This window comes from Phocaeicola sartorii JCM 17136 = DSM 21941, assembly GCF_054653615.1.
Genome location: NZ_BAAIFW010000006.1, coordinates 1,209,052 through 1,266,722 on the forward strand (window position 1 = coordinate 1,209,052; position 57,671 = coordinate 1,266,722).

Genomic DNA, 57,671 nt, shown 5'->3' on the forward strand with positions numbered 1-57,671 from the left:
ATGGTATATCCAGCCACAGTTGATATTTTCTTATGAAGTAGATAGAGCCAAATATTTGAGTGGTAAAAAGGTGTCCGATGATTTGGATGTTTCTACCAGCATGTATTCTTTGACACTGCCGGTTTTGGCTTCTTTTAAGGTGAGCCTAAATGATGTCTGGGCTTTACGCATCAATGCTGGACCATATGTACAGTGTGCTATGTTCGGGCGTGACCGCACATTGTTTACAGCTGATTCAAAAGAACAGTCCTATTCTTCTTCATGGGATAGGAGTTTTTTGAAACACTTTATCTTTGGTCTGAAGGGTGGAATGTCCTTGGAGCGTAACCACTGGATGTTCTCGCTGGATTGCAAATATTCGTTGATGAAACATTCTTTAAATCACGATGGTCACGGTCTGACCCTTTCTACCGGTATTGGTTATAAATTTTAATGTGACAATAACTGATTAATAAAAACTAAACTAGCAATCTGTCAAAATGATAATGCCGACGTGCGAGAACCGCTTATTCTGCACAAGAATACTGCTACCCATTTTCATCACATTCTCGTGTGTCGGCATTTTGACTGATTGTTTTTCTTTTCCGGTCATTTCTTCTCCTATAGGTATAATTCCTCTCTTTTGGCTCACCCGACAAACTATGGGGGAAGGCTATCCGGAAATTCATCTTCCGCTTGCATGATGCAATGATTCATCCTTTCACCACAATATGTAGCTTCTTACAACCCACCGGATAGTTGGTGGAATGTATATTCCTTTCATCCGCCCTGTACCGTAAGCGTCTCCGCGATTCTATATTGCTGTCCGTTTTTAGCTCTCATATCTTTGCGAGGTATAAAAATGCAGCATTATGGATTTAGAAAATAGATTTAGAAGAACTTGGAAACGTTTCCAAGAAGTCTTAAAAGTAGACTACACTTGTTCTTTAGCGGATGTTTGCCGCGAGCAGCATACCACTTTTGGAGGTATGAGTTCCTGGATGTCCCGACGGGGCTATAGCGTTAAACAAGCTAAGGCAGATGTGGTCCGTGATTATTATGGCGGCGTTGAGCCGTCCCCACTGACCACTACCTCTCCTGCGTTCACTCAAATAGCCCCCGCCATGTCGTCGGAAGAAGAGTTCAGTCTTTCCGGGATCACAATCACGTTTAACAGTGGAACGACCATTTCAGTCAAACGGGCCACTCCCGGGGGTATTATTAAAATGTTACGCGATTACGAAAGAAAGGAGGGGGATCCATGTATTCTCTAACATCAGCCAACCGATACTATCTGTACCAGGGCTTTGTTCGTATGAACCTTGGCATTGACGGTCTATTCAAAATCATACGCTCTCAAATGAAGGAGTTGTCCCCCATTTCCGGAGATATATTTTTATTCTTTGGCAAAAACCGGCAAAGTGTAAAAATACTGCGTTGGGATGGTGACGGCTTTCTTTTGTACTACAAGCGTCTGGAAGGTGGAAGTTTTGAGTTGCCGACATTTAACCCCCATACAGGTAATTATGAGATCTCTTATCAGGTTTTGTCTTTTATCTTAAATGGAGTGTCATTGAAGTCTGTACGGTTGCGAAAACGTTTCAGAATCTAATGTAATATACTGTATATTAGATATTTGATTTTAAATTACCACCCGGATGTTTTGGTCAGTTCATTGATTTTTCGTATTTTTATGCCATGAAAAAGGATGAGATCATAGAGTTATTGAAGGAGCAAATCAAGGAATTACGGGATGACAACAACAGACTCCTGGACCAGATAGATAATTTGATAAAGGAGGTCTCTTCCCTTAAAGAGGCACTCCTTCAAAAAGGCGAATCTCTTAGCAAACAACAGCGCCTTGCCAAGGGGCTCGCCAAACTTGTATCCAACACATCCGAACAGCAACACGCTCCCCAACCTGCCATGTCCGAAGAAGAGCGGCAGAAGAGAGAAGCTGAAAAAGCAGATAAGCGTAAAGCCGGAAAGAACAATGGTGCCAGACGTGACATGCATTATGAGATGGAGGAAGAAGAACATGTCGTTTATCCTGATGATCCCGATTTTGACATCAATAAAGCCCGGTTGTTTACTACCACTCCCAGAATATGCGTCCGCTATGAATGTGTACCCATGCGCTTCATCAAGCACGTCTACAAGATACACACCTATGCGCAAGACGGTCGTCTCTTTGAGGGAAAGACCCCGGTCTCGGCTTTCTTGAATTCCAGCTATGACGGCTCATTCATTGCCGGGCTGATGGAATTGCGTTATATACAATCGCTGCCAGTTGAAAGAATCATCAACTACTTCGAAAGTCATGGCTTTATGCTGAAGAAACCTACGGCTCATAAGTTGATAGAAAAAGCCTCAGGCCTCTTTGAAAATCTCTATAAGTGTATCCGGCAGACGGCTTTGAGTGATCCTTATAAGGCAGCCGACGAAACCTATTACAAAATACTCGTCCCGGAAAAGAACAGCAAGGGAAAAGGAGTCCGCAAGGGATACCTCTGGGTGGTTGTGGGCATAAACACCAGGATGATATACCTGCTCTATGATGACGGCTCCCGATCTGAAAGAGTTATTCTTAACGAATTGGGCGGTTGCAAAGGTATCATACAAAGCGACGGCTACTCACCTTACCGGAAGCTCGAAAGCGATGCTTATCCCCATATCACACGCATCCCGTGCCTGCAACATATAAAACGGAAATTTATAGATTGCGGTGAGAATGACCCGGATGCAAAAAGAATCGTGGAGCTGATAAACACACTTTATCAAAATGAACATAAGCATAAAATCGGGGTTGACGGATGGACGGTAGAACAGAATCTTGTCCATCGGAAAAAGTATGCGCCGAACATACTCGGAGAAATAAAAGATGTGCTTGATGATATAGAAGAGCAGAGGGATTTGTTGCCTAAGAGCGAACTACAAGAAGCTGTCACCTATCTTCGCAATGAGTGGAATGCCGTGGTGGACATCTTTAATTATGGTGACACTTACCTGGACAACAATATAGTTGAACGGATGAACCGGTACATATCCTTATCAAGAAAAAACTCATTGTTCTTCGGCAGCCATAAGGGAGCCGAACGGGGCGCCACACTCTACACGATAGCACTCACCTGTAGGATGCATAAAGTGAATCTGTTTGAGTATCTCACGGATGTGATAAACAGAACAGCTGAATGGCAACCAAACACAACACTTGAAAAATACAGGGAACTGCTTCCTGACAGATGGAAAAAGGCTAATGGATAAAAAGGGAGCATTAGCCTTTTTATTTTAGCAAACTATATAGAATCGCGGAGACGCTTACGTACAAGTCTGCCTTGTGCAGCAAACATGCTAGGCTTGTGCAACATACATGCTAAGCTCGTCCAGCCCCGAAAAGATGCAGCTTTTCCTACCGGAGTATTCAGAATCCTGATACAAGTTCTGCCGGATCATGCACCATCTTTCCCTTTCAGAGGGGAAGGTTGAAAGGGCGGCCGAAAGGACTTGGACCGGCAGTTGAAAAGAGTTTTACAACAACTCCCTTCAGCCATTTTTCTTGATGGAGATTGAATGTGCAGCCTCACACATTACTATTGCATAGACCGAAAGATATAGTCCTTTCAAGTGAGACGTCTTGTTCTTTTTTAAAACGTTCTTGTCTTTTCAGGAAAGAATTAAGGCTTTTCGAAAAAGACAAGGAATCAGTGACTGGGGGCAAGTGCCTGCACATACGCATGTATAAAGCTACACGTATGTATGTATAAGGCTACGTATACGTATGTGTAGTCTCGCACGTGAGTACGTGTAAAAAAGCATTCTGACTTATACTGAAAATGGTTGTTACTTTTCGAGGCTGGTTACTAAATACGTTGTTATTTTTAGTTACTCCTTACTAAACAGGTTGTCTATTTTCGCTTTTTCCAACTAACGAAGTTGTTATACACGAAAACAATGGACAATCCTAATTGTTTTCAGTTCTCGGTAAAAGTCAATAGGGTTCGATACCCTATTGACTTTTGTGGGACAATGGCATAAACCGTCATGTCTCCAGTTCTCGGTGTTACAAATATACCATTTATTTGTCATCTGCCCTCTTTTTCCCTTCTTTTTTCCACATGCACTTTCCCGGCACCTCTCCATAGTATACATCCATCGGTTTCTTCATTCCGATACTCATATGCGGTCGTCCGTTGTTATAGAAGTCTATCATCTGGGCAATCTGCTGTCTTGCGTCATCCTCATCCTTGAACAGGGACATGCCATATATCCATTCACATTTCAATATCCCGTTCATCCGTTCGGCTACCGCATTGTCGGTCGGTTTGTAGCTTTCAGTCATGCTTATGCGTATGTGATGTCCGGTTAGGACATTGACATACGCATCACAGGCGTACTGGGAACCACGGTCAGAGTGGTGGATTGTACCGCAGAGGTTGCCGCCGCCGCTTTCCGATATTGCCTGTTCAAGTGCCTGTATCGTATAATCGGCCTGGAGTCCGGGGGCGAGCACCCATCCCAGGACGGCATGCGAATATGTGTCCGTAATGAGATGTAGGTAACATACCCCTCCTTCAATCCAGATATAAGTGATATCGCTCACCCAAATATGGTTCGGGTATTGTGCCGTTATGCCTTTGGTCAGATTCGGATATTTCTTGTACAGATGGTTGGAATCCGTCGTATGCCGCGGCTTTTTGGGAGGCAGCATGAGATGACGGGAACGAAGCAGGTTGAGAAAGGTATCCCGACCGCCAATCAACCCACTGCCATAAACAGAACGGAGTTCGTTATAGAGCTTCAGACCACCGATTCCGGGGGCCTTGGAACGGTAATATTGGACAAAGGAAAGCATGGTGTCTTGTATCTGTCTGCGTGAAACAAGCGTCTTCTTTTTTTTGTAATAGGCCTGGGGAGTCATGCCAAACAGTCCGCAAAGAGTTTTCACGCTAATGCGGGGAAACTCTTTGCGAAGCCCTGTCACTGCCTGGCACCATCTTTTTTTAAGATGGAAATACCCTCTTCTTTTTCTGTCAGCTCAATCAATTTCTGAAAGGCGCGGGAACGCAATTTCTCCGTTTCCAAAGCCTTCTTAAGACGCAAATTCTCTTCCTCCAGAATTTGTTCTCTTGATTTAGAATCATTCTTCATTTGACCTTGTGATATTGGTTCGGAAGACAAAGATAGTAATTCCGAATCAATTGGATAGCACTTCTGCCAACGGCTAATATAAGTATTACTCGTTAGCCCCCATTTTTTCGCAGTAGAATTCTTTGACAAACCACTTGCATAATAATCTCTGAGAACTTCTAATTTGAAACTCTCAGAATAATTCTTACGATGAAATTTAGACATAATATTTCTTTTTTTATGCCTCTTTTTAAGTGTCAACCTATACCAGTGTAAGACATTCTGCCGCCCGGCTTTTTCTAAAACGTAACTATATACTTTAAGCATCTATCGGTCCATTTTTATTGGATTGATTCATTTCGCGTTCATTATATCTTCACAGTCCATAAAAGCTATCTTTGTTTTCGTGTGCCTTGATACCAATGTTTGCTTTATAAATATTGCAGAGAGAATTATATTTCCTCGCACACCCTCATTTCCATTCCTTTATACACCACAACAATCTTGTGTAGCTGTGTGCTGCCCACGGTATTCTGCACCGTATCGGTATCTGCATACCGATTAGCTTGGGCGATACCCTCTTTCCGAAGTTCCTCCACACGGTCTTCGGGATCTTTGTACTTGGCATACTTCAATTCGATGATGTAGCTGTGTTGCATATCAGGATAGATATCCAGCAACGGGCACAGGAAAATGTCAGCATATCCGGCTTGAGTGTCGGCTTCGGAGATGGGACGGTAGAAGCGGTTCTGAGCCGTCATGGCAAGAGTGAAACCATGTACGAAAAACTCGCCTTTCTGCTTGTCGCGTTGCGAGGCATAACGCTTCAGACAGTCCGCTATATAGCCGAAGTAAGATTGCCATGTCCCGTCGTAGGCTAAAGCCGAAGCAAGCTCGTCTTTCTCATGGTTGCTGAAACTGAGGTCGGCTTCATTGTACGTGTTCAGCAGATAGGTGTAGAGCTGCTCCTGCACCACCTGGTTGGGAATAGTAAGTTTGGTGTTTCCCTTATACATTCCGCTGATAGTAAGCATACCGAAATAATAGAGCAGGCTCACGAAATTGTCGGAATCCACAATGTTGGCAGCCGGAAAGCTTTCTTTTAACTCGCCGGTAATGTAGCCTTGGCTTACTAAGGTCTGTATGGCGGAGGCATCGTGCGCAAACTCCTTATCCTTGCGGATAAGCATACGCAATTTTTCGTAATCGATGCGAATATTGCTTTCTATCATATTTCTCGGTACTCTTCCATTATTGTCTATGTAGTTTTTGACAAAATAAAGCACCATATTGGAATTGTATAGCGTAGTTTCTCCATAGCACTCCTGTGCAAAGCAGTAGTTGTCATACCATGGTTTCATCAGCCCTATCAACTCATCGATGGTATGATTGAAAGAGATTTTGGTAGAATAATAAGCCAGCATTTCGCGTACCTCGGCTTCGGTGAACCCCATCATTTCGTTAAATTTCGATGAGAGAGAGTAGTTGGTGCCGATGTTGAAGCCACTGGTCAGGTCGTCCATCGTCACGGGGCTTACACCGGTGATAAAGCAACGCTTGATGCTGGAATAAGTTCCGGCTTTCACCTTGTTAAAAAAGGCGCGCAGGTAACCTTCCTTGTGCGTCTCTTCGGTATATCGGTGCAGGCTGTTGGCATCGGAGAGGATGGCATTCGTGAAGTGGTCATATTCATCAATGAAGAGATATATCTTCTGGCCTGCACGGGCACATACCTGATAGAGAAAGTCCAATTGCTCCACTGCTCCATTTGCCGCACACAATCCTTCTAATGTATCTTGCGGCAGATATTCAGCATATATCTTGCAGAAGTTTTCAAAAGTAATGCCACAATGCGCATCCAGTCCGCTGCGGTAATTGTGCAATTCGCCGTTAATGCCGGAAAAGTTGAGATATAGCACCAAGTAACTATTGCGGTCATCTGTGGGATGCTTCCCTATGTAGAGGTCGCCAAACAGGGCATCAAACTTGTCACGGGTACGCACATCATAATAGTGTTGCAGCATATTCAGTGTCAGACTCTTGCCGAAACGGCGTGGACGGATAAAGAAGAAATACCGGTCCGAACGTTCTATTAAAGGGATAAACGAAGTCTTATCCACGTAATAATAATTGTCAAGACGAATGTCTTCGAAATTCATCATGCCGTATGGCAACAATTTCATGTCTGATGATACATATTCCATAATTCAGTTTATTTATGAGTCTGCTTTGAACTAGTGTAAACAAAGATACGTTCTTTCCGCTGCTTTTACAAATAAACGTTCGTACTTTTTAGCCTCTATTCATTGAGCCAGCTCCTTCAGTATCATTTCTATTTTCTGAAAGAGTTGTCCTATGTGCGCTCCGTCTACAAAAGCATGGCTTACGGTGAAGGCGATGGGCATAACCAATCTTCCTTCGCGTGTCACTACTTTGCCGGCATTCATCAGCGGATAGTCCAGTGGACGGTCGGGAGCCATCTGCGTGTAGGTGAGCGAAGTGAAATAAAGCTGAGGCGTGGCGCTCAGTTGGATGATGTCAAAATCACCTTGCTCTGTAATCGCTTTTTCGGCTCCATACGGGTCGCCGTCTTCGGGAATATGATGGACGATGTGGTATGCCTCGGCATAAAAACGCTCAAAATCCTCGTGGTAAGGGATGCGGACGGTGTAGAAAGTCTTGCCGGGGACGGCGATGGGTGAGATGATGTCTACTTGGTCATGATAGACCACCTGTCCGTTTTTGTCCGTGCGGAAACGGAATTCTTTCACCTCATTGGCGGCACGTAGCACGGCGTACAGATAATACAGGAAAAAAGAACGTTTAGCGGCTTTTGCGGCGGGAAATGCTTCGGTGCAATCTACTTCACTGGTGATGGATATCCATGAATTATGGAAGTTGCGGAAGAAATTGTAATTGTCCCGGCGTTCCCAGGTTTCAATGTCTACTATATGTTTCATATTTTGAATTTTTGTGCTACTTTGCGGTAAGTGGGCATGTCTACACCCATCTTTTCACCCAGTGCGATCATATCAAACAACAATCCTTGTATTTCGGACTCATGTCCTTTGGCGATATCCTTCTGCATGGAGGCGGTACTGTCCGGGTCCAGTTTGTCTATCACTTTCAAATTATATTCTATCGGGTCTTCTACATAGGTAATTCCCATCTTGCGACCTATTTCCGAACTTTCTTTGGATAGACCGGTAAAGGTGTCGCGTTCTGCTCCGGGATGTTGCAGCGGGCCCATCGGTACCTCATGATAGGCTCCTGTGCAAGCCATGGCCGAGATGAATGACCATTTGATGAAGGTGTCGCGATTGATATCATCCGAGATCTCGACTTTGATCCCTGCATTTCTCAGTACGCCGGCAACGGCTTCCAGGCGTTCCAGAGCTACACCTTGGTGGGGACGTGCGCCAAAAACCAGCCGGAATATCTTGCCCATTTGTGTGATTTCGCCCGGTCCGGAGACGAAGCCTACAATGTAGATGCATCCGTCCAGTACCGTTACACGTGGCACAAGTTGCCCGATGCGGGGGCCTGTACCGTAAACATTCAGAATGGGGATAATCAGGGTGTCTTTGTCCGAGGCTTTCTCCAACAGGTCTTTGACGGAGTCCAGGGAGTATCCCTTTACGCATACAAAGATTACGTTGGCCTTCTCGTTGTATTCCTCGGCTGTACAGGCTTGTACAGGCAGAAAATGATTGCCTTTCAAGTCCGATTTCAAGTGAAGTCCTTTTTCACGAATGGCTTCCAGATGTTTGCCGCGGGCAATACATGTTACATCTTTTCCTGCTAAAGCAAGAAAACCGGCGATGCTTCCTCCAACGCCGCCGGTTCCTACGATTAGATATTTTTCCATATTAGTTGTATTTCGCTGTAGAGCAACAGGAGTGAGGGTAGTCTGTCAGACGAACAGCTACTTTGGTGTCCTGCAGCCCTACTGTTTTCGTTTATACATTAAAGCGGAAGTGCATGATGTCGCCGTCCTGCACCACGTATTCTTTTCCTTCCACGCCCATTTTTCCGGCTTCTTTTACGGCAGCTTCCGAGCCATATTTAATGTAGTCCTCGTACTTGATCACCTCGGCGCGGATAAATCCTTTTTCGAAATCGGTGTGGATGACTCCTGCGCATTGGGGTGCTTTCCATCCCTTGCGGTAAGTCCAGGCTTTCACTTCCATTTCTCCGGCGGTGATGAAAGTTTCCAGTTCCAGCAGGTGGTAAGCCGATTTGATCAGACGGTTTACACCTGATTCTTCCAGACCGACTTCCTGAAGGAACATCTGACGGTCTTCGTAGGTTTCAAGTTCTGCGATATCGGCTTCGGTCTTGGCGGCCACAACCAGAATTTCTGCATTCTCTTCTTTTACGGCCTCGCGTACTTGTTCCACATATTTATTGCCGGTAGCAGCGCTTGCTTCGTCCACGTTACATACGTACATCACCGGTTTGCTGGTCAGCAGGAACAGTTCTTTTGCGATCTTCTGTTCGTCTTTGGTGTCAAATTGTACGGTACGAGCAGATTTGCCTTGTTCCAGTGCGTCTTTGTATTTAACAAGTATATCATACGTTTGTTTAGCTTGTTTGTCACCGCCCGTCTGTGCCTGTTTTTGTACTTTTTGGATGCGGCTTTCAATGGTTTCCAAGTCTTTCAGCTGAAGCTCGGTGTCAATGATTTCTTTGTCACGGACCGGATCTACGCTACCGTCCACGTGGGTCACATTCTCATCGTCAAAACAACGGAGTACGTGCAGTATGGCGTCTGTTTCACGGATATTTGCCAGAAACTTGTTTCCTAGTCCTTCACCTTTGCTGGCTCCTTTTACGAGTCCGGCAATGTCTACTATTTCTACAGTAGTGGGAACGATACGTCCCGGATGAACCAGTTCGGCAAGTTTGGTCAGGCGTTCGTCGGGAACGGTGATGACACCTACATTCGGTTCGATAGTACAGAAAGGAAAGTTGGCTGCTTGAGCCTTTGCATTCGATAAACAATTAAAAAGGGTCGATTTTCCTACGTTCGGAAGACCGACAATGCCACATTGTAAAGCCATTATCTATTTGTTTTTTTGATTATTATCTATGTATTTGCCTGCAAAGATAACCATTCTTTTTATATCAGACTTCATATTAAAGTCAGAATTGGCTTTTTATATACAAAAAGGGCAACCGTCGCGGTTGCCCTTTCGTAGAGTTTTTATGAAAAGTGTTAGATTGTTAGAATAGATTTATCTGTCCATAGTTACGGTCATTTCAGGTACTAATATATATTCTTTCTTTTTAGAGTTCCATTTGTAATATTCAGTAGTCATACTTTTGTTACCGTATGTATAACGGATGCAGAGGTCGTTTTCCCAGCGGTTCTTGTTGCTGTTCCACTTTTGTGCCTCGTCTTCAGTGCGTTGGTTGTTGGCGTCATACTTGTAATTGTGCTTCATGTAATTAGTGAGCATGTTGCCGTCCATTTTAAAAATCGTTTCCGAAACAACTACTCCATTTACTTCTTCTGCATTGTAAATCAGGTTGTCACCCGGATTTCCTGCAAAAACTGTAAGGTTAGCAATAAATAAAATTGCTACAACGAGCATTCCTTTCAAAAAATTGATCTTCTTCATGATATTGATATATTAGATTGTTACTTTCATATTGTTCTCAAAAGCGGTGCAAATGTACGAAAGAAAATTGAATCTCCTAACATTTATGCTAGAAAATGATGATATTTTTGCAAAATGTCACTAATTAAACAAATATTAAGAGTTGACTAAGGGTTGGATATTGCATTTGTCTTGTTTCCTCTTTTCCGCTCCCGTCCGGAATAACAAATGAAAAGCTCAGCGGACTTTCTCCAATCCATTGAGCTTTGATGGTATAAATACTTTATATCTAGTGAGGCTTGTCTTGCAGATGGCCTGTGCCTGTATACCTTAATGTGCTTCAAGCCAGTTGCTTCCCCAACCACAGTCTGCGCGTAAAGGCACTTGCATGCGGTAGGCGTTTTCCATCTCTTCAATCACAATCTTTTGTACTTTGTCCTTCTCTTCGGGCACAACGCTGAAGTTTAACTCATCATGCACCTGAAGTATCATTTTGGACTTTATACTTTCAGATTGAAAGCGCTGGTATATGCGTACCATAGCTACCTTGATTATATCGGCCGCACTTCCCTGGATAGGAGCGTTGATGGCATTCCGTTCGGCATATCCGCGCACGACCGAATTTCTGGAATTGATATCCGGAAGATAGCGCTTGCGGCCGAATATGGTTTCAATATATCCTTGTCCGCGGGCAATATCGATGCTTTTGTCCATATATTCTTTTATTTGGGGATAAGTTTCAAAATAGCCGTCTATCAGTTCTTTTGCCTCTTTGCGGTCTACATTCATACGTTCTGCCAGTCCGAATACGCTGATGCCGTAGATGATGCCGAAATTCGCTGTCTTCGCTTTACTGCGTTGTTCGCGGGTAACCTTGTCTATACTTATTTTATAGACTTTGGCTGCGGTGGCGGCATGAATGTCGTCTCCTTCCTTGAAGGCCTCTATCATATTGGTGTCTCCGCTAAGGTGCGCCATGATGCGTAGCTCAATCTGTGAATAGTCGGCGGAGAAGAATTCGCAACCATCATCGGGAATGAAGGCCTTGCGGATTTCCTTGCCGTCTTCGTTGCGGATGGGGATGTTCTGCAGATTCGGGTTGCTGGAACTCAGCCGGCCGGTAGCTGTGACCGTTTGATTGAACGAGGTATGAATTTTACCTGTTTCCTTATTGATCAATAGGGGCAGAGCATCGATGTAAGTACCGAGAAGTTTCTTTAGGCCGCGGTGTTCCAATATCTTGCCTACTATCTCGTGTCTTCCTCGCAGACTTTCCAATACTTCTTCACTGGTGACATACTGTCCGGTTTTGGTTTTCTTGGCCTTCTCTACGATACGCAGCTTGTCAAACAGCACTTCGCCTACCTGTTTGGGTGAGGCGATGTTGAAATCTGTACCCGCCAGTTGGTGCACTTCTTCTTCTATTTGGTTCATGCGGGCGGTGAAATGTTCCGAACTCTGTTTCAAGGCTTCGGTATCTACACGCACGCCGTTGCGCTCCATATATGCAAGTACGGGTACCAGGGGCATTTCTATTTCGTAGAAAAGTTTTTCGGCATCGTTGGTTTTCAATTCCTGTTCCAGGATGTTTTTCAATTTCAAGGTGACATCGGCGTCCTCGCACGCGTACTTATAAATAGCTTCGGGGGAGAGGTCGCGCATGTTCTTCTGACCTTTGCCTTTGGGGCCAATCAGTTCTTCGATGTGGATCGTCTGATAATGCAGGTAGATTTCGGCAAGGTAGTCCATGTTGTGACGCAATTCCGGTTGTAGTACATAATGTGCCACCATGGTATCGAACAGAGGCCCGCGCACTTCAGCCCCATAGTTGCCCAGTACCAGCATATCGTATTTTATATTTTGCCCTACTTTCAGTATGCCTTCCTTTTCGAAGGCCGGGCGGAACTCATTAACTATTTTTTGCGCTTCAGCCCGATCGGCAGGTACAGGGACATAAAATGCTTGGTTTTCGGCATAGCTGAAGCTCATTCCCACAAGTTCTGCGGTAATGGGATCGGTTCCTGTAGTTTCCGTATCTAGACTGAAAATTTCTTTTGTAAGTAAGTTTTGTAATAATACGCTTCTTTTCTCTTCTGTATCAATGAGTTGATAGTCGTATTTTAAATTATCTAAACATGCGAGACTTGAATATTTCTCGCTTTCCGTCCCTCCGTCAGTAAATTCTGCAAAGAGATCGCCTTGTGCGGAGGGCTGTGAGGCAGATCGTCCGGTGGTGGTGTCCGGTTGGTCAAAAAGAGTGGGGCCGTCACCGAATAATGAACCTTGTGCGTTTCCTTTCGTTTTTGGAGCGGCATTTGCAAAAGCCGTTTTCTTGTCTTTGTTGAAAATGCGGTCGATGAGGGTACGGAATTCCATCTCTTCAAAAATCTTCCGTAGTTCCTCTTCATCCGGTTCTTCCCTTTTCAGTTCGTCCATGTTCAATGTGATGGGGACATCAATCTTGATGGTTGCCAGGAATTTGGAGAATTCAATCATTTCCCGGTTGGTTTCCACTTTGGTCTTCAAGGCTCCCTTCAGCTCGTCGGAGTGGGAGAGGAGGTTTTCGATGCTGCCATATTGTGCGATTAATTTTTGTGCCGTTTTCTCTCCCACGCCCGGACAGCCGGGAATGTTGTCGGAACTATCGCCCATCAGTCCCAGCATATCAATGACTTGTGCGGGCGACTGGATATCGAATTTTGCCTTTACTTCTTCTATGCCCATCACCTCAAAGCCGCCTGTATGCTTGGGGCGGTACATGAAGACATTTCCGCCTACCAGCTGACCGTAGTCTTTGTCCGGGGTCATCATATAAGTAGTGATGCCCTGTTTGCCGGCTTCGGTGGCCAGGGTGCCGATCACGTCGTCGGCCTCGTATCCCGCTACTTCCAGAACAGGAATGCGGTAGGCCCGGATAATTTCCTTTATAATGGGTACGGACAAACGGATTACCTCGGGCGTTTCTTCGCGTTGCGCCTTGTATTGTTCATACGCCTCGTGCCGGAAGGTGGGGCCGGCGGGGTCGAATGCCACACCGATGTGCGTAGGATTTTCTTTCTTCAACACCTCTTCCAGCGTATTGACAAATCCCAGCACGGCTGAAGTGTTGAAACCCTTGGAGTTAATGCGCGGGCTTTTGATGAAAGCGTAATACGCACGGTATATTAATGCGTATGCATCTAATAGAAAAAGTTTGTCCATTCTTAAAAATCTTTAGTTTTTTCATTGTAAAAGTACAAAAAAATACCGTATTCCGTCTTTTATTACTATTTTTGTGCACAAATAAACCTGCATGGACAAATTACAGCAAATCAAATTGCCTATTGACAAGGAGTTTGAAGAATTTAGAAGGTTGTTTGACTCTTCGCTCCAAAGTTCCAATTCTTTACTTAGTGAGGTATTATCCTATATTAAGCGGAGAAATGGCAAGATGATGCGTCCCATACTGGCGTTGCTGATTGCTAAATTATTCGGTGAAATCAATGATTCTACGCTTCATGCGGCTCTTTCATTGGAGTTGCTTCATACGGCCAGCCTGGTGCACGATGATGTGGTGGACGAGAGTGACAAGCGCCGTGGGCAGTCTTCGGTAAATGCGATCTATAATAATAAGGTGTCGGTTCTGGTAGGCGACTATATGCTGGCAACCAGTCTGAAGCATTCTGCCATGACCCGCCAGATTAGGATTGTAGATTTGGTGGCTTGTTTGGGACAGAACTTATCTGAAGGCGAGATTATTCAATTGGCGAATATTAATGCTTCCGAGTTCTCGGAAGAAGTGTATTATGATGTCATCCGTAAAAAGACGGCTGCATTGTTTACTGCCAGTGCGGAAGCGGGGGCCATTTCGGTTCATGCATCCGATGAAATGATGAAAAATGCGCGTCGGTTTGGTGAAATGATTGGTATTGCTTTCCAGATAAAGGATGATATCTTCGATTATTATTCTTCTGATGAGATAGGTAAACCTACCGGAAACGATATGCGTGAAGGAAAGCTGACACTGCCGGCTTTGTATGTATTGAATACATTTGATGATGGGGAGATGCGGAAACTGGCGCTGCGCATCCGGTCATTGGATGCTTCGGATGAGGAAATTGCCCGTTTCATCGAGTATATCAAAGTGAAGGGAGGGATAGAGTATGCCAGACAGGCAATGGCGGATTATCGTAATAAGGCATTGGCTTTACTTCCACCATCAGCCGACCGGACTGTAAAAGATGCCTTGACCGCTTATATTGATTATGTGATCGAAAGAGATAAGTAGTACGATTGTTTGAAGATGCGTACTTCAAAAAAAATCAGGCGTGGTTCTTAATGCAATAAGAGCCGCGCCTGAACTTTTGGGGGATACGCCTTTCCTTGGTGGAAGGTCTGCGTTTAAAATAACCGGAATAGATAAGGCTCATTCCGGTCACTTTAAGTGTGGTTGTTATTTAAATAGTAAACCGGTTCTTTGTTTAGAAGAACTTGGTTTCCTGGCCTACAATTTCTGAGAGAAGCAGGTTGGCCAGCCGGCTTGTTCCCAGGCGGAATAATTCGTTTGTCAGCCATTCTTCACCTAACACTTCTTTTACAATGGTATAGTAAACCAAGGCGTCGTGTACGGTGTTGATTCCTCCGGCAGGTTTGAAGCCTACTTTGCGGCCTGTTACCTTATAATATTCTTTGATGGCCTCGCACATCACCAAGGCAGCTTCGGGAGTGGCGGCGGGATTTTCCTTTCCGGTAGAGGTTTTGATGAAATCGGCTCCGGAATACATCGATAAAATGGACGCTTTTTTGATGTTGGATGCGCTTCCCAGTGCTCCGGTTTCCAAGATCACTTTCAGGTGATGCTCGCCACATACCGCCTTTAATTCTTCTATCTCATCGCACATTCCTTCATAGTCTTCACTCAGGAACTTGCCTACCGGAATGACGATATCTATCTCGTCGGCTCCGGTATGGAGAGCCATGGCTGTTTCGGCTACCTTTACTTCGATAAAGGTTTGCGAGGAGGGGAAACCACCCGATACACAGGCTATGTTTACATGGTCTGCTTCCAAGGTGTCGTTCACTACTTCCGCCATATTGGGATATACGCAGATTGCGGCCACATTGTCCAGATCAGGGTACTTGTCAACAAATTCGTTTACCTTTCCGGTGAATTTCATCACGCTTTCATCCGAGTCGGTGCACTTCAGAGTAGTCAGGTCAATGCAATGGAACAGGAATTTCTTCACGTCCGGTGTATTGTTTTCTGCTACATGTTTCTCGATGAGCAGGGCGGCTTTCGCCTTCACATCCTCATCGCGCAAATGGGTGTTATACTTGGCAAGCGCTTCTTCGTACTTGCTGTGGTTGGCTTCGTGATTATGTTCCATAATTCTTTATAATTTGGGGTTGTTTTTATGTCTGTCTTTGTCTCTATTTGTTTTCTTCTCCAGGTTTTGACGGAAGGCTTCGGTCAGGTTTACTCCGGTCTGGTTGGCCAGACAGATAAGGACCCACAGCACATCTGCCATTTCATCGGCAAGGTTGTCTTTCTCTCCTTGCTTGAAAGACTGATCTCCGTATTTGCGCGCCATCACACGTGCCAGTTCTCCTACTTCCTCGGTCAGAACGGCCATATTGGTCAGCTCGCTGAAATAACGTACACCGTACGTTTTAATCCAGCGGTCCACTTCTTTTTGTGCTTCTTCCAGTGTCATTATTCCTTGTTTTTGGTATCCATACATATAGTAACAGGGCCGTTGTTCAGAAGTTCGACTTTCATGTCTGCTCCGAATTCTCCGGTGCCAACTTCTTTGCCCAGACCGAGGCTCAGTTCCCGGCAGAAATAATTGTAGAGGGGGATGGCTACATCGTGCTTTGCAGCACGGATGTAGGAGGGACGGTTGCCTTTCTTGGTAGATGCGTGCAGGGTGAATTGGCTGATAACCAATATGTTGCCATCTACTTCCAGGATAGATTTATTCATGACTCCATTTTCATCGTCAAAGACCCTCAATCCTATTATCTTTTTGCATAACCAGTCGGCATCTTCTTGTGTATCAGCTTCTTCAATGCCTACCAGTATCATGAATCCTTCTTTTATCGCCGATTTGCATACGCCTTCTATGGTAACAGAGGCGTGACTTACTCGTTGAATAACTACTCTCATATTTATGTTCTTTAATTCCTTGTTAGAAAAATTCTAGTTGTTTATCGGTAATGTCTCCGCTTCTACAATGGACAAAATGTTGCCGGCTTTTTGGTGTGACCGATATGAGGCAGAGCATGTCCCTGTAGCAGATGTATGCAAAGGTAGGAAATCCCTTTTATTCTGTGAGATTTTCTTTGATATTTTTAGCGGCTGCTTCACCTACCACAGCTGCAATCTCTTCCAATGAAGCCTGCTTGAGGCGGCTGACACTCTTGAAGGTTTTCAGCAGGGCGGTCTTTCTTTTTTCACCCACTCCCTTGATGTTGTCCAAGGCGGACGCCACCTGACTCTTGCTTCGCTTGTCCCGATGGAAGGTGATGGCGAAACGGTGTACCTCGTTCTGTATGTTTTCCAACAGATGGAACAAGGGAGTGCTTTGCTTCACACCGATGGTCAGCGGGGGGAACCCGTATAGTAATTCCGATGTGCGGTGCTTGCGGTCTTTGGCCAGTCCGGCTATGGGGATATCCAGTTGAAGTTCGTCCTCTATCACTTCTCTCACCACTTCCATTTGTCCCTTTCCACCGTCGGTAATGATGAGGTCGGGCAGGGGGGAACCTTCTTCTATGGCACGACTGTAACGGCGGCGTACCACCTCTTTCATTGAGGCATAATCATCGGGTCCGGTCACCGTCTTGATGATGTATTTCCGATAGTCCTTCTTGCTTGGTTTCGCTTTTTTGAAAACGACACAAGCGGCCACTGCGTCCGATCCTTGAATATTGGAATTATCGAAACATTCGATGTGGTTCGGTAGCTTTTTCATGTGTAGCTGCTCTTGGATTTCTTTCATCAGACGGACGCTTCTTTGTTCGGGATTCAACTTCTCCGCCTGCTTCAAGCGGTCCACTTTATACTGTTTCACGTTCATGACGGAAAGATCCAGCAAATGCTTCTTTTCTCCTCGCTGGGGGACGGTGAAGGAGACGTTGTTCATCTCCATATCCAGTTCAAAAGGTACGATGATTTCGCGGGAAGTGCTTTTATATCGTTCACGCATCTCAATAATGCCCAATTGCAGGAGTTCTTCTTTCGTTTCGTTCAGACGTTTCTTGTATTCGAAGGTGAAGGCTTGGTTGATGCATCCGTTTGTGATATGCAGATAGTTGATATAGGCTGAATTTTCTTCCATTTCAATGGAAAACACATCCACATTATGAATGATGGAATTAACGACTTCGCTCTTGGAACGATAGTTTTCTATCAAGTCATATTTCTCTTTTATCTTTTGCGCTTCTTCAAATTTCATATCGGTGGCAAGTGCCTGCATCTCTTCCATCAGCAGGTCGCTTACAATCTGGGTGTCTCCTTTCAGAATATTCTTGATTTCACCGATATTCTTCATGTATTCCTCGTGCGACTGCTGCCCGATGCAGGGCCCTTTGCAGTTCTTTATATGATATTCCAGGCATACGTTGAACTTGCCGGCGCGAATGTTTTCGGGGCTTAGATTGAGCTTGCAGGTGCGGATGGGATAGAGCTTTTTGATCAAGTCCATCACGGCAAGCATGGAGGGTATGTGACTGTACGGGCCATAATAGGAGGATCCGTTGCGGATGATCTGCCGGGTTTTGAAGATGCGTGGAAAATATTCGTTGCTTACACAAATAGAGGGATAGGTCTTGTCATCTTTCAGTAATACATTGTAGCGTGGCTTGTATTTCTTTATCAGGTTATTTTCGAGTAGAAGGGCGTCTTCCTCTGTTTTTACCACGATATAACGGATGTCTGCAATCTTGCTGACCAGCAATCGTGTCTTGCCGTTGGGATGCTCTCTGTTGAAATAAGAAGAGACTCTGCGCTTCAGGTTTTTCGCCTTTCCAACGTAGATAATGGTTCCTTCGGAGTTCAAGTATTGGTAAATGCCGGGACTGTCGGGCAGGTTTAGTACAATTCCTTTCAGATAGTCATTGGTTGTAATCTCTTCTTTTTCCATACATGCTTATTGAATATTCCTGTTGAAAGAACTGCTTCTTGGGTTGAACTTGCGGTTGGATATGCTATATCTTTCGGGTGCAACATCCTATATCTTCAAGTTGTAACATTATATATCTTACAGGCTGAAGATATATAATGTTACGGTCTTATGGTCTATGTTATTTTATGATGCTTCTATCGTTGTCTATTTATAAAGTAAGCAACGTATCCACCGTGATATCTTCGGGGAATGCCTTTCTGCCGTTCAGACCTCCCAGCTCGATAATGAAATTGATGAAAATCTTTTTAGCGCCACATCTTTGTACCAGGCGATGGGTGGCTGCCATGGTTCCGCCGGTAGCCAATAAATCATCGTGCAGCAGAACCACGTCGTTCTCATCGATGGCGTCTTTATGTATCTGAATGGTGTCGGTGCCATACTCTTTTGCGTATGTTTCCTCTACTACTTCTGCGGGAAGTTTGCCCGGCTTGCGTGCCATCACGAATCCGGCGCCTAGCCGTGCCGCCAGCGCACCACCCATAATGAAGCCGCGCGATTCAATACCTACTACTTTGGTGATGCCTTTGTCCTTGTACATCTCGTATAACGAATCCAGCATTTCCTGCAAGCACTCGGGATTTTTGAACAGGGTTGTCACATCATAAAACAGAATTCCCGGAATGGGGAAATCTGGGATCTCTCTTAAGTTTGCTTTAAGCGTTTCTTTGCTCATAACCAGTGTTTTATTGTTAGTCTATTAAATTACTTGTTTCACGTGAAACATATTTTGTTTCACCGTCCCAGCAGGACTAGTAAGACATTGATGTCGCTAGGAGAGATGCCCGGTATGCGGCTGGCTTGCGCCAAAGTCTCGGGATCTATCTTCATCAGTTTCTGCCGGGCTTCGGTAGAGAGCGAGTTCAATGAGTTGTAGTCGAACTTGCCTTTGATGCGGATGGCTTCCAGGCGATGTATCTTGTCGGCGATCATTCGTTCGCGGTCAATGTATCCTTGGTATTTGATCAGCACTTCGGCGGCTTCAATCACTTCTTCTTTACGGTCGGTGATTTGGTCCAGCAGGGCTTTGAAAGCCGGAATGTGCCCGGCTATATTTTCGATAGTAATCTGCGGACGGTTCAGCAGGTCGATTAGTTTGCAGCCGTGTGTCAGACGGGCAGTACCCAAACTTTCCAAAGCATCATTGATTAATGCGGCTTTGATGGAGAAGGTTTTGGCAAAGTCGATGATTCGGCTCACGGTTTCACGTTTGCTGCATAGATGTTCGTAACGGTCTTGTTTCACCAGTCCCAGCTTGTAGGCGCGTTCGGTAAGGCGCATATCTGCATCGTCTTGTCGGAGCAGGATGCGGTATTCGGCGCGGGAGGTGAACATCCGATAAGGTTCATCCACACCTTTGGTAACCAGATCGTCAATCAAGACACCGATGTAGGCCTCGTCCCGTCCCAGTGTGAACGGTTCGCCACCGTGGCAGTTGATGTGTGCGTTGATGCCGGCAATGATTCCCTGTCCGCCTGCTTCTTCGTAACCGGTGGTTCCGTTTACTTGTCCGGCAAGGAACAGGTTTTTGATTATTTTCGATTCCAACGTATGTTTCAGTTGGGTGGGGTCGAAGTAATCATATTCGATGGCGTATCCCGGGCGATAAACTACCAGATCTTTGAATGCGGGTACTTTCTTCAATGCGGCCAATTGTATGTCCATAGGCAGTGAAGAAGAGAATCCGTTCAGGTAAAGTTCCTGTGTGGTTTCTCCTTCGGGTTCCAGGAAAAGCTGGTGTTGCGGCTTGTCGGGGAAGGTCACGATTTTGGTTTCTATGCTGGGGCAATAACGTGGTCCGATGCTTTGGATTTGTCCGTTGAAAAGGGGAGAGTCGGGCAGACCTTTCCGTAGTATCTCGTGTACCTCTTCGTTGGTAAAGCAGGTCCAGCATTGCAGTTGTTTCAGCTTGCGCGGTTCGCTCATGAACGAAAAGCGGTGGAAGTCGTTTTCTCCGTCCTGTGTTTCCATCAGGTCGTAGTGCACGCTGCGTCCGTCTATGCGGACAGGTGTACCGGTCTTCATGCGTCCGGCGGTGATTCCGTGGCGGGTGATTGATTCGGTCAGATGGTAGGAGGCAGGTTCGGCCATGCGTCCTCCTGCCAGTTGTTTATGCCCGATGTGCATCAGCCCGTTCAGGAAAGTTCCTGCGGTGAGCACGATACATTTTGCGTGGAAGGTCACTCCCCAGCAAGTCGTGACTCCGGTGGCTTCGCCGTTTTCCACGATTAACTCCTCTACGGTGTCCTGCCAGATGTGCAGATTGGGAGTGTTCTCCAGAATCTCGCGCCATGCCCAGATAAACTTGCCGCGGTCACATTGGGCGCGGGGGCTCCACATGGCGGGACCTTTAGAGCGGTTGAGCATACGGAACTGTATGGCTGTACGGTCTGTAACCAGTCCCATGTAGCCACCTAATGCATCTATCTCTCTTACGATTTGTCCCTTGGCGATACCACCTACGGCAGGGTTGCAACTCATTTGCCCGATTTTGTTCATATCCATGGTAATCAGGCAGGTCTTCGAACCCATGTTGGCTGCGGCCGCGGCTGCTTCACAACCTGCGTGTCCGGCGCCTATTACAATAACGTCGTACTTAAAATCCATTGATTTATTTCTTTTTACCGATTGCAAAAATACGAATTTTACTCTGTAAAGCGGTGATAATACGGTTAAAAAGAATAGGTGGCGGCAGAAATCTGTTTCTGCCGCCACATCCTATAAACGTTATTCTTAAAGTAAACTGTTACCGGTTCTGCCTTGTATATCCTGTTATAGGGAAATCAATGCCAGTGCTTTGTTCTCGGCGTCTTCCATTATCTCCCGTTCACCGGGGCCTTTGTCGTTGATGCCGCACAGGTGCAGGATTCCGTGAATAATCACCCGGTGAAGTTCGCGGTCATAGGGCTGCTCGAATTGTTCGGCATTGGTGCGGACGGTATCCAGGCTGATAAATAAATCACCGGAGATACGGTCGCCCTCGCAATAGTCGAAAGTGATGATATCCGTGTAATAATCGTGTTGCAGATACTGTCGGTTCACTTCCAGTATTTTATCGTCCGAACAGAAGATATAAGCGATTTCTCCCACTCTTTTTCCATAACAGGCGGCTACTTCTTTAATCCATCCGGTGGTTTCTTTCTTTTTGATATCGGGCATCTTTACCCCCTCGGTTTGATAACTTATCATAGGCTGATTCTTTTTTAATAATGCACAAAGATACGCAAAGTATTTCAGCCGAAGAAAAGATAGCAGATAAGAATGGCTGCAATGACTCCTGCCGCATCGGCCAGCAGTCCGCAAGGAACGGCGTGGCGTGTCCTCACCACTCCCACGCTGCCGAAATATACTGCCAGAATATAAAAGGTGGTGTCGGTGGAGCCTTGGAAGATACAGGACAGTCGGCCTACAAAGGAATCGGGGCCGTATGTGGTCATGGCATCCACCATCAGTCCGCGTGCCCCGCTTCCGCTCAAGGGCTTCATCAGTGCCGTAGGGAGTGCTCCGACGAAATCACTGTTGATGCCGCATAACTTTACGGCGCTGCCAATGCCGCCGATCAAATAATCCATCGCTCCCGATGCACGGAAGACTCCGATGCCTACCAGTATGGCTACCAGGTAAGGAATGATGCGCACGGCGGTACTGAATCCTTCTTTGGCCCCTTCGACAAAGGAGTCGTAAACATTGATTCTTTTTCTGATTCCTGCCACAATAAATCCGATGATGATCAGGAATAGGAAGACATTGGCAAAGGTGGTGGAGTAGATGTCTATCTGGTCTCGTGACAAGGTGTGGAAGAAATAAATAATTCCTGCCACCAGTACACTCATCCCTCCCAGAAAGAGGAGGATGGTACGGTTGAACAGATTGATTCTCTGATAAATGCTTACAGCCACAATACCTGCCAGAGTAGAGAAGAAAGTTGCCAGCAGGATGGGTATAAATATGTCTGTAGGTTGGGCTGCTCCCAGTTGCGCACGATATACCATGATGCTGATAGGAATCAGTGTAAGCCCTGATGTATTCAGTACCAGGAACATGATCATGGGGTTGCTGGCAGTATCTTTCTTGGGGTTCAGCTCTTGCAGCCCCTCCATCGCTTTCAGCCCCAGGGGGGTGGCGGCATTATCCAGCCCCAGCATATTGGCCGCCAGGTTCATAAAGATGCTGCCTGTTACCGGATGCCCTTTAGGGATATCGGGAAAAAGTTTGCTGAACAGAGGTCCCAGTAACCGGGAAAACAGGGCAATGACCCCGCCTTGTTCACCTATTCTCATAATGCCCAGCCAGAGGGACAGTACACCGGTCAGGCCCAATGAAATCTCAAAAGCGGTTTTAGAGGAATTGAACGTGGAATTGATAATTTCGGGGAATACTTGCGTATCGCCTAAAAAGACGAGACGTATCAACGCTACCACAAAGGCTGTCAGAAAAAAGGCTATCCAAATGTAGTTCAGAACCATAAAACTTAATGTGTTTTTTATTTGCACACAAAAGTACGAATAAATCCTGTATTTCGGACAAAGATAGGGGTTGTTTCTTTTTAAGCGATTCTCGGTGGTTGATAGAATGGATGGAAGTTCGCTTTTCAGCATAAAGGCTGTCTTTTTGCTTGGATATATTGCTTTTGTTGATCGTGAAATGCGTTTGATGCCTTCGTTTTATAAATAAATGCTTGGGATAAGTTCTTGTTTCTTTCTTCCATCTGGAAAGCGGATGCTGGAAAGTAGTTATCTTCCTTGCCAAGAAATGATTTTTAACTTATATCTTTGTTTGTTTCTTGTCTTAAACTGCTATTTTTATATCAATGGTTGACTAAAAAGATATACTATGAACTATTCAATGTTATTTATCGGTCTGTTTTTGGTGGCTCTGGGTTTTCTGGTACGGCGTTATCCCATACTCATCTCCGGATATAACACCATGTCGGCAAAGGAAAAAGAGAATGTGGATATTAAGGGGCTTTCGGCTTTCATGTGCCGATGCCTGGTAGTGATGGGGGTGGCGCTCAGTGGTAGTTATTATTTTTGCGTCTGGATGCAGTGGTGGACGATAGTTGCATACGTACCGGTGTTCGTTCCGCTGATTTTTGTTGTATATGCGCTGGTGAAGGCGCAGAAGTATGATCACAATCGGAAAAATAATAATCAAAAACAAAGGGGAACATAGAATGAAAACCAAGGAAAAGAAGATTCATTCTTAAGATCAGAAGAAAAGAAAATAACCAAGAAAGTGATGAAAGAACCGTTGGGGGCGGAGAACTATAAATGAGTTGAAACGGGCTGTTCACTATCTCGGACTTCAGTCAGTAATTCCTGTGATTGCTGGTTAGGCAAAATAGAGCTTTTAGCCATATACTCTTTATTATTGGCATAGATAAAGAGTACACTTCCTCCTTTTATTGTATTGATAATAGGCCTGGTCAGTGCCTGCGGCAAAGCCGGACAACCGAAACTTCGGCCCAGCCTGCCTGACCGGCAGACGGAGGGATTGGCGTATGCGGCGCCATGAACTACGATGGCACGCTCGCGGGCCCGGTCATTGATTCCTTTTTCCAGCCCGTCCAATAAAAGGGAGTATCCGTTTCTACCTTGATAAGTATTTCCGGTAAGATAGAAGCCGAGGGAACTTTTGTAAGAGCCGACTTCGTTGGAGAAAGAGGTAGCATAGTTCTCACCGCTGTTTTTCCCATGCGAGACCACTGATGAGTATAGCATCTTTTTCTGTTCCATATCAAAGACAAACAAACGCTTTTCGGTGGATGGCTTGGTGAAATCAATCAATGTCAGTATCGGTTTGCTTTTCTGTTCTATCCGGTTGTATCCTGCCACAGCCTGCCGGAATGCCAGGAAGTTGACCACTCCTCCCAATTGCATGTCTTCGAATAACTGTTCACCGTCTGTTTTTTGAGATGCAGGGACAGATGTGGCAACCTTCTTTTCGGGTGTAGCCGTCCGCGTCGATACATTGCTCGCCGGAAAGAGAAAAAGGAACAGGAATAAAAAAACTTTTTGCATACGTATGGAAAAACTGGATAACGGGCGCAAAGTTACGCACATTTCTATTCCAAAACAAATATAATCGTCTCATTAACAGGTGCCCAATCGAAAATAAACTTGGCGTGAGAGGTGGCGTTTCTTACACACATGTGCGAGCGGGGGATGGTGCCCAGCGTATAACTGTACTCTATGATTCCTGTTGCCGGCGCATTGGTGGGCACTCCGTGAATATAACCGCCATTGTTGAAACGGCTGGCGTAGGGTGCGAAACCACCGGTGGCGGCAGAACCGTCTTTCAGAAAAATCATCCTGGCCTTCTTCTCTTGCAGGACGAACATACCCAATGGAGTTTCCTGAGCGTATGGAGGACGATGTTGTCCTGTTGTAGCAGGATTCATGCTGCGTATCAGCCAGTGTCCCTCTTCTTTCCGTTCCAAGGTGGCTATATTCTGGTTATGGCGGTCTACAAAAACGGCTCTGTTGAACACCACGCTGTCGGGAATCAGTTTTATGTATTGGGTGGGAGCATACCATTCGCCGCCTATAAAGATAGGTTCTACTTTGGTAAACTTTCCCTGCTTACCCAGGTGGCGGGTGAGCAGTCCGTCCAGTCCGTAGCGTTCGGCGGTAAGGGTGTCGTCTGTCAGGAAGAGAGGAATTCCCTGATAGCGTTCCACTCCCAATGTGTCGGCTATCCGTTTGTATGCGTCCCTTTTGAAGTTTTTCACCAACGGTGCTTCTCCGTTCCGGTTTTTATAATTCTGTAAGATGCACCATTGTGCCGGCTTTCTCCGGATATTCTCCAGCAACGCCAGCCGTTCCTTTATTTTCTCCCATTGGAAATGGCGGGTAGTATCTTTATAAGGATAGGTGTCCTCCAACGTATGTTTATCATACAGCAGCTCCTTGTCAAGCCGGATGTCTCCGGGCTTGATCTCTTTTTCTGCCACTTCGTCTATGGCTTCCGTCACAGTATTGTGTACCTCCGCTATCACTTCCTGTATTTCACGATTTGTCTTCGGGGTACACGAGCAAATTGTACAAAAACTGGTCAATAAATATATGAATCCTATTTTTTTCATCATAGATACCGGTTTGTGGCTTTCTTCTACAAATATACTTCTTTAAAAGGAATAAACATCCATTTTTGTTTTCAAAAAGCAGTGAAAAATTCCTGTTTCTTTGAACAATCTCCCCCATTGTAAACCTTATAAAGGACCGCTGGGAATAATCGCTTATCTTGGCTTGAGGTTTTTACAGAAAAAAAGAATTAACTTAAAAACAAGTGTAATGATGGAATCAACTAGAGTAAGAAGTAAAAGATTATCCTTCTCAGGTAAGAAGACTTTGTCTTCCTTTATGCAAGTGAATATTGCCAGTATGAAACAGTCTGGGAAATTGCGTACAAGCGAGACGTACCGCTCGGCGCTGAACAGTTTCATGAAATTCATGGATGGCAAAGATATACTGTTGAGCAGTATGGACTCCGAGCTGATGATGGGGTATGAGACTTATTTAAAAGCACAGGGGGCAAGCATGAATACGGTTTCTTTTTATATGCGTATTTTACGTGCAACGTACAATCGTGCGGTGGATAAAGGAGTGATTAGACAACGTTTTCCTTTTAAACGTGTCTATACGGGAGTGGAGAAAACAGTGAAACGGGCTGTTTCCTTCAAGGTGATCAAGCAAGTGAAGGATATGGATTTAAGCCATTCTCCCTCCATGGATTTTGCACGTGATATGTTTATGTTCAGCTTCTACACCCGGGGGATGTCATTTGTGGATATGGCTTTTCTTAAAAAAACGGATTTAAGCAATGGCATGCTGACTTATAGAAGAAAGAAGACAGGTCAGTTACTTTCCATCCGGTGGGAAAAGTGTATGCAGGATATTGTCGATAAATATCCCGGAAACTTCTCGGTTTACCTTCTCCCCATTATAACCCATATCAAGAAAGATGAAAGATTACAGTATAAGAATTCCATCTGTTTGGTAAACAGGAGATTAAAAGAAATAGGGAGGACGTTGGGGCTTGTCCATCCTCTGACCATGTATGTGGCGCGCCATTCATGGGCCAGTGTTGCCAGAGGCAAGCACATTCCTCTTTCAGTGATTAGTGAGGGGATGGGGCATGATTCTGAAAAGACGACATTGATTTATTTGGCGGCATTGGATACGACCGTTATTGATAAGGCTAATATGGTGGTATTGAGAGAGTTTTTGTGATAACAGGATAAAGAATAGCTTCTTGGCAAAAAGAGGATGTCTTGTCACAGGATGTCCTTCATTTCACGGAAGCCAGCATAAGCCTGTATGTACGTATGTATGGACCTGCGCATACGTACGTATATCCTCCTGCTTATGTAGGTGTATGAGCATGTGTTTTCACACGCGGAATAAAACGCTGACTTAATAAAAGGAAAGGTAAGATTTACTTGGATTTTATTCTTTAAATTAGGAGGTAATCCTCTTATAGCAAGATGATTAGACAAGAAATGCAAAGTTGAAATATTGTATATCTCTTATTAAGAGATCTATATTTTGTCGCAAATTTAAGCAAAGTTTTGAGAATTAGAACAATTTAGCAAGGAAATTTAATAATTGATTCAAAAAAAACGTTTTCTGAATACATGATTTACTCTTCCAAAACCTTCTTATTTAAATGTAGTACACTGATTTATAAGGAATTATATCTTTTCGGTATATCTCTTAATAAGAGATCTATCGTATAACTACTAACATGCTATATAATAATGTATAGATGTGAAAATGGTGGAGCGAAGATTAAAAGTAAATAAAATATGGACTATCTATTCTTGAGACGACACAGACGTACTGCTACTTCAATGAGGCAGAAAAGCCTGCTTTTTAAGGCTGCCGAACGTCAGTGGGAGCTACAGTTCGCCGACAAGGGGACTGAAGGGAGAAAGGTGGATTGTACCCTATATAAATGTATATTGTATAACCTTGAAATAAAGCAAGTCTTTTTGGATCCGGAGCTTTCTTTGAAAAAATTTAGCGCAATGATTGACACCAACCAGACTTATCTGTCGAATGTGGTAAACAAGTATTTCAATTGCAATTTGAAGGAGTTGTTGAATACTTACCGCGTGGAATATGCCAAAGAGTTGCTCCATGCCGGAAAATGTTCATTAGATGAACTCCCGCAGCGATGTGGCTTTGCCTCCAGAAGTGCTTTCTATGCCGCTTTTAGTAAAATAGTCGGAATGTCTCCTTTGCGCTTTCAGGCTCGTGAACAGAATGCTTTACTTTCAGAATCAATGATTTATGTATAATCAATTTTAGTTTTTTAAATTTATAAATTTAAAGTTTTTCTATTATGAACAAAAAGTTTTTAAGTGCAATCCTGTTTGGTGCCTTGATGGTTACCTCGACAGGAACATTTGTATCTTGTAAGGACTATGATGATGACATCGACAGCTTGAACGAAAAGTTAGACAAGCTGGCTAAAGATTTGTCAGACTTACAGACTCAAGCTGGAACTTATGTGACAGCTGTTAAGTATGATGCCGCAACTGGTAAGTTGACTGTTACTGGTGGTAACGGTGAAACTTTCCAACTCCCGATGCCTGCTGAACTTCCTACTTATACATTGAAGGTTCAAGATGGCAAAGTACAGTTGTGGAACGGTAATACTCTTGTTTCTGAAGCAAGCTTGCCTGCTGCAGCAACTTCATTCGATCCTGCTCTGCTGAAGTGGAAGGATGGTTATTTGTATTACGGAGATGAGAAAATAGCAGGTGTAGAAAAACCGCAGAGCGTTGGTTCTATTTCAGAAGTGAAAGATGAATCTGGTGAAGTCATTGCTTATGTCATTGAATTAGATGGCAAATCCGCTAGATTCTCTTTGGTCGCTGATTTGAAAGCTTTGGTATTTGAACCGGAATTGTATTATGAAGGTATTGAAGCTATTGCGGTTAAATCATTCGTTTATAATGCTTTGACTGCTAAAGAAGTTAGTGCAGATGCTGATAATAAGGATGATGCTCCTACAGCAGCAACTACAACAACTGAGGTTACTCCTGAATTATCTGCTACATATCACATGAATCCATCTACAGCCGATGTTCGTAATCTGACTAAAGAAGATTTGACTTTCTTGGCTTACGATAAAGAATATGCTCGTGCTGCTGACGGAGTAGTAGTTCCTGAGATATCTAAGATTGAACCTAAAGATGGCAAGTTGACTGTTTGGGCTAAATTAACAGAAGGAACTATTAAAGATATTGCAGCCGATAAAAAAGTAACAGTCTTGGCTTTACAGGCTGATTATTTGAACGGCGATAACAAACGTTCGGTTATTACTTCTGATTACGCTGCGGTTAAGGCTATTAAGATTACAGATTTAGTGCTGAGTAATGCTAAAGTTGCTGGTGAAAGTCATTTGGTTACTACAGCTGCCGCTGCTATTGATAAGGATCATGCTCCTGAAGTAAAAGTTGCTTGGAATGAAACTGTCGATTTGGCCGAATATGTTCAAACTCATTATGGTAAAGCCGGTGATACTCATAAAGTATGGGATGAAAATGCAGCATCTGGCACAGTAGAAAAAGCCGGATTCAGTTATTCTTATGAATTGGTAGGTTATATTGATGGTAATAATAAGACTTCTCAAAGTGCACATGCCGCATTGAATGGCTCTGTTTTGAGACCTCAGTTGCCGACAGATGGTAAAGCTGCTGAATGGGGAGCTACAGAACAAAATCAAGCTACTGTAGGGCGTATGCCGTTGGTTCGTGTATTCTTGAATGATAATAACTCTAAGAAGAAAGTAGCTGTAGGTTACTTGAAGGTGGAAATTACAGGTGCTCCTGCTGAAGACCGTATCACTGCGACAACAGAATATACATTCAATGAAGAATTTACATTGAGCTGTAGAACTGAGGATTGGGTTCAGAATGTAACTTGGTTCCAGATTGAAGAACAAATTCTTGCTCAGTTGAATATCTCTAAAGAAGATTTCGAAAGAAGCTATATCTATGACGGACCGATGATTCAATATAGTGAAGCAACTTTGGCTGCTATGCCTTTGACTAAGTTGTCTACTAAAGTTGAACAAACTAAAACAGATATCAACGGTACAATGACCGAAGTATTGAAATGGACTATTCCTGCAAACTATGCTTATGAATATTTCAGTGCAAATGCTTCCATGAAGGCTATCGTTCGTTATACGAAAGAAAACAAGGACGCTAACAATGCGGTTATTTCTAACGATTATGTATATGTAACATTGACTTGGACGCCTAATCCTCGTAATGTGAACCCGACAGGTGTACTTGCTGATGCAAACAAGATTCAGAAATATTGGTTTGCTGCCAACTCTAATGAGGCAGGTTCTGGTTATAACGAAATTCACGTGAATGCTGAAGTTCCGGCTGAATCAGGCCATGATATTATGAATTTCAACAAGGTGATTTTGGAAACATTCAATAATGATAAGGTGGTTATTTCAGAGATAAACGCTGTATACAAGGACTTTGCTGATGCCAAACTGACTAAGAATTTCCGCTTTGTAGATCCGAAGGGTGCTGAAATGACAGGTGTATCTGGAGAGGTTTATACATTGACTGTTAATACAGACCGTACTCAGTTGATCGCTATTTCTAGAGCAAAAGCTAACTTTGTAATCGCTACTATTACTGCCAATGCTGATGGTAAGGAAGTTATTGCATTGGAAGAAAACGATGCTGCTAAAGACTTGCTGAATGTTGCCGGTCGTGACGAATTGGCTAAGAACCTGACTGCAAGAGTGGTTGTTGAAACTGTAAACGGATGCGATAAGTCATTGCATGCTGTAGAAAACGATCAGTTTGATGTGAAGTTCTTGCGTCCTATTACAGTAAAAGCTGCTGATATGGATAGCTTTAAAGATGGTGTAGATGTAGGCGCTGAAGGTTCTGAAATTGCTGTGAAGTTGGCATTTACAGACTGGAGAAATTATGAATTTAAGACTACTCCTATCAACTACTATACATACTATGATGTAAAATCAATTTCAATTGATACAGACAAAGCTCAGACCACCGTTAATGGTCAATATGAGGCAATGCCTACTGGTATGAAGGTTGAATATTCAGGAACAACTACAGAAGAAATTGCTAAGGGTAACTTTGGTACATTGACTTACATCAATAACAAGGCAGAAGTAGGTGAGTTCGATATCAAACTTCCTGTAATAGTAGAATATGCTTGGGGTACAGTAGAATTCGACATTGTATGCCACGTAGCTAAGACCGTAAAATAAACTGAGTGAGTAACTCTATTTATAATAAACTTGAAGAAAAAGAGTGCTTTCGGGCACTCTTTTTTTCTATTTATAATATTGAGAATGTATGAGAAAAATTAATTTGTTGATAGCCGGACTGATTTCAGTATTCATTGTTTCGTGCAATCAATCTGGTAAAAAACCGGAAACCGATTCCCGGACAACCGTAAAACATCTCATGGTTTTGAGTCAGAAAGATACGGTACAGGTGCTAGACCTCACTAATCAGTTTATGACCGCTGTAAAGGAACAACGATATGCTGATGCAGCCATGATGTTACACGAAATGAAAGCGGATGATCCTTTTGCTCAGCCGGAATTATTGGATAACGAACAATTAAAAAGCGTATTACAAAGGCTGAAAGCCTTTCCGGTATATGATTATACTATAAGCAATTGTATTTTTAAGGAAGCGTTTGATAATGAAGTGCGTTGTAAGGTTGTTCTATTCCCAAAAACAGACAAGGAGGATAGACGGCCCAATACTACAACTTGGTATTTTAAACCGGTCCGCTATTTGGGAGAATGGAAGCTTTGTTTCCGGAATAGTGCACAGGGAGACCGCACATTTCACTCTTCCGTGCAATAATATTGAAGAGTTATCAGCTAAAAACAGCCAGTAAATATCGTTGGCAGCGGAATGCTTCATCATCTTTGTTGCTAAGGGAATTCTTGCTGTTATTTCACTCTTTTCTTGCAATGGATTACTACGTCCTGTTACGGCAGGGCGTAGAGCCAGACCGAAGAAATACTTTAATCTGCTGTTTTGTAATCCTTTCCATATTTTGCGCATTCATCTTACACCGGCACCTTGTAGCAGGAATGAAATCCTTTTGTCACGAAACCTTTAATAAAGTGTAACTCTCACGAAACCTGGCTCATCTACCTTTGCATCAGATTAAAAAATACTAAAAGACTGATATGAAAAAGGTAATTAGAGCAGTTTCTTTGTTATTATTGATGGCAGGCATGACTGGAAATGCATTTGCCGAGGAAAATGAAAACATTGTCCGGCAAGGTGCTATCCGCGGACGTGTGATAGACAATGGAAAACAAATTCTGCCGGGTGCTTCCATCTTTATTGAAAATCTGAAAACCGGAGTGATCAGTGATGTGAACGGTTTTTATACGTTGCCCAATCTGAAACCCGGAACTTACACTGTCAAAGTGACTTATGTGGGCTATAGCCCCATTGAAATGAAAATCACCGTCCCCGAAGGCAAGACTTTGGAGAAAGATATAGTGATGAATGAAGGGGTGGAGCTGCAGGAAGTGCAGGTAAAAGGAGCTTTTCATGGTCAGAAGAAAGCGATCAATACACAAAAGAATAATCTGGGTATCACGAATGTGGTATCTGCCGACCAGGTAGGGAAATTCCCAGATTCAAACATAGGCGATGCCTTGAAACGTATCAGTGGCATCAATGTGCAATACGATCAAGGCGAGGCTCGCTTTGGACAAGTCCGCGGTACTAGTGCCGATTTAAGCTCCGTCACCATTAACGGCAATCGTGTCCCGTCTGCTGAAGGAGATACCCGTAACGTGCAGTTGGACTTGATTCCTGCCGATATGATTCAGACCATCGAAGTGAGCAAAGTCGTTACGTCCGATATGGACGGTGACGCTATCGGCGGTTCCATCAACCTGATAACCAAGAATTCTCCTTATAAACGTACGATCAACGCCACGGCGGGAACCGGTTACAACTGGATCAGCGAGAAAGCCCAACTGAACTTAGGCTTCACATACGGCGACCGTTTCTTCCATGACAAGTTGGGTATGTTGCTTTCGGCTTCCTATCAGAATGCTCCTTCCGGCTCTTATGATACCGAATTCATGTGGGAACAGACGGAGGACGGAAAAGTGTATGTCAGCGATTATCAGATGCGTCAGTACTTTGTCACCCGTGAACGTCAAAGTTATTCGGCGGCTTTTGATTTTGAATTCAATGAAAACCATAAATTGACATTCAAAGGCATCTTCAATAACCGCAACGACTGGGAAAACCGTTACCGTACCAATATCAAGGATTTGGACGAGAACGGAAAAGGAACTGTCCGCATCCAGACCAAGGCAGGTACTCCCGATAACCGCAATGCCCGTCTGGAGCGTCAGCGTACCATGGATTTCGCTTTGGGCGGCGAGCACTTGTGGGGGGCGATTGGTATGGACTGGAATGCCAGTTATGCAAAAGCTACAGAAGAACGTCCTAATGAACGTTATCTTGACTTCCAATTGAAGAAGCAGGAGTTTGATTTGGATTTGAGCAATGAGCGCCAGCCGTTGGCAACTCCCAGAGCGGGTTCCACCTTGACACTGGGCGATAAGTTCAGTTTGAAAGAGCTGACGGAACAGCAGGAAGACATCAAAGAAGAGGATCTGAAATTCTCGGCCAACTTCAAAGCCAGTTTAAATAATGGGGCCAAACTGAAGTTCGGTGCGAAAGTAGTACGTAAGACGAAAGAAAAAGAAATAGATTTCTACGAATACACTCCGAAAGACGAGGATGCCTTTCTGACCAGGAGCCTGAAGAATACGGTAGACCAGAGCACGGACAAGTTTATGCCGGGTGATAAATATCAGGTGGGGACATTTGCCGGTAAAGAGTATGTGGGCGGATTGAACTTGAGTGATGCTTCCCGATTCGATAAAGAACAGGTACAAGCCGAACTGGCTGAAAACTTCGAAGCCCGTGAAACCGTAAGTTCCGGATATGTACGGTTTGACCATCAGTTCACGCGTGACATAAACCTGATGGCAGGGCTCCGCATGGAACATACTTCCCTTCGTTACACCGGCCGTAACTATGACGATGAAACGGACAAGACCACCCGGACTGACCGTGTGACCAACAGTTATGTGAATTTCCTTCCCTCTATCCTGGTGAAATGGGATGTGAATGATGATTTCAAGATACGCGGTTCTTACACACAGACCCTGAGTCGTCCTAAGTATTCGGCTTTGGTACCCAGTGTGAATATCAACCGTGGCGATAACGAAATAAAGATCGGTAATTCGGACTTGAAGCCGACTCTCTCTTACAACTTCGACCTGAGCGCCGACTATTATTTCAAGAGTATCGGACTGGTGAGTGCAGGTTTCTTCTATAAGAAAATAGACGGTTTCATCGTAGATCAGGTGCTGACCAACTATAACTATCAAGGAACAGAATATACTCGTTTTACCCAGCCCAAGAATGCCGGAAATGCGAATCTGTGGGGATTGGAATTCTCTTATCAGCGTGATTTCGGCTTCATTGCGCCGGCCTTGAAATGTGTAGGTTTCTACGGAACATACACCTATACTCATTCGCGCGTGGAAGACTTTAATTTCGAAGGACGTGAAAACGAAAGCGGCCTGAGCCTGCCTGGGTCTCCCGAACATACGGCAAATGCCTCTCTCTACTTTGAAAAAGGAGGCTTGAATGTGCGTCTGAGCTACAACTATGCTTCCAGTTTTATCGATGAAATGGGGCCAAACACTTTTTATGACCGATATTATGATGCTGTGAACTATATGGATGTAAACGCCAGCTATACCTTTGGCAAGAAAGTGAAGATGACCTTCTATGCTGAGGCAAACAACCTGCTGAACCAGCCGCTCCGTTATTATCAGGGGAGCAAGGACCGCACCATGCAGGCAGAATATTATGGCGTGAGAATGAATGCAGGTTTAAAAATAAATTTCTAAAGATAAGTATATGAAAACGTTGATGATGATTAGAAGAATGAAAGAAGTATTGACATGGGTGTGGATTACCGTCATTGGTGCGGCCATCTGTCTGAATGTATGTGCCCAGACTCCGCAGGACTGGAAGGGACTGGAGAAACAACTGAATTTCTATATGGCTAACGATTTGGGACGCAACGGTTACTATGACCAGAAGCCCATAGCCGGATTGATGGGGGAGATGGCGGATGTTATTGGCCCCGAGTGTGTGTTTGCTGCCGGAGACGTGCATCACTTTGAAGGCGTGCGTAGTGTCAATGATCCGCTTTGGATGACCAACTACGAATTGATTTACACTCATCCCGAACTGATGATAGACTGGTTTCCGGTCTTGGGAAACCATGAATACCGGGGTGACACGCAGGCTGTGCTGGATTATACCAATGTGAGCCGTCGCTGGTCGATGCCCGACCGTTATTATACCAACGTTTTTGAGAAGAAAGGAACTACCATCCGTTTCGTGATGATAGACACCGCCCCTCTGATTGATAAATACCGTAACGAGAGCGGGACTTATCCGGATGCCTGCAAACAAGACATGGACCGCCAGCTGGCATGGATAGACTCTGTGCTGACTGCCGCCAAAGAAGACTGGCTGGTCGTGATCGGTCATCATCCCATTTATGCCGAGACTCCGAAAGACGATAGCGAACGCGGCGATATGCAGAAACGGCTGGATCCCATACTCCGCAAACACAAGGTGGATATTTATGCCTGCGGACACATTCATAACTTCCAGCACCTTCGTGTGCCGGGCAGCGATATAGACTATGTGGTCAATTCGTCTGGTTCGTTGAGCCGTCAGGTGAAACCTGTGGAAGGCACTCTGTTCTGCAGTCCTGAACCGGGTTTCTCTATCTTTGCGGCAGATAAGAAAGAGCTGGATATGCACATGATTGATAAGAAAGGAAAAGTAATCTATACTGTAAAACGCACCCGATAGGGATCGTTATTTTAGGAAAAAGAGTACATTTGCAGTGTAAAACTGTAAATGTACTCTTTGTTATGTTAAATGCACTCCTTTTGATTGGTGGGCTGGCTCTCATTTTAGCCGGTGCGAATGGTTTGACAGATGGTTCCGCAGCGGTAGCCAAACGTTTCCGTATTTCCGATTTAGTCATCGGACTCACCATTGTGGCTTTCGGAACTTCGGCTCCCGAACTGGTTATCAGTGTGCTTTCCGCATTGAATGGCAGTGCCGGGATGGCTATTGGCAATGTGGTGGGTAGTAATATTTTCAATGTCCTGATGATTATAGGCTGTACCGCCCTGGTACTTCCCATCAAGGTAGGTGAGGGAACGATGAGTAAGGAGATTCCGCTGGTCATTCTTTCTTCGCTGGTTCTTTTTGTCTGTGCCAATGACACGATGCTGAACGGGGAAGCGGTCAATGTCATCGGCCGTTCCGACGGGCTTGTCCTGCTGGCTTTCTTCCTCATATTTATGCGCTATACCTTTGCCATCGCCCGTAATGGGGTCGATGAGGCGGGAGAGGAGCAGAAGATAAAGGGAATGCCTGTATGGAAATCAGTGCTGTACATTGCGGGTGGTCTGGCCGGACTCATATTCGGCGGACAGTTTTTTGTTGAGGGAGCAAGCGGGCTGGCCCGTTCATGGGGAGTCAGCGAGTCGGTCATCGGACTGACGTTGGTAGCCGGAGGTACTTCCCTGCCGGAGCTTGCCACCTCTATAACGGCGGCTTTGAAGAAGAATCCGGGGATTGCCATCGGCAATGTCATCGGTAGCAACCTGTTCAATATATTCTTTGTGCTGGGATGCAGTGCTACGGTATCACCGCTTCCGATGGGAAACATCAACAATCTTGATTTAGGTGTATTGGTCGCTTCTTCCTTGCTGTTATGGCTGGTAGGCTGGTTTTTCCGTAAACGCACCATAACCCGTCTTGAAGGCGCGTTGATGGTTGTCTGTTACGTCATTTATACCGCCTATCTTATTGCCCAACAGTAAAAAAGCTGTAAAAAGAATGAGTTATCTGCAAAAAAACTTCTATCTTTACACCCTGAATTTTATAAAAATACAGCATGGCTATTACCATTAAAAAAGTCAGTTCGAAGAAAGAACTTAAGACGTTCATACGGTTCAACTACGAGTTATATAAAGAGAATCCTTATTCCGTACCCGATTTGTACGATGATATGCTGAATACGTTCAGCCCGAAGAAGAACGCCGCTTTCGAGTTTTGTGAGGCGGAGTATTTTCTGGCCTATAAGGATAACAAAGTAGTAGGACGTATTGCAGGAATTATCAATAAACGCGCAAACGAGACTTGGAATAAAAAAGAAGTACGTTTCGGGTGGATCGATTTCCTGGATGATATCGAAATATCACGTGCCTTGTTGGATGCGGTGGCCCAATGGGGTAAATCGAAGGGAATGGATACCATTCAGGGGCCTTTGGGCTTTACCGACTTTGATGCGGAAGGCATGCTGGTAGAAGGATTCGACCAACTGAGCACCATGTCTACCATCTATAACCATCCTTACTATCCGCAACACATGGACCGGCTGGGGTTTGAGAAAGACGCCGACTGGGTGGAGTATAAGATTTACATTCCCGAAGCTATTCCGGACAAGCATAAGCGGATCAGCGACCTGATTCAACGCAAGTTCAACCTGACCATCAAGAAATATACCTCCCGCAAGAAACTGGCGGCCGAGTACGGACAGGCCATCTTTGAGCTGATGAACGAGGCGTACGCACCGTTGTATGGTTTCTCGGCGCTCTCTCAGGGGCAGATTAACCAATACATAAAGATGTATCTCCCCATTGTGGATCTGAACATGCTGACTTTGGTGACCGATGCGGACGGAAAGCTGGTGGCCGTGGGCATCTCCATGCCTTCCATGTCCGAAGCGTTGCGCAAGTCAAAAGGCCGGTTGCTCCCGTTGGGATGGTATTACCTGGGCAAACTGTTGTTCCTGAGGAAATACCCCAAAGTGCTGGATTTGCTGCTGGTGGCGGTAAAACCCGAATACCAGAACAAAGGTGTCAATGCTTTGTTATTCTCTGATCTTATTCCGGCTTATCAGCAGCTGGGATTCCACTATGCCGAAAGCAATCCGGAACTGGAACTGAACGGAAAAGTGCAGGCCCAGTGGGAATATTTCAAGACCGAGCAGCATAAACGCCGCCGTGCCTATAAGAAAAGTATTCTGTAACAACGATATATATAAATGTGATAAGTCAAGATGGAAGAGAACAACGAACTGATAAACAATCCCGCCGTAGAATATACCGACGATAACATCCGCCACCTCAGTGACATGGAGCATGTGCGTACCCGTCCCGGTATGTATATTGGAAAGTTGGGTGACGGATCACATGCCGAGGACGGAATTTACGTCCTTCTGAAAGAAGTGCTCGATAACAGCATCGATGAATTTAAAATGCAGGCGGGTAAAAAGATTGAGATTGTAATGGAAGAAAACCTCCGTGTCAGCGTGCGTGACTATGGCCGCGGCATTCCGCAGGGAAAGCTCATTGAAGCCGTGAGCGTGCTGAATACGGGAGGTAAATATGACAGCAAGGCGTTCAAGAAGAGCGTAGGGCTGAACGGCGTCGGCGTGAAAGCCGTCAATGCGTTGAGCTCGCGTTTCGAGGTGCGCAGTTATCGGGACGGAAAGGTGCGTATCGCCACCTTTGCCAAGGGCAACTTGCTGACGGACACCACACAGGACACCACCGAGGAGAACGGTACGTTTATTTTCTTTGAACCGGACCGCCTCTTGTTCGAGAATTATAGTTTCCGTCCGGAGTTTGTGGAAACCATGCTCCGCAACTATACCTATCTGAATACAGGACTGGCCATTATCTACAACGGCCAGCGCATCCTGTCGCGCAACGGATTGGTGGACTTGCTTAACGACAACATGACAGCGGTGGGGTTATACCCCATCATCCACTTGAAAGGCGAGGATATCGAGATAGCCTTTACGCATACCGGCCAGTATGGTGAGGAGTATTATTCTTTTGTGAACGGGCAGCACACCACGCAGGGAGGTACGCATCAAAGTGCTTTCAAAGAGCATATCGCCCGTACCATCAAGGAATATTTCAACAAGAACATGGATTATGCCGATATCCGTAACGGACTGGTAGCCGCCATTGCCGTCAATGTGGAGGAACCGTTGTTCGAAAGCCAGACCAAGATCAAGCTGGGCTCTACCAACATGGCTCCCGGCGGTCCTACCGTCAATAAGTTTGTAGGCGATTTTGTCAAGACTGAGGTGGACAACTATCTGCACAAGCATACGGACATAGCCGATGTGATGTTGCAGAAGATTCAGGAATCGGAGAAAGAGCGTAAAGCCATAGCCGGAGTGACCAAACTGGCCCGCGAACGTGCCAAGAAGGCAAATCTTCATAACCGCAAGTTGCGCGACTGCCGCTTCCACCTGAACGACACCAAAGGAGACAAGAAGGAGGAAAGCTGCATTTTCATTACCGAGGGCGATTCGGCCAGCGGCTCCATCACCAAAAGCCGTGATGTAAATACCCAGGCCGTATTCAGCCTGCGTGGCAAGCCGTTGAATTCGTATGGGCTGACCAAGAAAATTGTGTATGAGAATGAAGAGTTCAACCTGCTTCAGGCTGCCTTGAATATAGAGGACGGCATGGAAGGTTTGCGATATAACAAGGTGATTGTGGCTACGGATGCCGATGTGGACGGCATGCACATCCGTTTATTGCTGATCACTTTCTTCCTGCAATTCTTCCCCGATCTGATAAAGAAAGGCCATGTATATATTCTTCAGACCCCTTTGTTCCGCGTCCGCAACCGTAAGAAAGGGGTTTACGAGACCGTATATTGTTATTCGGAAGAGGAGCGGGTTGCCGCCATCGAACGGTTAAGCCCCAATCCCGAAATCACCCGGTTTAAAGGTCTGGGGGAAATCTCACCCGATGAGTTCAAGCACTTTATCGGCAAAGACATGCGTCTGGAGCAAGTTTCCCTCCGCAAGACCGACCTGGTAAAGGAACTGCTGGAGTTCTACATGGGCAAGAACACCATGGAGCGTCAGAATTTTATTATAGATAACCTTGTGATAGAAGAAGATATTGCGTGATTAGTGATTAAAAATATGAGAAGAGCGATATTTCCGGGCACCTTTGATCCCTTTACCATCGGCCATTATTCGGTGGTGAAGAGGGCGTTGACCTTTATGGATGAGGTGGTGATCGGCATTGGTATCAATGAGAATAAGAAGACCTGGTTTCCTACCGGGAAACGGGTGGAGATGATTGAACAGTTGTTTGCTGACGAGCCTCGGGTAAAGGTCGATGCTTACGCCTGCCTCACCATCGACTTTGCCCGCGACAAGGAGGCGCAGTTCATTATCCGCGGTATCCGTACGGTGCGCGACTTTGAGTATGAGGAAACCATAGCCGACATCAACCGGAAGCTGGCCGGAATAGAAACGATCCTGCTGTTTACCGAGCCGGAGCTAACCTCTGTCAGCTCCACCATCGTAAGAGAATTGTTACAGTTTGGCAAAGACGTGACCCCGTTCTTGCCCGAAGGAATGAAAATAGACTGATCATGAAATATACCATGTACCTTGCAGGCTTGATTGCCTGCTTTTTTTCTATCGTGGCCGCACAGGCTCAGGAGAATAAGTTTATGGAGTCTCCGGCACGCAAGTTGCAATTGGCGGAGTTTGCCATTGCCAACCTCTATGTCGATAAAGTGAATGAGGGAAAGCTGGTGGAGGAAGCCATCGTGAAGATGCTGGAACAGCTCGATCCGCACTCCACCTATTCCGATCCGGAGGAAGTGAAGAAGATGAACGAGCCGTTGCAGGGAAACTTCGAAGGCATCGGCATACAGTTCAACATGGCGGAGGATACGTTGATGGTGGTACAGCCCGTATCGGGCGGGCCGTCCGAAAAGGCGGGCATCCTGGCAGGCGACCGTATCGTGATGGTGGAAGATACGCTGATAGCCGGTGTGAAAATGAGTACCGAGGATATCATGCGCCGCCTCCGCGGACCGAAAGACTCGAAAGTGAACTTGAAAATACTTCGTCGCGGAGTGAAGGAACTGCTTACGTTTACGGTGAAAAGGGACAAAATACCTGTTTACAGCCTGGATGCTTCCTATCTGATCAAGAATAAGGTGGGCTATATCCGTATCAGCCGTTTTGCCGCCACTACCCATGAGGAGTTCAAGAAAGCGCTGGCCGAGTTGCAGAAGAAAGGGATGAAGGACTTGATTCTGGACTTGCAAGGCAACGGCGGCGGCTATCTGAATGCAGCCATCGATATCGCCAATGAGTTCTTGGGCAAAAAGGAACTGATAGTCTATACGGAGGGACGCCGTAATCCCCGTAGTGAGTTTTTCGCCAAAGGTACGGGCGAGTTTCAGCATGGTCGTCTGATCGTATTGGTCGATGAGTTCTCAGCTTCTGCCAGTGAGATTGTGACCGGTGCCGTTCAGGATTGGGACAGAGGAGTCGTGGTGGGCCGCCGCAGTTTTGGTAAAGGCCTGGTGCAGCGTCCCATTGATTTGCCGGACGGTTCGATGATCCGTCTGACGGTGGCGCGTTATTATACACCTGCCGGACGTTGTATACAGAAACCCTACGAGAGTATCGAGAAGTATAACGAAGATTTGATAGACCGTTACAATAAAGGGGAGATGATGAGCGAAGACAGTATTCATTTTCCGGATTCTTTGAAGTTCAAGACTCATAAGCTGGCGCGTACGGTATATGGTGGCGGTGGGATCATGCCCGATTATTTTGTGCCGATTGATACGACTCTTTATACTAAATATCACCGTCAGTTGCGTGATAAAGGCGCGTTGATGAAAGCTCACTTCCATTTCATGGATGCCCATCGCAAGGAATGGCTGGGGAAATACAAGACTTTCAATGAGTTCTACAAACGTTTTGAGGTTACTCCTGATATGTTGGCGCAACTGGTTGCCACCGGTAAGGAGATGGGAGTGGAATATCATGAAGATGAATACCAAAAGGCCCTGCCTCTGTTGAAATTGCAGATGAAGGCATTGATAGCCCGTGATTTGTGGGACATGAACGAATATTATCACGTCATCAATGACGCCAATGAAAGTATCAAAAAAGCCTTGGAACTGCTGGAACAGCCGGACTTTGAGGGTTTGCTGCTGAAACGGCAGTGAGTGGATGCGGAGAAGTGGCTTGCGTCATGGGGCATACGGAGTTAGGTTGCTTGGAATGAGCAGGCGATATCCTTTCCCGTGCTCTGTTTCTATTTGGTATTCCGGGAAATTCAGAAGAGCTTTGCGTAGGGTATTGATATGTTTGTTTATTCTGTTATTTAATATGTTTTTGTCGGTACTGTTTATTTCTACGGGCCACAGTTCTCGGACGATTTCTTCTTTGGATACGAAATGTTTAGGGTTGCCAATTAGTAGTCGCATAATTTTGAATCCCGAATCCATAGTGATGCATTCTTGGTCGTTTATGTATATTTTCCGTTCCTTTTCATCTACCTTTATGCCTTTTTGCAAGAAGACATTGGTGGGGACTGTAGGGGAATTTGTGGCTACATTTTCAGTATTTATTTGTTTCGCTTGGGAATGGGAGAATACAAAGGTAGCAATTATAAGGTAAAACACCGCTAACCATGTTATTCTTTTATCTCCGTTTTTCCATATTGTTGCTCGGTCACAATCCGCCCACGCCTGTACGGTGACTGTTTTTTTAGCGTCCAAAATTACGGCTTGTGTGGCAATGGATTTTTGATAAGAAATAGAGTCTTTGTCGCTATATTGTATATCCCCTTTGTGACGATAGATAATGCCTGTACGGCATATTATGTTTTTCTTGCTTATTTCTTCATTGAATAGTGTATTAAATTTATCGGGGTTCACAGGACGTATTTGAGCCAAGATGTATTGTGTAGCCCATTGATAAGCTAAATACTCTTCTACGCTATCTTCGAATATAATATATTCCGGTCCTTCATTACTTGTTATTTTTATTCTATCTACTTTTTTGTTTAGTGATTTGCCGGTATATCGCATTTCTTTAAGTTCTCTCCTGTGAAAATCTACGATAATAGTTTTGTTCAAGGCTTCATTCAGGTGTTCTTGTATGTTTTCCTTTCCGGAGTTAAAAAATGAGACGCATAAACTCACTAGTCCTATTATCAGAAAAAGACCTATTGTTATTTTTCTTTTTATTCTCTTCATCTTTCTTCTTTTCTGCAAAGGTATGAAATGGAAATAAAGTAGAGAAATAAAACTTCTAAAAAAGGGAAGGATTATGCTGGTGCCAACATGATAAGGAGAAAAGTAGAGAAAAAGTAAGAGAAGCCGTGAAAAGTAAGAGAAAAGTAAGGATAAAAAGGAATAGCTTTTAGTTTTTCCTTTTTATTTTTGTCGCAATAGTAAAACAGATAAAAAATGAAAAAAGTAGGAATGTTATTTATGGTTGCACTAGTTATTGCAGCGAATGTGTTGAATGTCTTGGAACAGTCCAAAGGTGCTATAGATGAATTGATGTTAAGCAATATAGAAGCTTTAGCCAATTTTGAATATGTACCTGGTAGATGTTTCGGAGACGGTAATGTGGATTGTCCCGATGGTAGTAAGGTTGCTTATGTGTTAGAACCTTTAGCTTTGGAGTAGTTATTGCTTATTAATTGGAGAATAAAAAGAAAGAGTGGAAAGATAATCTTTTTGGGTTAGCGAATGTCTTTTCCATATTTGTTGGCTCTCCTTAAAAGGAAAGGAGGATTGATCGATGTAAAAGTAAGAATAGAGAAAAAGCAATGAAGAGTTCTGTTTTTTCCCACGGTGTATCTCTTTCCGATAAAAAGAGAATTAGAAAATAAAGTAACAACTATAAAAAAATAATAGAGATGAAAAAGAGTATTTGGAAAGTAACTTTGGTTATTGTATTTGCTTTAATGGTAGGTTTGAATGTGTATAATGTCCAAAAGACGGATATGGAAATGTCCGAATTGGCTTTGGCTAATGTGGAAGCATTGGCTGGCAATGAAGGAGGAAGTGGAGGTTTTAATTGTTGGTGGGATAGTGTGGATTATATGATTTGTTATTCGGGTGGTGATTGGACTGGATGTCCTTGTGGAAGTCATGAATGGTAATTTTACCGTTGTTTCAGGTTTGTAAAACTGTTGATGTTAAAATCATTAGCTTAGCTATAACTTCTTTTTATTTATTGGAATTTATATAGAAAGAGGAATAGAATGTTTGATTGTCAGTATTTTGAAGCTTTATTCGATATATAGTTTATTGATAAACAGGGAAGTATTGTGGCTTATAATATTGGGGTTTATCATATGGTTTTACAAACTATTGAAATATGATACATATATTTATAACATATATTCCTTGAGGATTATAAATTGATCCTCAAGGAGATAGCTAATTTAACCGTTTAATCCTATTGTATGATAAGAATTCTATGTTGTTTTTGGGTTGCTATCACCTTGTTTTGTTCTTGTAGCCATAATGGGAGGAATTATTCTTTTTTGCTGCATCCTGTCGATTCGTTTCTGACTTATGCGTTGGATTCAGATGTGAAAATGCCTTTGTTTATTCGTACTTGTACGAGCAGTGACGGCAAGGAATATTTATATTTTCAAAATAGCTATTTGCCGGAGTTGTTGATTTATGATGTCCATAATGGTAGTTTGGTGAACAAGAATGTTTTTGAGGTGGAAGGAAGCAATGCGGTAAAAGGTGGATTTTTGAATGGATTTATGATGTCTGACTGCGAGCATATTTATATTGCGGGATTGGCAGATTGCAATCTTTATGAAACGGATACGACGGGGTATATCAAGAAGCGGATGAATTATGCAGTTACGTCAGATGGGTATAAGCCGGTTGGTTGTTTTAAAGAAAACGGCACTTTCCAGTTCTTGAATGGAAAACTTTATCTGACTCAAAGCCTTAATTGGCAACTGGGTGAGGAGGTGATGGAGAAAAGCTCGTTGTTGTGCTGCATAGATACATTATCAGGAAACACAACTTCCTTGCCAATCGCTTTTCCTGCAATAGACGAACATTTGGTTAGAGGTGCAGCTTCTTCTTTGGCTTTTGAATACAAATGTTGTTTTGATGGGCATCGTTTTGTTTATTCATTCGCTTATATGGATGATTTGTTGGTGGTAGATCCTATTGCTTGCAGTGTTGAGTATAAACAAGGTAAAAGTCAGTATGTCGATAACATACAATGTCCTTCTTATCAAGGAGGCGACGATCAAGTCATGCAAAGACAGATATGTGAAAGTCCTTCTTATGGAAACATACTTTATGATTCGGACAATGAAATCTATTACCGCATTGTATATATTCCACAAGAAGTAGAGGCTGGTGTTGAGGCGCTTACCTTGCTTCGGAGCGGAAGAAAACAATTCTCTATACAAATTTTCGATAAACAGCTTACTATGATTGGGGAGCATGTGTTTCCTCCCTATACTTATAATTCCAGACTTTGTTTTGTGACAAAGGGTAAATTATATATCAGCACTAATCATGTGATGAACCCTGATTATAGCGATGATGTGCTGTCTTTTCAAATGTTTGAACTGGTTGATAAAGCCGGAGGAATCAGATGAAATGCCGGAAACAACTAGATGTAATATCGGAAACAACTAGATGTAATATCGGAAACGACTATATGTAATACCGGTGGCAACAGCCTCTGTTGACCGTCCGGCGCCTGCTGGACGCATATCCATCAGGCACTGAACGCATGTCCATCAAGGGGCGGACGCATATCCATCAGCTGCCGGATATGCGTTTTTTGTTCCCCGCAGGCTGTTGAGGCAATCTATTCCCCGAACAATACCTTGTTCAGCCAACGGTTTACATACACATTGGCAAACGCACAACCGATACCGATAGCCGCTCCCGCCACCACATCGCTGGGATAGTGCACCCCTTGGTTCATCCGGGCAAAGCCTACCCCGCAAGCCCATACGGCCGAGGGGGCGATAACATACCACTTGGGATACGTGATGGAGAGCGAGGTGGCCAGAGAAAAAGCGGCTGCCGTGTGCCCCGAAGGAAACGACGGACTGTCTGCATCCGGTGCTCCGTAAGCATGAATCTTATCCGGATACTTTACAAAAGGCCGCTCGCGCCCTATGATATGCTTGGCGGCGTATGTAATACCTACCGCCTCAATCACACTGGTTCCCAGGTAAACGGCATCCTTCAGCATCGGCCGGTCTTTCTTGATCAATGCATAGATCCCCATGGCAGTAGGAATGCCGACCGGCAAGATGATGCCGCTTTCGGACAGCCCCCGGCTGAGGCCGTGTACATGCCAGCTGTTGATTGTTTTTAAAGTGTTGATGTCTGCATTCTGTGCCGGAAGGGCAAGTGTAAAGCTTACTGTCAGAAAGAGGAGAATAATTTTTCGTATATCCATGTCCGTTTGGTTTTTGTCCGGTACAAAGATAGGAAAATAATGTAATCCGCATTTACCCTTCCCCGGATTAAAGAATAATTTCCATAATTCCTTGTATTATCGCTAGAATTCCTTTACTTTTGCATCGTGAAGACACAGCTTTTAACAGAATTTTTAGTTCTAACAATTAAATAATTTAAATTCAATCATTTATGTGGTTAAGTAATTCATCTATTGGAAGGAAAGTGGTGATGAGTGTCACAGGTATCGCCCTTGTCCTGTTTCTGACGTTTCACATGGCGATGAACCTTGTTGCGCTCTTCTCGGAAGATGCTTACAACATGATTTGTGAATTCCTGGGAGCTAACTGGTACGCGTTGGTTGCAACAGCCGGACTGGGCGCTCTGTTCGTAATCCACATCATCTACGCTTTCTGGTTGACCATGCAGAACCGTGCGGCTCGTGGTAGCGAACGCTATGCAGTGAATGTCAAACCTAAAACTGTGGAATGGGCATCTCAGAACATGCTTGTTCTGGGTATTGTTGTCATTGCCGGATTGGCTCTTCACTTTGCCAATTTCTGGTACAAAATGCAGTTTGCCGAAATCATCGGTGTGCATGATTTAGGCGCTTTCGGCCCTACAGACGGTGCCGCTTACATCCGTGAAACATTCGGATGCCCTGTATTTACAGTGCTTTACCTCATTTGGTTAGCAGCTTTGTGGTTCCACCTGACTCACGGATTCTGGAGTGCTTTGCAGACACTGGGCTGGAGCAACAAGGTTTGGTTCGAGCGTTGGAAGACTATCGGTAACATCTACTCTACTGTAGTCGTTCTTGGCTTTGCGGCTGTAGTCGTTATCTTCTTCGTGAAATCACTGGCTTGTGGTGCTTGCTAATCGTAAATTGTAAATGATAAAATTGTAAATGAATATGGCTACTATAGATTCTAAAATTCCTGAAGGCGCTTTAGCCGAGAAATGGACCAATTATAAAGCTCATCAAAAATTGGTAAACCCTGCCAACAAACGTCGTCTGGACATCATTGTGGTAGGTACCGGTCTGGCAGGCGCTTCGGCTGCCGCTTCACTGGGTGCTCTGGGTTTCAAGGTGTTAAACTTCTGTATCCAGGACTCTCCTCGTCGTGCACACTCTATTGCTGCACAGGGAGGTATCAATGCTGCTAAGAATTATCAAAACGATGGTGACTCTGTTTACCGTCTTTTCTACGATACAATCAAAGGGGGTGACTACCGTGCACGCGAAGCCAACGTTTACCGTCTGGCCGAAGTGTCCAACGCTATCATCGACCAGTGCGTGGCTCAAGGTGTTCCTTTCGCCCGCGAATACGGTGGCTTGCTGGACAACCGTTCATTCGGTGGCGCTCAGGTATCACGTACATTCTATGCCCGCGGTCAAACCGGACAGCAGTTGCTGCTGGGTGCTTATTCTGCATTGAGCCGCGAAGTGCAGCGTGGTAACGTGAAATTGTACACTCGTTATGAAATGCTGGACGTTGTGCTGATCAAGGATAACGAAGGTGTGGAACGCGCCCGTGGTATCATCGCCCGTAACTTGGTAACCGGTAAGATTGAACGTTTTGCCGCTCATGCGGTAGTGATCGGTACCGGTGGTTATGGTAACACTTACTTCTTGTCTACCAACGCGATGGCGTCAAATGGTTCGGCTGCCATGCAGATCTACCGCAAAGGTGCATACTTTGCTAATCCCTGCTTCGCACAGATCCACCCCACATGTATTCCTGTACACGGTGACAAGCAGTCCAAATTGACTTTGATGTCCGAGTCATTGCGTAATGACGGACGTATCTGGGTTCCCAAGAAGCTGGAAGATGCCAAGGCATTGCAGGCCGGAACCAAGAAGCCGACCGATATTCCTGACGCCGACCGCGACTTCTACTTGGAACGCCGCTATCCGGCATTCGGTAACCTGGTTCCCCGTGACGTTGCTTCACGTGCTGCCAAAGAACGTTGCGACGCCGGTTTCGGTGTGAACAACACTGGTCTGGCCGTATTCCTTGACTTTAAATACGCTATCGACCGTCTGGGTGAGGACGTGGTTCGTGCCCGTTACGGTAACTTGTTCGATATGTACGAAGAAATCACTGACGAGAACCCGTACAAGACTCCGATGATGATCTTCCCGGCTATCCACTACACCATGGGTGGTATCTGGGTTGACTACGAATTGATGACTTCTATCAAGGGTCTGTATGCTATCGGTGAAGCCAACTTCTCCGACCATGGTGCCAACCGTCTGGGTGCGTCTGCATTGATGCAGGGATTGGCCGACGGTTACTTCGTATTGCCTTATACCATCCAGAACTATCTGGCCGACCAGATCCAGGTTCCGCGTTTCTCAACAGACCTGCCTGAATTTGCTGCTGCTGAAAAGGCTGTGAATGATAAGATTCAGAAGTTGATGAACATTAAGGGTCATCGTTCTGTAGATTCTATCCACAAGGAATTAGGTCACATCATGTGGGACTTCGTAGGTATGGGACGTACCAAGGAATCCTTGACCAAGGCACTGGCTCAGCTGAAAGAAGTAAGAAAGACCTTCTGGAGCGACCTTCGCATTCCGGGTGAAGCGAATGAATTGAATGTAGAACTTGAAAAAGCAATCCGTTTGGCCGACTTCATTGAAATCGGTGAATTGATGGCTTACGATGCTTTGAACCGTGAAGAATCTTGTGGTGGTCACTTCCGTGAAGAACATCAGACACCGGAAGGTGAAGCGCTTCGTCACGATGACAAGTTCTCGTATGTAGCTTGTTGGAAGTACACCGGCGAAGGAAAAGAACCTGAGTTGATTAAAGAAGATCTGAACTATGAGTTCACCAAGGTTCAAACCCGTAACTATAAGTCTTAATTATTAATTGTATAGAAATCATGGATAAAAATATAAGTTTCACACTGAAAGTTTGGCGTCAGAAAGGTCCTAAGGACAAAGGACATTTTGATACCTTCCAAATGAAAGATATTCCGGGTGATACCTCATTCCTGGAAATGATGGATATCTTGAACGAGCAGCTTATCAATGAAGGTAAAGAACCTATCGTATTCGATCACGACTGTCGCGAGGGTATCTGCGGTATGTGCTCTATGTACATCAACGGTCATCCTCACGGACCTGCTACAGGTGCTACTACCTGCCAGATTTATATGCGTCGTTTCAAAGATGGTGATACCATTACTGTTGAGCCTTGGCGTTCGGCCGGTTTCCCGGTCATCCGCGACCTGATGGTAGACCGTGGCGCTTACGACAAGATTATGCAGGCCGGTGGTTATGTGTCAATCAATACCGGTGGTATTCCTGACGCGAACGCAATTCCTATTCCCAAACCTGTTGCCGATGAGGCTATGGATGCGGCTGCATGTATCGGTTGTGGTGCTTGTGTGGCTGCATGTAAGAATGGTTCTGCCATGTTGTTCGTTTCTGCAAAGGTCAGCCAGCTGGCACTGTTGCCTCAAGGCAAGGTGGAAGCTGCCCGCCGTGCGAAAGCCATGTTGAGCAAGATGGACGAACTGGGCTTTGGTAACTGTACAAACACTCGTGCTTGTGAGGCGGAATGTCCGAAGTTGGTTTCTATCAGCAACATCGCTCGTTTGAACCGTGAATTTATTGCTGCGAAGCTGAAAGACTAATCACGGTTAGTTTTACTTGATATTTGAGAGTGCCCTGCCTGCTGGCGGGGCACTCTTTTTATTGACATGTCCTGGGTAAAGAGTCATTTCTTTTTGCTCTTATTTTCCAACGGGAAAGAAATGAGCGGCTCTATTATATTGGCAGGGTCATGTTTCATATTCCTTTTTTAATCCTGCTTTTTCAATCTAATTGTAATCTTGTGTGCGAAAACGGACGTGTTTGTGAAATAATACTAAATAAAAAGCGAAATTGAATCAAATAGTTGGAGAGAATGGGTGTAAGTTGTACATTTGTCATGTGATTTTTTTCATAGTATTAGATTTAAGGTTAACAAAGGTTGGAGCAAGGCGTTGCTCCTTTTCTTTTTTAAGCCCCTTGTTTTTCTTGTTCTTGTGCTCCCCTTCAGGCTGCCGCTCTTTTTAAATATGCTATATCTTGTTTCTATTCATTGATTTTTTCCTATCTTTGCGATGATATAACTAACTTATAACCTAATGAAAAGACACACTAACCTTTTATGTTTGGGAGCTGCCGTGGCATTGCTGAATGCTTGCGCTCCGTCAGTGAATGCTCCGGAACCGGTTTTCCCTGTTCCAGAAAAGAAACAAGTGGAATGGCAGAAGATGGAGACATACGCTTTCGTACATTTCGGACTGAACACTTTTAATGACCGTGAGTGGGGTTACGGTGATTCTGATCCCGCAACTTTTAATCCTGCCAAGCTGGACTGCGAGCAATGGGTGAAAACTTTTGTGGCGGCGGGCATGAAGGGGGTTATTCTGACGGCAAAGCACCATGACGGCTTCTGCCTGTGGCCTACGGGACTGACTGAATATTGTATCCGAAACACACCTTACAAAGATGGAAAAGGAGATATCGTACGTGATCTTTCCGAAGCATGCAAGAAGTATGGTATAAAGTTCGCTGTTTATCTTTCGCCTTGGGACCGGCATCAGGCCAACTATGGATCGCCGGAATACGTGGAATACTTCCATAAGCAACTGCACGAACTGATGACCAATTACGGTGAGGTCTTTGAGGTGTGGTTTGACGGCGCCAACGGAGGCGACGGCTGGTACGGAGGAGCGAAAGAGAGCCGTACGATTGACCGTAAAACGTATTACGATTATCCCCGTATTTATGAGATGCTGGCCGAACTCCAGCCACAGGCCGTTATCTTTTCGGATGGAGGCCCGGGATGCCGCTGGGTAGGCAATGAAAGCGGCTTTGCCGGAGCCACGAACTGGTCGTTCCTGCGTGCCGGAGAAGTGTATCCGGGTTATCCTAAATACAGGGAACTGCAATACGGACATGCCGACGGAAATCAGTGGACGGCTGCCGAGTGTGATGTTTCCATGCGTCCGGGCTGGTTCTATCATCCCGAGGAGGACGACAAGGTGAAGACTGTAGAGCAGCTGACCGACCTTTACTATCGCAGTGTGGGGCATAACGCGACTTTGCTGCTCAATTTCCCCGTAGACCGGTATGGATTGATTCATCCGGTGGATTCGGCGAATGCGGTCAATTTTTATAAGAATGTGCAGAAGCAGCTGGCGGACAATTTGCTGAAGGGTGTTCTTCCGAAAGTTTCCAACGAACGGGGTGGAAAGTACACGGCAAAGGCTGTGACGGACGGAGACTATGATACTTATTGGGCTACGGAGGACAGCGTTACATCGGCTGTCATCGAGTTTGAATGGCCGGCTCCGCAAAAGGTGAACCGTATGTTGTTGCAAGAATACATTCCGTTGGGACAGCGTGTGCAATCCTTTGTGGTGGAATACAATAAGGATGGGGAGTGGCTGCCCGTAAAACTGAACGAAGAGACCACCACCATCGGTTATAAACGTTTGCTTCGTTTTGAGACAGTGACCACAGATAAGCTCCGCATCAACTTTACAGAGTCGCGCGGATGCTTGTGCATCAATAACATAGAGGCTTATTATGCTGGAGAGACCCATGACGTGTTCACTGCCAAGGCGGAGGAACTGAGAACGTATCCGTTCACCTTGCCGCAGGTAGATGAGGCTGAGGCCGGAAAATGTGCGGACAAGGATGCCGCCACCACTTGCTTTGTAGATGGCAATACGCTTTTGATTGATTTGGGTAAGGAGCAGACTGTTTCCTCATTCCATTACCTGCCCGACCAGAGCGAGTATAACAAGGGGCTGATAGCTGCCTATGAGATTTCGGTCGGCACGGAAGCCGGTGCGGTGAATCAGGTGGTGAGCAGCGGAGAATTCTCGAATATCAAGAACAATCCGATTCTTCAATCGGTTTATTTCACTCCGGTAACAGCCCGGTATGTGTTGTTGAAAGCTGTGAGAATGGTGGAAAACGACGGGCCGATGGGCTTTGCCGAATTAGGAATACAATAATCTGGCGATAAAGAGAGAATGTAGAAACTAAGATGAGCACGCTGGATACTTGCAGTTTGTGACTGGTAAATAAAAATAAAAGAGCCGTATCATTACTCAACGTTGATGCGGCTCTTTTTAGCTTCTTAAAGGATGTCAAGTCTCGGATTAAAAGTCCTTTTTCTCTGTAGCAGAGTCTTGACATCCTCTTTTTTTATGCTCTTTCTTTATTTAATGACTACTTTAAAAAGCATCATTCCGAAATTACCACTGATGGTATAACCCGATGGAACGCTTTTTATAATTACCGGTAAGGCGTATGTACCTTGTTTTAATCCGGTGGTATTGATCACTAATTCTGTTTCTGCCAGCTGGGTTTGCTTAAGGATTGTCATCGTTGTGGGAAGAGTATAGCATGAAGAGGGCAATAAGGTGCTTGTTCCTACTTTGCTTTCATCAATGTCCAGTCCCACCACAATGTCTTCATGCTGGTTTCTCCAATCGGCGATGGTGTAATTGACATACAGTTTGAACCGTACTTCCTTGCCGGCTGTGACGGTGCTGCTTGTCGTATGCTTGGTATAGGGCAGCTCAATAACGGGCTTGGCGTCTTCCCAGTCAACCAGATAATCATCCTTTAGACACGAGCTCATGGTCAGTGCTATGAACATAACTAGTAATAAATATGCTTTTGTTCTCATAATGTCCTTCTGTTTTTGTTTATTATAAATAGTCACTTACTGTTTCTCTTTCTTCATTCTTCTGATCCCAGAATATCAATGACTCATAAATATCTATTTCTTTGAAATTATTAGGATTCAGATTCCTTTCTGTATTTGGGTATGGAAAGCGTATAATCAGTTTCTGACCTTTAGCCTGGCTATGAGAAACCTTTAATACCGGATAGTCTGTTCTTCTTTGTTCAGACCAGGCTTCCAACGGGTCAATCATGAACAGACTGATCCATTTCTGTGTCTGGATGGCGCATAACTTTTCTTCTGTAGTAGCCATCAAATCCCAGTTGACAGCTTTATTCTCTTGTGTCAGGAACTGCATGGCAGCTTCTTCTACAGAACCGCTGATCGGAGCTCTGACACCTGCCAGCGGATAGCCGTCATCTTTCAAGGCGCGTTCATACATCTTCATGGCAGCGGTCACAGCTTTCTCATAGTAATCCTTGGCTTTGGCGTCTCCACCGTCAATCATACCCCGTAAGGCAGCTTCTGCCAGGTAGAAACCTGCCAGTGAGCCCGACATGATATAAATGTCTTCTTGCGGGCCATCCACTTTGGAAGATGACTTGGCCAATATTCCAAGTCCGATTTTGGATGCGTTCGGACCGTCGGCGGGGAACAGTTGTCCATAAGGAACGCCAATGTAATATTCTTTATCCAAACCGTGTTTCTTGTAATCGGTTCTTCCGTTTTTGTCATCGGCCAAAGAGGTGCGCGGATCTATATAGACACGCAGACGCGGATCATTATTGTCGCGTAGCGCATCCACCAGTTGCGAGGTGGGTACTACTTGTTTGTGATAAGTAGATTCATAATCAAGGTAAGTCCATCCCCAGTATTCGTAAACATGGTTCATTTTGTCGTCCGCTTTGTAATAGCCCGGATTGCCTTTGATGATTTCATTCAAATCGAGCCCTTTGTCCTGGATGGAAGCTACTTGTGCCGATACGTCTTGAACATTGGATATTCTCATCAACAAACTTAGTTTGATGGAATAAGCGTACCGCCTCCATTGCTTCAAGTCGCCTTTACAGAAAATATCAGCTTTCTTTAATGTACCGACGCTGTAGGTGGGGTTGGCTATGGCTTCGTCCAGTTTGGCGATGGCTTTATCGATATCCTGTATCAAGTTGGCATAGATGTCTTCTCCTTTATCATATTTAGGAGCCAGATAATCATTGCCCAGGGCTGCCTCTGTATAGGGGACATCTCCGAATATGTCTACCAGCTCCCGGAAATTGATGACGGTCAGTACGCCGGCAATGCCTTCATATCCGGCATCTTCTTCTTCTACCGCTTTGGCGGTAATACTCCTCAGGTTCATGATACGGGCATAGCGCGAACTCCAGTAGGAGTCTGAGTTCTGGGGAGCCAGCAAGCCTGTAAGGAAAACGTAAGTACCGGAAACTGTGCCCGACTTGGTAAGGTGCTGGCACATGTTCTGCAGACCATGATAGGTGGTTCTGTCCGCATTCATGTCATTTTCTACAAAAGAAAGCAACAAGTCCTTGGTGACGGTCTCTTCCAATGCATAGTTGGGATTATGGTTCACGTCCAACCAGTCTGTACAGCTACAGCATAATAATCCACCTATTATCAAGGTATATAATGATTTTCTTCTCATAGTTTTCTGTATTTAGAATGAAAGTAATAAATTGAATCCATAGCTTCGGGTACCGGCTGCTCTTGTGCCTGACATACCACTGATGTTACCGCTGCCTGCGGCTGTATAATCAGGGTCTCCCCAAATATTGGTCGATGGAGTCCACATAAAGAGATTCCGTCCTACTATGCTGACGGATGCTCTTTGCAGGAATCCGGTCTTTTTAATCAGTTTGTCCGGAATGTCATATCCTAATGAGAGCTCACGCAGTCTCCATGATGCGGCGCTGACAACCTGGTTGGCGCGTCCTTGTTTATAAACTCCGTTCCAGAAGCCTTTGCTCGCGTCATAGACGGTCACATCGGTGTTGTCTTGATAAATAGGATTTCCTGCAGCGTCGGAACCTACTTGTATGGCCGAATTGGGGAATACGAAGCGTTGGCGTCCGGTGATTCCCGAGATGTAGGAAGCTCCTGTGAATAACATGTCATACTCTATCCCAAAACGGGTGTAATGACCGCCACGATAGTCGAAAGTAGCGCCCAGAGTGAATCCTTTCCATTTCATGGTTGAGGTCAGCCCTAAACGGACTGTCGCATCCGAAGTGCCGCATGGAACGATATCACCTGCCGATGGAAGACCGGTAACCGGATCTACAATAACTTTTCCGTCAGGAGTGCGTTTCCAGTCTGTAGCTTTGATCATCGGATATCTCTCGCCTACGATGGCATAGCCTGCATAGTCGGAATCCAATACTAATTCAGTGGCATCTCCTGCCAGTTCTATCACACGGGTGTCAATAAAGGTGGCATTTGCATTTACATTCCAATAAAAGTCACCGAACTGCAGGAGAGGGGTCAGGTGTAAATCCAGCTCAAGACCTTTTCCCCGCATGGTGCCGGCATTGATGTAACGGGATGAGAATCCGGTGGAAGTGGGGATGCTGATATTGGTAGTCTGGTTGTTGGTAGTCTGTACATAAGCAGCCACTTCAAAGGTGATTCTGTTTCTGAAGAGTCCGATTTCCGCACCTACTTCATATTCGGTCGTAAATTCCGGCTCGATGTCACGTGTACGCAGATTGGGACTGATGGAGTAGGCGGCCAGGGTTCCATAAGGGAAATAATCGGCTGTGTTGGCGATGTTGTCCAAATTGTAGATTCCTACATTTACCGTACCTACTTTAGCTGCCGAAGCACGTACTTTCAGATGATTGACCACATCACTTTTGATGGAGGGGATAGCATCTGTCAGTACAACGGAAAGGTTGGCGCTGGGGTAGAAGAATGACCAATGTTCCGGGTCCAGCAAGGAAGTCCAGTCGTTTCTTCCGGTCAGCTGCAAGAAAGCCCAGTTCCGGAAGTTCAGGTCAACGCTGCCGAATAATCCGAGCCGGCGGTAACGTTCCCATGAATTGGAACCGCCCAGTTCGCCCACCTTGTTTCTTACATTGAAGAAGTCGTCCAGGGCCAGCGCGTCGGCTGCTACCTCTTTATATTCGTAATAATTGTCCTGCAAAGAATATCCTATCATGCCTTTCAGTGTGAAATCATCATTGAACTTATGTTCGGCGAAGGCCATGAAGTCCAGGTTGAATTTGCTGCTTAAGTTCGAGTCGGTGGTGTAACTGGACAAGAGGTCTGAAGAAGCATAATAAATATGTTCCTTCGCCCAGTCGGTGTAGTGATAGGAGTTCGTTGTGTAATTGCGGTTGTTGATGCTTAGATTCAATCCGGCCCGGGCTGTAAAACGTAACCACTTGGTGGCCTGGAAGTTTAAGTCGATTGATCCGGCCACACGGTCCTGACGTATTTTTCTCCGGTAGGTTTCTGTTTGCCACCAAGGGTTGGTGTAATAGTCATTTATCCATTCGTCCGGTGATGCGCCGATGCCTGTTCTGTGCCAGTCTTTGAAATCGGCCAGATCAATGTTTCCGGGGATATTGATAAGGTTATAAATACCGGATGAGGTGACATTGTTCAAATCATAAGTCGTATTGGTATATGCCAGTTTGGCGCCGGCCTTGAAGTTTTTATAATTCCGGCTGGCATTAAAACGTATTGTCTGTCGCACCTTGTCATCATTGGCGATGATTCCGCTTTGGTCCAAACGCTGGTAAGACAGGTACATGCTGCCTCTGTCGTCGCTGGAAGCGTATGAAATATCATTCTGTATGCCATATCCTTTCTCATAAAAGTTCTTGCGTCCGTCTTTCACGTAACTGTAGGGGAGCTGTAAATAAAAGCCATCCTCCGTGCCATCGGCCATCGGGCTGCCTACATTTACCAGTTCTCCGTTAAATTCGGGTCCGTATTGTTGGTTCTCGTCTTCTATATAACCATTCATTAAAGGTAATCCTGTCAGGGGGTCGGGTTCGCCTCCGCCAAACCGGGTCTGGAATTTAGGAAGGTAGGCGGCTTCGTCCATGGTGGCGGTCAGTGAGTAAGTGATATTGGGTTTTCCTTTTGAACCGCTTTTGGTGGTTACGATAAGGACTCCGTTGGCTGCTTCCGAACCGTAAAGGGCGGCTGCGGACGCTCCTTTCAGAACCGAGATGTTTTCAATATCATTAGGATTCAGAGACTGAAGGAAGTTGATAGGGGTCTGTACACCGTCGAGTACCAGCAGGGCTGAGTTATCCCCTTTGAAAGAACGTGCTCCACGCAGCGTGATACGGGTCTCCTGGTCCAGCCGGGGAGAAGTGATGTTGATTTGTAAACCGGATACTTTTCCACTAAGGGCGGCTGTCGCGTCCGAACCTTTTGCCATAGTCAGCTGGTCGGCATCTACTTTGGCGGTAGAATAGCCTATCGCTTTGGCCTGGCGCTGGATACCTAATGCGGTCACTACAACCTCATCTATGACTTGGGTGTCCGACTTCAGGATAATTGTCAGCTTGTGGGCGGCTTTAACCGTTTGTGTCAACATACCCACATACGAAACTTTTAGCTGGGCATTGGCGGCGATTTCATTTAATGTAAAATGACCGTCAATGTCGGTGATCGTTCCTTTTGTGGTACCTAA

47 protein-coding genes (2 of these 47 only partly in view) are annotated in these 57,671 nt (G+C 45.0%); 24 read left to right on the top strand and 23 right to left on the bottom strand.

Annotated elements, in window-relative coordinates; all coding sequences use genetic code 11:
- The 4 genes from ACYQ0C_RS21895 to tnpC all read left to right on the top strand — a co-directional run.
- Positions 1-433: the 3' portion of a porin family protein gene (locus tag ACYQ0C_RS21895; RefSeq protein WP_016274972.1), read on the top strand. Its footprint begins 203 nt before the window's first position; the window shows 433 of its 636 coding nt (coding positions 204-636); its start codon lies off the left edge, out of view; the stop codon is at positions 431-433.
- Positions 434-851: 418 nt separating this feature from the next.
- Positions 852-1,253, top strand: a complete 402-nt coding sequence (locus ACYQ0C_RS21900; RefSeq protein WP_016274973.1) for a hypothetical protein — start codon at positions 852-854, stop codon at positions 1,251-1,253.
- Positions 1,241-1,591, top strand: a complete 351-nt coding sequence (gene tnpB / locus ACYQ0C_RS21905; RefSeq protein ID WP_011964763.1) for an IS66 family insertion sequence element accessory protein TnpB — start codon at positions 1,241-1,243, stop codon at positions 1,589-1,591. The genes ACYQ0C_RS21900 and tnpB overlap by 13 nt, the downstream gene beginning before the upstream one ends.
- Positions 1,592-1,677: 86 nt before the next feature.
- Positions 1,678-3,243 (top strand): IS66 family transposase, encoded by a 1,566-nt coding sequence (tnpC, locus tag ACYQ0C_RS21910; protein ID WP_016274974.1) that lies wholly within the window; start codon positions 1,678-1,680, stop codon positions 3,241-3,243.
- Positions 3,244-4,054: 811 nt separating this feature from the next.
- Here the strand turns inward: tnpC and ACYQ0C_RS21915 are convergent.
- The 8 genes from ACYQ0C_RS21915 to polA form a co-directional block, all read right to left on the bottom strand.
- Positions 4,055-4,960 carry an IS3 family transposase gene (locus ACYQ0C_RS21915; RefSeq protein ID WP_016274975.1) on the bottom strand — a complete coding sequence of 302 codons (906 nt, stop codon included), beginning with the start codon at positions 4,958-4,960 and terminating at the stop codon, positions 4,055-4,057.
- On the bottom strand, positions 4,957-5,433 hold the full coding sequence (locus ACYQ0C_RS21920; protein WP_016274976.1) for a transposase: 477 nt from the start codon (positions 5,431-5,433) through the stop codon (positions 4,957-4,959). Before ACYQ0C_RS21920 ends, ACYQ0C_RS21915 begins: the two co-directional genes overlap by 4 nt.
- Before the next feature lie 125 nt (positions 5,434-5,558).
- Entirely contained in the window at positions 5,559-7,310 is a 1,752-nt protein-coding gene (locus tag ACYQ0C_RS21925; protein WP_016274977.1) for an ATP-binding protein, read from the bottom strand.
- Positions 7,311-7,409: 99 nt separating this feature from the next.
- Complete coding sequence (locus ACYQ0C_RS21930) at positions 7,410-8,066, bottom strand: chloramphenicol acetyltransferase (RefSeq protein ID WP_016274978.1); 657 nt, start codon at positions 8,064-8,066, stop codon at positions 7,410-7,412.
- Positions 8,063-8,974 carry a ketopantoate reductase family protein gene (locus tag ACYQ0C_RS21935; protein WP_016274979.1) on the bottom strand — a complete coding sequence of 304 codons (912 nt, stop codon included), beginning with the start codon at positions 8,972-8,974 and terminating at the stop codon, positions 8,063-8,065. The genes ACYQ0C_RS21930 and ACYQ0C_RS21935 overlap by 4 nt, the downstream gene beginning before the upstream one ends.
- Before the next feature lie 91 nt (positions 8,975-9,065).
- Entirely contained in the window at positions 9,066-10,169 is a 1,104-nt protein-coding gene (ychF, locus tag ACYQ0C_RS21940; protein WP_016274980.1) for a redox-regulated ATPase YchF, read from the bottom strand.
- Positions 10,170-10,343: 174 nt separating this feature from the next.
- On the bottom strand, positions 10,344-10,730 hold the full coding sequence (locus tag ACYQ0C_RS21945; protein WP_016274981.1) for a DUF3836 domain-containing protein: 387 nt from the start codon (positions 10,728-10,730) through the stop codon (positions 10,344-10,346).
- Between the two features lie 309 nt (positions 10,731-11,039).
- Positions 11,040-13,910 (bottom strand): DNA polymerase I, encoded by a 2,871-nt coding sequence (gene polA, locus ACYQ0C_RS21950; protein ID WP_016274982.1) that lies wholly within the window; start codon positions 13,908-13,910, stop codon positions 11,040-11,042.
- A 91-nt stretch (positions 13,911-14,001) separates the two neighbouring features.
- Here polA and ACYQ0C_RS21955 point away from each other — a divergent pair, with 91 nt between their 5' ends.
- Positions 14,002-14,976 (top strand): polyprenyl synthetase family protein, encoded by a 975-nt coding sequence (locus ACYQ0C_RS21955; protein ID WP_016274983.1) that lies wholly within the window; start codon positions 14,002-14,004, stop codon positions 14,974-14,976.
- 193 nt (positions 14,977-15,169) lie between these two features.
- Here ACYQ0C_RS21955 and deoC read toward each other — a convergent pair whose 3' ends face one another.
- The 8 genes from deoC to ACYQ0C_RS21995 form a co-directional block, all read right to left on the bottom strand.
- Positions 15,170-16,075, bottom strand: a complete 906-nt coding sequence (gene deoC / locus ACYQ0C_RS21960; protein WP_016274984.1) for a deoxyribose-phosphate aldolase — start codon at positions 16,073-16,075, stop codon at positions 15,170-15,172.
- Positions 16,076-16,081: 6 nt separating this feature from the next.
- Positions 16,082-16,402, bottom strand: coding sequence for a nucleotide pyrophosphohydrolase (locus ACYQ0C_RS21965; protein ID WP_008666433.1), 321 nt, complete (start codon positions 16,400-16,402; stop codon positions 16,082-16,084).
- Complete coding sequence (gene dtd / locus ACYQ0C_RS21970) at positions 16,402-16,854, bottom strand: D-aminoacyl-tRNA deacylase (protein WP_016274985.1); 453 nt, start codon at positions 16,852-16,854, stop codon at positions 16,402-16,404. Before dtd ends, ACYQ0C_RS21965 begins: the two co-directional genes overlap by 1 nt.
- Before the next feature lie 157 nt (positions 16,855-17,011).
- Entirely contained in the window at positions 17,012-18,832 is a 1,821-nt protein-coding gene (uvrC, locus tag ACYQ0C_RS21975) for an excinuclease ABC subunit UvrC (RefSeq protein WP_016274986.1), read from the bottom strand.
- Positions 18,833-19,022: 190 nt separating this feature from the next.
- Positions 19,023-19,547 (bottom strand): adenine phosphoribosyltransferase, encoded by a 525-nt coding sequence (locus tag ACYQ0C_RS21980; protein ID WP_016274987.1) that lies wholly within the window; start codon positions 19,545-19,547, stop codon positions 19,023-19,025.
- Between the two features lie 59 nt (positions 19,548-19,606).
- Positions 19,607-21,478: a tRNA uridine-5-carboxymethylaminomethyl(34) synthesis enzyme MnmG gene (gene mnmG / locus ACYQ0C_RS21985; protein WP_016274988.1), complete on the bottom strand. Its 1,872-nt coding sequence runs from the start codon at positions 21,476-21,478 to the stop codon at positions 19,607-19,609.
- 165 nt (positions 21,479-21,643) lie between these two features.
- Positions 21,644-22,060: an rRNA maturation RNase YbeY gene (ybeY, locus tag ACYQ0C_RS21990; RefSeq protein WP_016274989.1), complete on the bottom strand. Its 417-nt coding sequence runs from the start codon at positions 22,058-22,060 to the stop codon at positions 21,644-21,646.
- 44 nt (positions 22,061-22,104) lie between these two features.
- Entirely contained in the window at positions 22,105-23,337 is a 1,233-nt protein-coding gene (locus ACYQ0C_RS21995; RefSeq protein WP_016274990.1) for a nucleoside recognition domain-containing protein, read from the bottom strand.
- A gap of 367 nt (positions 23,338-23,704) precedes the next feature.
- Here ACYQ0C_RS21995 and ACYQ0C_RS22000 point away from each other — a divergent pair, with 367 nt between their 5' ends.
- Positions 23,705-24,043 carry a DUF3784 domain-containing protein gene (locus tag ACYQ0C_RS22000; protein ID WP_016274991.1) on the top strand — a complete coding sequence of 113 codons (339 nt, stop codon included), beginning with the start codon at positions 23,705-23,707 and terminating at the stop codon, positions 24,041-24,043.
- A gap of 92 nt (positions 24,044-24,135) precedes the next feature.
- On the opposite strand, the gene ACYQ0C_RS22005 is transcribed toward ACYQ0C_RS22000, so the two are convergent.
- Positions 24,136-24,933 carry a murein L,D-transpeptidase catalytic domain family protein gene (locus ACYQ0C_RS22005; RefSeq protein ID WP_016274992.1) on the bottom strand — a complete coding sequence of 266 codons (798 nt, stop codon included), beginning with the start codon at positions 24,931-24,933 and terminating at the stop codon, positions 24,136-24,138.
- 2 nt (positions 24,934-24,935) lie between these two features.
- Entirely contained in the window at positions 24,936-25,955 is a 1,020-nt protein-coding gene (locus ACYQ0C_RS22010) for a L,D-transpeptidase (protein WP_016274993.1), read from the bottom strand.
- Between the two features lie 208 nt (positions 25,956-26,163).
- Here ACYQ0C_RS22010 and ACYQ0C_RS22015 point away from each other — a divergent pair, with 208 nt between their 5' ends.
- From ACYQ0C_RS22015 to ACYQ0C_RS22065, 11 genes are all read left to right on the top strand, one after another.
- Complete coding sequence (locus ACYQ0C_RS22015) at positions 26,164-27,102, top strand: tyrosine-type recombinase/integrase (protein ID WP_016274994.1); 939 nt, start codon at positions 26,164-26,166, stop codon at positions 27,100-27,102.
- A 575-nt stretch (positions 27,103-27,677) separates the two neighbouring features.
- The gene (locus ACYQ0C_RS22020) at positions 27,678-28,172 is read left to right on the top strand and encodes a helix-turn-helix domain-containing protein (protein WP_016274995.1); all 495 of its coding nucleotides are present in this window, start codon (positions 27,678-27,680) and stop codon (positions 28,170-28,172) included.
- A gap of 44 nt (positions 28,173-28,216) precedes the next feature.
- Positions 28,217-31,144 carry a hypothetical protein gene (locus tag ACYQ0C_RS22025; RefSeq protein WP_016274996.1) on the top strand — a complete coding sequence of 976 codons (2,928 nt, stop codon included), beginning with the start codon at positions 28,217-28,219 and terminating at the stop codon, positions 31,142-31,144.
- An 88-nt stretch (positions 31,145-31,232) separates the two neighbouring features.
- Positions 31,233-31,754: a hypothetical protein gene (locus tag ACYQ0C_RS22030; protein WP_016274997.1), complete on the top strand. Its 522-nt coding sequence runs from the start codon at positions 31,233-31,235 to the stop codon at positions 31,752-31,754.
- 332 nt (positions 31,755-32,086) lie between these two features.
- A complete protein-coding gene (locus tag ACYQ0C_RS22035) occupies positions 32,087-34,855 on the top strand; it encodes a TonB-dependent receptor (RefSeq protein ID WP_016274998.1) in 2,769 nt (922 codons plus the stop codon).
- Between the two features lie 10 nt (positions 34,856-34,865).
- On the top strand, positions 34,866-35,837 hold the full coding sequence (locus ACYQ0C_RS22040; RefSeq protein ID WP_016274999.1) for a metallophosphoesterase: 972 nt from the start codon (positions 34,866-34,868) through the stop codon (positions 35,835-35,837).
- Between the two features lie 62 nt (positions 35,838-35,899).
- Positions 35,900-36,862, top strand: a complete 963-nt coding sequence (locus ACYQ0C_RS22045; RefSeq protein ID WP_016275000.1) for a calcium/sodium antiporter — start codon at positions 35,900-35,902, stop codon at positions 36,860-36,862.
- A 74-nt stretch (positions 36,863-36,936) separates the two neighbouring features.
- Positions 36,937-38,073: a hypothetical protein gene (locus ACYQ0C_RS22050; protein WP_016275001.1), complete on the top strand. Its 1,137-nt coding sequence runs from the start codon at positions 36,937-36,939 to the stop codon at positions 38,071-38,073.
- A gap of 30 nt (positions 38,074-38,103) precedes the next feature.
- Positions 38,104-39,981: a DNA topoisomerase IV subunit B gene (locus ACYQ0C_RS22055; RefSeq protein WP_016275002.1), complete on the top strand. Its 1,878-nt coding sequence runs from the start codon at positions 38,104-38,106 to the stop codon at positions 39,979-39,981.
- 15 nt (positions 39,982-39,996) lie between these two features.
- The gene (gene coaD / locus ACYQ0C_RS22060; protein WP_016275003.1) at positions 39,997-40,452 is read left to right on the top strand and encodes a pantetheine-phosphate adenylyltransferase; all 456 of its coding nucleotides are present in this window, start codon (positions 39,997-39,999) and stop codon (positions 40,450-40,452) included.
- 2 nt (positions 40,453-40,454) lie between these two features.
- Positions 40,455-42,056, top strand: a complete 1,602-nt coding sequence (locus ACYQ0C_RS22065) for a S41 family peptidase (protein ID WP_016275004.1) — start codon at positions 40,455-40,457, stop codon at positions 42,054-42,056.
- A 24-nt stretch (positions 42,057-42,080) separates the two neighbouring features.
- Here the strand turns inward: ACYQ0C_RS22065 and ACYQ0C_RS22070 are convergent, their stop codons facing one another.
- Entirely contained in the window at positions 42,081-43,091 is a 1,011-nt protein-coding gene (locus ACYQ0C_RS22070; protein WP_016275005.1) for a winged helix-turn-helix domain-containing protein, read from the bottom strand.
- 213 nt (positions 43,092-43,304) lie between these two features.
- Between ACYQ0C_RS22070 and ACYQ0C_RS22075 the strand changes: the two genes are divergently transcribed.
- The 3 genes from ACYQ0C_RS22075 (at position 43,305) to ACYQ0C_RS22085 (ending at position 45,487) form a co-directional block, all read left to right on the top strand.
- Positions 43,305-43,529, top strand: a complete 225-nt coding sequence (locus tag ACYQ0C_RS22075; RefSeq protein WP_016275006.1) for an NVEALA domain-containing protein — start codon at positions 43,305-43,307, stop codon at positions 43,527-43,529.
- Positions 43,530-43,762: 233 nt separating this feature from the next.
- Positions 43,763-44,008, top strand: a complete 246-nt coding sequence (locus ACYQ0C_RS22080; protein WP_016275007.1) for an NVEALA domain-containing protein — start codon at positions 43,763-43,765, stop codon at positions 44,006-44,008.
- 306 nt (positions 44,009-44,314) lie between these two features.
- Positions 44,315-45,487, top strand: a complete 1,173-nt coding sequence (locus ACYQ0C_RS22085) for a DUF4221 family protein (RefSeq protein WP_016275008.1) — start codon at positions 44,315-44,317, stop codon at positions 45,485-45,487.
- Positions 45,488-45,702: 215 nt separating this feature from the next.
- On the opposite strand, the gene ACYQ0C_RS22090 is transcribed toward ACYQ0C_RS22085, so the two are convergent.
- Positions 45,703-46,305 (bottom strand): phosphatase PAP2 family protein, encoded by a 603-nt coding sequence (locus ACYQ0C_RS22090; protein ID WP_016275009.1) that lies wholly within the window; start codon positions 46,303-46,305, stop codon positions 45,703-45,705.
- Between the two features lie 191 nt (positions 46,306-46,496).
- Here ACYQ0C_RS22090 and ACYQ0C_RS22095 point away from each other — a divergent pair, with 191 nt between their 5' ends.
- From ACYQ0C_RS22095 to ACYQ0C_RS22110, 4 genes are all read left to right on the top strand, one after another.
- Positions 46,497-47,183: a succinate dehydrogenase/fumarate reductase cytochrome b subunit gene (locus tag ACYQ0C_RS22095; protein ID WP_016275010.1), complete on the top strand. Its 687-nt coding sequence runs from the start codon at positions 46,497-46,499 to the stop codon at positions 47,181-47,183.
- Between the two features lie 34 nt (positions 47,184-47,217).
- On the top strand, positions 47,218-49,176 hold the full coding sequence (locus ACYQ0C_RS22100) for a fumarate reductase/succinate dehydrogenase flavoprotein subunit (protein WP_016275011.1): 1,959 nt from the start codon (positions 47,218-47,220) through the stop codon (positions 49,174-49,176).
- Between the two features lie 20 nt (positions 49,177-49,196).
- Entirely contained in the window at positions 49,197-49,952 is a 756-nt protein-coding gene (locus ACYQ0C_RS22105; RefSeq protein WP_016275012.1) for a succinate dehydrogenase/fumarate reductase iron-sulfur subunit, read from the top strand.
- A gap of 495 nt (positions 49,953-50,447) precedes the next feature.
- The gene (locus tag ACYQ0C_RS22110) at positions 50,448-52,331 is read left to right on the top strand and encodes an alpha-L-fucosidase (RefSeq protein WP_016275013.1); all 1,884 of its coding nucleotides are present in this window, start codon (positions 50,448-50,450) and stop codon (positions 52,329-52,331) included.
- A gap of 206 nt (positions 52,332-52,537) precedes the next feature.
- Here ACYQ0C_RS22110 and ACYQ0C_RS22115 read toward each other — a convergent pair whose 3' ends face one another.
- The 3 genes in view from ACYQ0C_RS22115 to ACYQ0C_RS22125 are tightly spaced (at most 22 nt apart) and all read right to left on the bottom strand, a layout consistent with a single transcriptional unit that may run on beyond the window.
- Positions 52,538-53,011, bottom strand: coding sequence for a DUF1735 domain-containing protein (locus ACYQ0C_RS22115; protein ID WP_016275015.1), 474 nt, complete (start codon positions 53,009-53,011; stop codon positions 52,538-52,540).
- Between the two features lie 22 nt (positions 53,012-53,033).
- Positions 53,034-54,668 (bottom strand): SusD/RagB family nutrient-binding outer membrane lipoprotein, encoded by a 1,635-nt coding sequence (locus ACYQ0C_RS22120; RefSeq protein WP_016275016.1) that lies wholly within the window; start codon positions 54,666-54,668, stop codon positions 53,034-53,036.
- A gap of 12 nt (positions 54,669-54,680) precedes the next feature.
- On the bottom strand, positions 54,681-57,671 hold the 3' portion of the coding sequence (locus ACYQ0C_RS22125; RefSeq protein WP_016275017.1) for a SusC/RagA family TonB-linked outer membrane protein. The gene runs 141 nt beyond the window's last position; the window shows 2,991 of its 3,132 coding nt (coding positions 142-3,132); its start codon lies beyond the right edge, outside the window; it ends in the stop codon at positions 54,681-54,683.

Excerpts from the sequence above, each read along its gene's own strand:
- ACYQ0C_RS21900 (WP_016274973.1), top strand. The coding sequence starts at position 852 with ATGGATTTAGAAAATAGATTTAGAAGAACTTGGAAACGTTTCCAAGAA.
- tnpB (WP_011964763.1), top strand. The coding sequence starts at position 1,241 with ATGTATTCTCTAACATCAGCCAACCGATACTATCTGTACCAGGGCTTT.
- tnpC (WP_016274974.1), top strand. The coding sequence starts at position 1,678 with ATGAAAAAGGATGAGATCATAGAGTTATTGAAGGAGCAAATCAAGGAA.
- ACYQ0C_RS21920 (WP_016274976.1), bottom strand. The coding sequence starts at position 5,433 with ATGCTTAAAGTATATAGTTACGTTTTAGAAAAAGCCGGGCGGCAGAAT.
- ACYQ0C_RS21925 (WP_016274977.1), bottom strand. The coding sequence starts at position 7,310 with ATGGAATATGTATCATCAGACATGAAATTGTTGCCATACGGCATGATG.
- ACYQ0C_RS21930 (WP_016274978.1), bottom strand. The coding sequence starts at position 8,066 with ATGAAACATATAGTAGACATTGAAACCTGGGAACGCCGGGACAATTAC.
- ACYQ0C_RS21935 (WP_016274979.1), bottom strand. The coding sequence starts at position 8,974 with ATGGAAAAATATCTAATCGTAGGAACCGGCGGCGTTGGAGGAAGCATC.
- ychF (WP_016274980.1), bottom strand. The coding sequence starts at position 10,169 with ATGGCTTTACAATGTGGCATTGTCGGTCTTCCGAACGTAGGAAAATCG.
- ACYQ0C_RS21945 (WP_016274981.1), bottom strand. The coding sequence starts at position 10,730 with ATGAAGAAGATCAATTTTTTGAAAGGAATGCTCGTTGTAGCAATTTTA.
- polA (WP_016274982.1), bottom strand. The coding sequence starts at position 13,910 with ATGGACAAACTTTTTCTATTAGATGCATACGCATTAATATACCGTGCG.
- ACYQ0C_RS21955 (WP_016274983.1), top strand. The coding sequence starts at position 14,002 with ATGGACAAATTACAGCAAATCAAATTGCCTATTGACAAGGAGTTTGAA.
- deoC (WP_016274984.1), bottom strand. The coding sequence starts at position 16,075 with ATGGAACATAATCACGAAGCCAACCACAGCAAGTACGAAGAAGCGCTT.
- ACYQ0C_RS21965 (WP_008666433.1), bottom strand. The coding sequence starts at position 16,402 with ATGACACTGGAAGAAGCACAAAAAGAAGTGGACCGCTGGATTAAAACG.
- dtd (WP_016274985.1), bottom strand. The coding sequence starts at position 16,854 with ATGAGAGTAGTTATTCAACGAGTAAGTCACGCCTCTGTTACCATAGAA.
- uvrC (WP_016274986.1), bottom strand. The coding sequence starts at position 18,832 with ATGGAAAAAGAAGAGATTACAACCAATGACTATCTGAAAGGAATTGTA.
- ACYQ0C_RS21980 (WP_016274987.1), bottom strand. The coding sequence starts at position 19,547 with ATGAGCAAAGAAACGCTTAAAGCAAACTTAAGAGAGATCCCAGATTTC.
- mnmG (WP_016274988.1), bottom strand. The coding sequence starts at position 21,478 with ATGGATTTTAAGTACGACGTTATTGTAATAGGCGCCGGACACGCAGGT.
- ybeY (WP_016274989.1), bottom strand. The coding sequence starts at position 22,060 with ATGATAAGTTATCAAACCGAGGGGGTAAAGATGCCCGATATCAAAAAG.
- ACYQ0C_RS21995 (WP_016274990.1), bottom strand. The coding sequence starts at position 23,337 with ATGGTTCTGAACTACATTTGGATAGCCTTTTTTCTGACAGCCTTTGTG.
- ACYQ0C_RS22000 (WP_016274991.1), top strand. The coding sequence starts at position 23,705 with ATGAACTATTCAATGTTATTTATCGGTCTGTTTTTGGTGGCTCTGGGT.
- ACYQ0C_RS22005 (WP_016274992.1), bottom strand. The coding sequence starts at position 24,933 with ATGTGCGTAACTTTGCGCCCGTTATCCAGTTTTTCCATACGTATGCAA.
- ACYQ0C_RS22010 (WP_016274993.1), bottom strand. The coding sequence starts at position 25,955 with ATGAAAAAAATAGGATTCATATATTTATTGACCAGTTTTTGTACAATT.
- ACYQ0C_RS22015 (WP_016274994.1), top strand. The coding sequence starts at position 26,164 with ATGATGGAATCAACTAGAGTAAGAAGTAAAAGATTATCCTTCTCAGGT.
- ACYQ0C_RS22020 (WP_016274995.1), top strand. The coding sequence starts at position 27,678 with ATGGACTATCTATTCTTGAGACGACACAGACGTACTGCTACTTCAATG.
- ACYQ0C_RS22025 (WP_016274996.1), top strand. The coding sequence starts at position 28,217 with ATGAACAAAAAGTTTTTAAGTGCAATCCTGTTTGGTGCCTTGATGGTT.
- ACYQ0C_RS22030 (WP_016274997.1), top strand. The coding sequence starts at position 31,233 with ATGAGAAAAATTAATTTGTTGATAGCCGGACTGATTTCAGTATTCATT.
- ACYQ0C_RS22035 (WP_016274998.1), top strand. The coding sequence starts at position 32,087 with ATGAAAAAGGTAATTAGAGCAGTTTCTTTGTTATTATTGATGGCAGGC.
- ACYQ0C_RS22040 (WP_016274999.1), top strand. The coding sequence starts at position 34,866 with ATGAAAACGTTGATGATGATTAGAAGAATGAAAGAAGTATTGACATGG.
- ACYQ0C_RS22045 (WP_016275000.1), top strand. The coding sequence starts at position 35,900 with ATGTTAAATGCACTCCTTTTGATTGGTGGGCTGGCTCTCATTTTAGCC.
- ACYQ0C_RS22050 (WP_016275001.1), top strand. The coding sequence starts at position 36,937 with ATGGCTATTACCATTAAAAAAGTCAGTTCGAAGAAAGAACTTAAGACG.
- ACYQ0C_RS22055 (WP_016275002.1), top strand. The coding sequence starts at position 38,104 with ATGGAAGAGAACAACGAACTGATAAACAATCCCGCCGTAGAATATACC.
- coaD (WP_016275003.1), top strand. The coding sequence starts at position 39,997 with ATGAGAAGAGCGATATTTCCGGGCACCTTTGATCCCTTTACCATCGGC.
- ACYQ0C_RS22065 (WP_016275004.1), top strand. The coding sequence starts at position 40,455 with ATGAAATATACCATGTACCTTGCAGGCTTGATTGCCTGCTTTTTTTCT.
- ACYQ0C_RS22070 (WP_016275005.1), bottom strand. The coding sequence starts at position 43,091 with ATGAAGAGAATAAAAAGAAAAATAACAATAGGTCTTTTTCTGATAATA.
- ACYQ0C_RS22075 (WP_016275006.1), top strand. The coding sequence starts at position 43,305 with ATGAAAAAAGTAGGAATGTTATTTATGGTTGCACTAGTTATTGCAGCG.
- ACYQ0C_RS22080 (WP_016275007.1), top strand. The coding sequence starts at position 43,763 with ATGAAAAAGAGTATTTGGAAAGTAACTTTGGTTATTGTATTTGCTTTA.
- ACYQ0C_RS22085 (WP_016275008.1), top strand. The coding sequence starts at position 44,315 with ATGATAAGAATTCTATGTTGTTTTTGGGTTGCTATCACCTTGTTTTGT.
- ACYQ0C_RS22090 (WP_016275009.1), bottom strand. The coding sequence starts at position 46,305 with ATGGATATACGAAAAATTATTCTCCTCTTTCTGACAGTAAGCTTTACA.
- ACYQ0C_RS22095 (WP_016275010.1), top strand. The coding sequence starts at position 46,497 with ATGTGGTTAAGTAATTCATCTATTGGAAGGAAAGTGGTGATGAGTGTC.
- ACYQ0C_RS22100 (WP_016275011.1), top strand. The coding sequence starts at position 47,218 with ATGGCTACTATAGATTCTAAAATTCCTGAAGGCGCTTTAGCCGAGAAA.
- ACYQ0C_RS22105 (WP_016275012.1), top strand. The coding sequence starts at position 49,197 with ATGGATAAAAATATAAGTTTCACACTGAAAGTTTGGCGTCAGAAAGGT.
- ACYQ0C_RS22110 (WP_016275013.1), top strand. The coding sequence starts at position 50,448 with ATGAAAAGACACACTAACCTTTTATGTTTGGGAGCTGCCGTGGCATTG.
- ACYQ0C_RS22115 (WP_016275015.1), bottom strand. The coding sequence starts at position 53,011 with ATGAGAACAAAAGCATATTTATTACTAGTTATGTTCATAGCACTGACC.
- ACYQ0C_RS22120 (WP_016275016.1), bottom strand. The coding sequence starts at position 54,668 with ATGAGAAGAAAATCATTATATACCTTGATAATAGGTGGATTATTATGC.